Source organism: Anaerorhabdus sp. (assembly GCF_036657415.1).
Lineage (GTDB): Bacteria > Bacillota_I > Bacilli_A > Erysipelotrichales > Erysipelotrichaceae > Anaerorhabdus.
Window position 1 is genome coordinate 7,030 of sequence record NZ_JAVXGL010000005.1, and the last position, 43,033, is coordinate 50,062.

Below are 43,033 nucleotides of genomic sequence, written 5' to 3' on the forward strand. Positions count from 1 at the left end.
CCAAAATACTTAGCTATCTTATATGCCAGTTGCAATGATGCTACATATTTTTCAACCTCGATTGAGGTTATCGTCTGTCTTGTTGTTCCTACTGCCAGCGCAAGTTCCTCTTGTGATAGTTTTCGTTCTTTTCTCAATTCTTTGATTCTTGTTTTCATGTTTCACCTTCTTGCATAGTCAACTTTGCATTTTAAGTATAGTTTACTTTGCATATTTTTGTCAAGTATACTTTGCAAAATAAAAGTGATATAGCCTAAACTATATCACTTTTCACTTATTACATTTTTTCTGGAGCACTAATTCCAATTAAGTCTAGAGCGTTTGCTAACGTTTGCTTTGTTGCTAACAATAAACCTAAACGTTGATTTGTAAGTTCTGGATTTGCTTCATCAATAATCTTATGAGCTCCATAGAAACTGTGGAAATATCCAGCAAGTTTTTGAACATAATTACAAATTTTATTTGGTGAACGAGTAGCTGCTGCATCGGCAACAACACTTGTAAACTCAGCAATATATTTCAATAAATCAACTTCTTTTTCACTTACTAATAAATCATATGTTTCTTCTTGTTTGAATTTAGGTGCTTGACGTAAAATTGAACAAATACGAGCATGAGCATATTGTGCATAATATACTGGATTTTCGTTAGTTTTTTTACGAGCTAATCCTAAATCGAAATCTAAATGCGTATCTACAGCACGACTTACAAAGAAATAACGAGCTGCATCAACACCAATATCATCACAAAGTTCACGAATTGTAATCGCATTACCTGTACGTTTACTCATCTTAACTTCTTGACCTTCATCCACTAAACGAACCATTTGAATAATATCAACTTCTAAATCTTTAGGACCATATCCCATTGCTTGGATTGCTGCAATCATTCGAGGAATATAACCATGGTGATCAGCACCCCATAGGTTAACTAATTTTTTATATCCACGATTGAATTTATCCATGTGATTTGCGATATCTGGAGTAAGATAAGTAAGCGTTCCATCACTCTTACGAAGTACACGGTCTTTGTCATCTCCCCATTTTGTTGATTTAAACCACAATGCACCATCTTCTTCAAATGTAAGTCCCATTTCTTCCATCTTTACAATACATTCATCAACGCTGCCGTTGTCATATAAAGATTGTTCAGAAATCCATGAATCGAATTCACATCCATAGTATTGAAGATCCTTTTTGATTTTTTCTAATTCTTTCTCGCGGCCTCTTTCTTTGAAGAATTCAATACGTCCTTCTTCTTTATTTAGCCATACATCGCCTAGCTCTTCTGCAAGTTCTTTACCAATTTGAGCTACGTCTGGTCCTTGATATCCATCTTCAGGAATATCTACTTTTACACCAAAAGCTTCAGCATAACGTGCATAAACTGATTTACCTAAGTTAATCATTTGTGCACCAGCATCATTAATATAGTATTCACGTAAGCAGTTGTAACCACTCTTATTTAGCAAACGGCAAATACAATCACCCCAAGCAGCCCCACGAGCATGCCCTAAATGTAAATCACCCGTTGGGTTAGCACTAACATATTCCACAAGAATAGCTAGATTGTCCCCACTTGTATTTTCACCATATTTATCACCCTTATCAATAACAACATTGATAATATCTGCAAGAAGAGTTTTCTTCATCCAAAAATTGATAAAACCAGGTCCAGCGATTTCGATTTTGTCAGCGTCTTTAACTGTTTCTTTAAGTTCCGCAACTACCTCTTGAGCAATCATGACAGGTGCTTTTTTTGCAATTTTAGCCAATCGCATTGCAACATTTGTTGAATAGTCTCCATTTGTGTTGTCCTTTGGAATTTCAATCATTACAAGTGAATCATCTTCAACTTGATATAATTTCTTTATAGCTTCCTTAATTGCCTGTGTTAGGTTTTGTTCAATCTTGTTCATACTAATCTCCTCTTCAATAAAATAATAAAACTGATACAAAAAGTATCAGTTTGTTTGTAAATGGCGCGCCCAGTAGGAATCGAACCCGCAACCTTTTGATCCGTAGTCAAACGCTCTATCCAGTTGAGCTATGGGCGCATTGTCTTTGCCTATTCATCTTAACAAACAAACTTTATCTTTTCAATACTTTTCGGTTATATTTAAAAAAAACGCCTCTTATAAAATAAGAGACGATGTTAACCGCGGTACCACTCAAATTGTTAAACAATATTTGTTTAACCTCTCTCCTTTAATGCAGGATTTACATTATCCTTACTATCATACGGATAAATCTCCAAAGCTCGTTTCATCCATTTCTTACTACTCAATTTCACCAACATGAGCTCTCTATAAGTCTTCCATGAACTACTACTCTTTTTCTTCGACACTGATAGCATATCTCAAAGACAAGGTTGTTGTCAACCCATTCCAGCACTAAAATAGCTTACAAAACCGTAGATTTATTACAACATCACATGCAGCAGCATGAAGCGAATTTAAGTTGAAATCAATTAATTCTTGACGTGTAATCCCAAACCCATTCATCAATAATTCATATTCATGATCAAGCGTTGTATTTGAAAACATCATGTTGTCTGTATTAATTGTAATCATTACCCCTGCATCTTTTAACTTTTTAATGGGATGCTGCTTTAAATTGAAAACAAAACAATCAATATTACTTGAGATACAAACTTCTATTGGAGTTTTTGTATCAATCAATTCTTGAACAACATCCAAATTTTCTATACTTCTAACCCCATGACCTATTCTTAGAGCACCAAATTTCAATGCTAAATGAACATTATTAGAATCGCCAGCTTCACCAGCATGAATTATAAATGGAATGTTTTTTTCTCTTGCCCGAATAAAGAATTTTTCAAAATCCAACATATTCTTTCCTTCTGCACCCGCAATATCTAACAAAACAACACCACGATGTAAATACTTCTCTACTAAGTCAATTGTCTCCCAATTTTGTTTTTCATTAAGGGTTACATCTCCAAAATTCATCATGCAACAAATTAATTCAATATGAATTTTGCAACTATCTTTTTTATTCTTTATTGCTTGTAACAAGGCCTTCAATGCATCTTCTTGTGATAGTCCTTGTTTTGTATGATGTTGTGGTGCAAAGCGAATTTCACAATACACTAAACCTTGTTTATCCAAATTTTCTATTAATGCTTCCATACATTTTATAATTGCTTCTTCATCTTGAAGAATAGCAATTGGAAAATCAAATCGCTCTAAATATTCTACTAAGCTTTTACAATTTTTTGTTTCTTTTAAATAAAGACGGTATCCTTCTAAGGAACCGCCTGGTATTTCAATATTTCGTGAACTTGCTAAATCACATAAAACCTCTGGTGGAATACTACCATCAAAATGACAATGTAAATCGATCTTTGGAATATCTACCATAAATTTTTCTCCCTATAATTATTTATTTTTTCTTCTTTATTAAAATAAACGGTGTTAATTCATCACTTTGTCCTGCAGGGTTATCTTTGATAATTTGAAGAAAAACATCATCACTCACAGGCAATTTACTCGATTTACCTAAAATCTCTCTTGATAAATCATTGGCATCAACAATAACTGCAATCACTCCTGTTTTGTCAAACATTTCTTCACATACACCATTTGGATTCTTTGGATTAAGAATTGCTGTGACTTTATAAATATCAAAAGATGAACGAGAATAGAATCCATCAATACCAGCTACACCATTCCCTACGATTTTATAGAAGACACCATGTTTACCAAATAATTTTCCTACAGCAGAACAAGCTGACGCATATAATATTTTAGGTAAACCTACAATATTAATCGCAAGTTGTAGTTTATATGGTTCATCCATACCAATACCTGCACTTGAACGCATTGCAAACTTACTTAAAAATTTTGCCCAAAATCCAAGCTTTACATCGGCCATATCAACACAATTATTTTGGCACATAGAAATAACTTTTTCACTAATTGATAAAAAGTCACCTTCTTCATAAAGTGGTTTTACATATTTCACTATATTATCGATATATGACTCACCGCGTGCAATAAAATGTGTATGGATAGCTAAACGTTCATACTGTTCACCATTCACTTCTACATCATCACGTTTGTAATAAGTAATATCTCCAACAACATGTTTTCTTTCTTCTTGGTTTCTATTCATTCTTTCATCTCCAAATTCTATAGTATCATTTTACCATTATCCATTTTAACATCAACCTTATTTTGTATCAGTATATAGTAGTGGATATGTTTTTCTATCAAATTTTAATTGCATAGCTGCTAAGGTAATACATAATATACCTGCAATTGTTACAAAACACCATACAATTGGCATTGGATATGTATCAGCTAAAAACCCTACTCCTTTTTGCATGAAAGCTTGGAAAATCGAGGCGAACAACATACTTAAACTTCCAATACGACCACGATGACTTGCTGGTATTCTTCTTGTAAGATAAGGTGATTTCCCTAGTGTATTAAATATCTCTCCTAATGTAAATATGATGATTGAAACAAAATACAATGGAATCATGCCTTGAATAAAAATATACATAGCTAATCCTGTTACAATAAGTATTTCACCAATTACAATTTTTGAAACATCACGAACTTTGGGAAAATACTTGGTAATTAATGGTGTTCCAATAATTACAATACAAGCATTAACACTTGTTATAAGCCCAAAGATTATCGCACCTTTAGCACCATACAATCTTTCTAAATTCAAGGGCATCAAAAAGTTAAACTGTGAATATACTAATCCTGATAAAGCTGCATACAATAAGTAAACAATTATCATTTTTCTTTCTTTCAATACTTTAAATATCGAATCATGCGTAGCACTTTCTTCATATGATCCAACAGTTACTTCTTCATTAATCTTTTTAATATCTTTTATGAAAATATAGATCAATATTGTACTTGATAATGTTGAAATAGCATTAACAATAAATGCAATATTCAAGTAATTTTCAAAAAGAAATCCACCAATTGTAGGTGCAAGTACAAGCCCAATATTCGCACCTAAGTAGTTTAAACTATATGCTTTTTCACGGTCCGCTGATGTACTTAAATCAGCAACTAATGCATCGTAACAAGGCCATTCAATTGACGCAAATAATCCTGCTGTAAAAAACAATACAACGAATACAAATGACACTTCAATGAAACCCAAAATGAAATAACAAGTTACTGTTACTAAATCACAGAAAATAATAATATTTCGTTTATTAAAATGATCTGCAAGTTTTCCCCCTAATAATGTAAATGGTATTTGCACAAATGTCATCACCAACATGATTGTTGCGACTTGTCCTGCTGAATACCCTAGTTTGTTAGTAAGAATCAATGTCAACATCGGCCATATCAAAGCACCCATGTTCGTTACTATCCTACCAAAGAAAAGAACATACATTTCTCTTCTTAATCCCTTATAATGACTAAACATTTCTTTTTTTCCTTTTCTTATTTATTTGTTCAAAATATTTTTTATCTTTTAAATTTTTCCCCACACAATCTCTTATAAATCCTTTAAAGAATTTTGCATCTTCATCAGGTGTTGCAAGCGTTGGATAACATGTTCCTCTTTGCAAATAATCATCCATCATTACAACATAATCATATGAATCATTTAATACCTTACCATCAATTAAAATTTCTTTTTCATTTATTTCAACATTATGACTAACGCTTAGAGTTCCTAATACTGTTCCTCTAAATCCTGGGCCTTTTCCACTTTGATGAATATAATCATAATCCATTGATAGTTTTATGGCCTCACGTACTTGTTTTCCTTTAATAACAACACGTGTTGGATTCAATTTTGATGGTGAGCATTCAATTAAATCCATTAATGATATATTTCCTTGTAATGAGTGATTCATAATACCATGAAATGCCATTGCAAAATCACAGTCGGATTCCTCATATAAGCAATCACATATATAGTTCATTAAAGTGCATTCCTTAAATGGGTCATAATCTAGATTACAATTGTAAATGAGTGGCTTACTCAATTCATTCAAGGCATCTTTTCTACAATCTTCTATTAGTTTTAGAAAATCTTTATCCTTTTCAAAATCATTAGCAATTAAACTATAGTTGAATGAACTAATTTTCTTATCTACTATTTCAAAATCTAGACACCCAATATAATTAGCATACTCACCACATTGAATAATCATTGTGTCTTCTATAAATACTGGTTCTTTTAGCAAAGTATGAGAATGTCCACCGATAATCAACCCAACTTTAGGTAATTGTTTTGCAATGACCTCATCTATTACAAATCCTGAATGACTCAGCAATATACAAAAATCATAATTATTTTCATTCTTTTCTATTTCTTTTTTTATACAGTCGAACGGATCCATTGTTTTTAAACCATCTAATTCAAGAAATAAATTATATCCATTAGGTGTCATATCCTTTTTAAAGTAAGGAGAAATTCCAATAATCAAAAATCGAATATTATTTTTTGTAATCAATAAACTACTTGTAAGATGTTCAATATCTGATTCATCAATTTTCTTTAGATTACATGATAGTAAATTAGAATTATATCCTATTTTCTTAAGTGCCTCATAACCTAAATCAGCTTCATTATTTCCAACACAAAATGCATCGCATGAAAGCCCGTTGAGTAACTTACTTCCAGCAAGTCCATTTGTACCCACAATACTTATATCCTTTAGGTCGCAAAAATCACCCGCATCTATGTATAAATCATCCGCTGTTTTATGCATTTGAAAATAAGTAGCCAAGCTAGCACATTTTTCAAATTCACTATGGATGTCATTTGTATGATATATCTTCATTTCTACCACCTCTTTGTAGATTATACACTACATGTCTAGTCATGAAAATATGACATCTAAATTACATCACAAGAAAATTGATTTGTAGCACAAATCATTCAAAGAACCTTTATAAGATTTCCAAACTCCTATAAGATGAAAAAAGTTAATATCTCTATTAACTTTCAAAATGCATTATTAATTACAATATTTGTGAATCAGAAAGTACACCATGTATTTTCTCATAATATTTTAAAACATCTTCCTTTGTCATCTTTGAACGTTCTTCACCTTCAAGAATTCCTAGTATTCTTCCTTCATTCATAATCAATGTTTTATTACCATACTTTAATGCATGGTCAATATTGTGCGTTATCATTAATGTCGTTATTTGATGTTCTTTGATGATATCATCTGTAATCTTCATAATATTCTCAGCTGTTTTAGGATCGAGTGCGGCAGTATGCTCATCAAGTAGTAAACAATGCGGTGGAATCATCGTAGCCATCAATAATGTCAATGCTTGACGTTGTCCCCCCGATAGTAAGCCTACTTCAGCTTTCATTCTATTTTCTAGTCCTAGATTTAACTTCTTACATTGACTTGCGAAATATGCTCTTTCTTCCTTACTGATTGAGAAACGTAATTTACGCTTTGAACCACGTCCATAAGCTAATAAACAATTCTCTTCAATTGTCATATGTGGAGCAGTTCCTTTTAATGGATCTTGTGATAATCGCCCAATTAACTCTGCTCTTTTATATTCTTTATCTTTTGTAACATCTTTATTATCAATAATTACATGACCACTTTCAATTTCAATGTTTCCACAAATAACATTAAGAAGTGTAGATTTTCCTGCACCATTTGATCCAATAACGGTTACAAAATCACCATCATTAATTCTTAAATCAATATCTTTTAAAGCATGATTTTCATTCACTGTGCTTTTATTAAAAATCACATTACAATTTTTGATTTCGATCATTATGATTTCCTCCTAAACTTAATTTGCGGAAGTACCATTGCGATAATTACAATTGAAGCAGAGAATAGTTTTAAATCACTTGCAGGTAATCCTAATACAAAAGCATATGAAATTAATAAACGATATAAGATAGCACCTAACACCACTGCAATACAATAATGTAGCATGCCTCTTCGCTTACCAAAAACTGTTTCCCCAATAATGATGCTTGCACAACATAATACAAGTGTACCTACACCTGCACCATGTGCGGCGGTTTGATTATATTGTGCATATAATCCCCCACCCAGTGCTACTACAGCATTAGTAATAGCAAATCCTAAAATTTTCATACGATCTGTATTTATAGAAGAACTGCGTACCATAGCTTCATTATCTCCAGTAGCACGTAATGCTAATCCTGTTAATGTCTTGAAGAATAATACGTAAATCACAATAACAACAACGACAAAGAAAAGTAATACTAATAGTTTCCCTAAATCTACACCCATGAATATGAATTTATTTAAGAATGGTGTAAATATTGTTGCTTTATCATAAAAGAAGATACTTGGTTGATCATTCATTATTTTAAGATTGATTGAATAGAGTGCTGTCATTGTTAAGATACCAGCTAGAATTTCTTGTATTTTAAATTTTGTATGGAGAATACCCGTAACAGCTCCTGCCAATGCTCCACCAATCATACCCACTAGAATCCCTAACAATGGTTGACCTTGTAATGAAAATATTGCACTAAATGCAAGTCCTGTTACAAAACTTCCATCCACAGTTAAATCTGGTAAATTTAAAATGCGAAATGCCATAAATAATCCTAGCGAACATATTCCAAAAATACATCCTATTTCTATGGCCCCTACAATTAAGCTAAATGTCATATCTTCACCCTACTTTACTAAATTAAGTTTTTGATTTTCTTTTATTGATGTTGGTAACTCAATTCCTAATGCATTCATAGTATCTTCGTTTATTGTTATATATAAATCATCTTTAAAAACATATACAGGAATATCTGAAATTGATTTTCCTTCTAATACTTCTACAACCATTTGAGCTGTTTTCTTACCTAATTCTACATAGTCAATTCCAATAGTTGCGAATCCACCATCCATTACCATTGAATCTGCTCCTGTATATACAGGTACTTTTGCATCTTTTGCAAGATTTGCAAGAATTGGCATAGCCTCTGCTACAGTATTATCATTAGGTACAAAGATAACATCAACTTTTGGAAGTAGTGCACTTGTTGCAGTTTGTAAATCAACAGATGTTGAAATCGACGTAGCTTCAATCTTTAGTCCTTTTTCTTCACAAACTTGTTTTAGTTTTTCGTAATTTGTAACTGAATTAACTTCTGATGGGTTATATATAAATCCTACTGTTTTAATTTCTGGAGTAATTGTTAATGCTAAATTGATAATTTCATCAATTTGTACCATATCACTTGTTCCAGTAATATTTCCTTCAGGTTTTTCTAAATCTTTTACTACTCCAGCTGCAATTGGATCAGTTACAGCAGCAAATACTACTGGTGTATTTTTTGTTAATGCCATAGCACCTTGCGCAACTGGTGTTGTAATTGTTACAACAACATCTTGTTTATTTGCTTCAAAGTATTGAACAATTGAAGGAATATTAGACATTTCATTTTGTGCATTTTTGAAATCAATAACCACTTTATCTTTGTATCCTAAATTTTCTAATTCAGCAACAAAGCTATCATAAATCATGTTAAGTGAAGTATGTTCAGTCAATTGAATTACTCCTACTTTTTTTGTTCCTTCGCTTGAAGGAGTTTGGTTTGACACTGTTGGTTGACTTGAGCAACCTACTAGTAATAAACACACTGCAACTACTAGACCTTTTAAACATTTTTTCATTTTTTCTCCTCTTTCTTTGCGTTTGATCAAGTGAAGGACCCGTATAAACAAAAAACGCCCATCCTCATAAAGGACAAGCGTTAAACCTGCGGTACCACCTTTGTTAGTAAATAAATTTACTCTCTTAATCAAAATGCAATCACATTTTTCGTCTTGTAACGGAGACAACCGTCTAAAGATACTCGAAATCTTTCACTTAGCCCTCATGAGTCCATTTGTCAAATCGTCATCTCTATCAGGATTCCACCATCCCTGACTCTCTTTAAGCGACTAACTCGTTTTATCTCTCAATCACTGGTTTAATGAGAATATACTCTTATTTCGGTAAGATGTCAATAGTCCAATTACTTTGTTGATTTGAAATTACTATTCTCACACTTTATAATAACAAAGAGAGGTATATAATTATGAAAAACTTTTTTAATGAATTCAAAGAATTTGCCATGCGCGGTAATGTTGTTGATATGGCAGTTGGTGTTATGATTGGAGCAGCTTTTAAATCAATCATTGACTCCTTTATTAATGATATTATTTCACCAGTGATAGGTTTATTTATGAGTGATTCACTTAATGCACTAAGCATCACTATCGGTTCTATTACTATTAATTATGGTTCATTTATTACCGCTGTTATGAATTTTGTTATTATGGCATTCATTTTATTTGTTGTAATCAAAGTTATGAATAAAATGAAAAAACAACCGCAACAAATAGAAGTAGTTTCAGAACCTAGTGATGAAATTAAATTATTAACAGAAATACGTGATGCCTTAAAAAAATAAATTATTAGTATAGTACTTATATCATCTTAATCAATACTATTTTTATGAAAATAAAAAACACATTTTTTGTATGTTACATACAAGCTTAATGTGTTTTTTTAATTGAAGTTTTTCTACTACTTAGTTTTTGTTTTCTACTCTTTGTCGAGTTTAGATACTTTATTTAGGAAGAAGTATCCAACGATAAAGAGTATGACTAAAGCCAAAATTCCATATTTACTTTGACCAAATGTTGCAGCACATACTGTGATTATAAGTGGTCCTAAAAAATCAGCGAATTTTCCAAAAATATCAAAAAATCCAAAGTATTCATTTGATTCTTTCTTAGGAACAATTTTTCCAAAATATGCACGAGATAATGCTTGAATACCACCTTGTGCTATACCCACAGCTACGCATAATACCCAAAATTCATAAGTTTGATCAAGTTGGAAACCATAAATACAAATGAAGATATAAACTATGATATAGGCCTTTAAAATATCAATTGTTTTGAATTTCTTAGCTAAATATCCAGACAAAATTGCAAATGGGAACGCTACTATTTGGGTAACCAAAAGAGCAATAATCATATCATTTGTGCCTATACCTACCTCTGCGCCGTACGTTGTTGCCATCGAGATGATTGTATAAACACCATCAATATAGCAAAAATAAGCAATGATGTAATACAACATTTTTTTATCACTAGCAATCTTTTTCAAAGTTTCACCAATACGTACAAATGATTCTTTGATTTGATGATTATGATTATCTAAATAATGAACTTGCTTTACATTCTTCAATAATGGTATTGAACAAAGTGCCCACCAAATTGCAGTTATTAAAAATGATATTTGTGTTGCAGAACCGATTGTTAATCCAAAAGGTAATGCCAAAATCAAATAAATTCCAATAACAAAAGGAATACAACTTCCAATATATCCCCATGCATATCCAAACGATGAAATAGCATCCATACGATCATCCGTTGAAACATCTACTAACATTGAATCATAGAAAATATTACAACTTGAATAGCCAATACGTGCAATAATGATTAGTCCAAGGTAGCCTAACCAGTTTTGTGTAACACCTAACATCAAGCATGCGAATACACCGATGATTAAACAAACCGTGAATAATTTCTTTTTCATTCCCTTGTAGTCCGCAATTGCGCCTATCATCGGTGCACTTAATGCCACGATTAATACTGCAATTGTTGTGGTTAATCCAAATAAACTTGTTTTCAAAGCTTCAAACGCTTGTAAATCTCCAGCCAATGCCGCTGTTGCATTCCCGCTAAATAGAAATTGCACTATCCATGAATTACATACAGCCTCAATACCTGCACTGTCAACTAACCCTCTAAAGAAAACTGGGATTGTTGCTGTTAGGATTAATGTAAATGCACTATTCGCAACATCATACAAAATCCAACTCTTCTCCGTTTTCGATAACTTCATGTAGAACCCCCTTAGTTATTAGATATATTCTAACATAGTTATTAAAAATGAAAGTTAAATTATTGTGAAATGTAGGTGATAAACTCGAATATTTGATATAATTAATTCATGGAGGTAGATTTATGCCTAGTTTAATAACACATGAATTATTTGGTAAAGAGGTTTGTCGAGCACTGCCACAAAAACTTTCTACCATTATACAAGCTAATATAGAGGAGTTCTCAATTGGGACAAGCGGTCCTGATTTATTTTTTTATTATAATGCCTGGCCTTGGTTGGATCAAGATGAAGCAAAAAAAATTGCAAAGATTGGAAATGAAATTCATAGTCATCATATTCATGAGTTTTTTAAAGATGTATTTGAAACTGTAAAAGATCATCAATCCCAAGAGAAAATTAGTTACGTAGCCGGCTTATTATGCCATTGGGCATTGGATAAAGAAGCACATCCTTATATTTTCAATCAAACTGAATCAGATAAAGGAGGAGATTCATCCCTTTATCATCGCCGTTTTGAATCCCACTTAGATTACCTAATGCTTCAATTGATTCGTGGCCAATCCGGGAAAGATTACCCTGGTTACAAATTATTAAAATATGATTCAGATACTGTGAAAGCTATTTATGAAATCTACTCTGAACCTGTTAAACATGTTTATGGTTATACTATTGATTCAAAATGTATAGAAACATGCTTAAAACATTTCTATAATATCCAAAAAGTATTATTCGACCCTCATGGCTATCGTAAGAAATTTCTTTATCAAGTTGAATCAAAAGTACTACATAAACCCTATATATTTACTTCAATGATTATGCCTATGGATATCGACAAACTAGATATTCTCAATCAAGAAAAGCGTAATTGGCATCATCCTTGTACAAATAAACCGAGCAACAAGTCCTTTGTAGAACTATTTAATCAAGCTATTCTATTAGGGCAAGAAGTATGTGCAGAATTCTTTAATTATCTTAAAGGAGATACAGAACTCGACACTTTATTAGCCATCATTAACAATCAATCCTTTGAAACTGGGCTATCTGTTCTCAGCCCGATGTAATATTACGATTGTATTTACGAACGCTAACTTTATTGACTTTCTTTATCGTAAACATTATAATTTTATCTTGAGTTAATCAGGAGGTTATATGTTTAAGAAGAGAAAGTTTTTTATTGTACTACTATCTATCATCTTATTTTCGATATTATGTATGATAGGCTTTGCAGGCAATTATCTCGTGGATTATGCCCTCGCAGTAGATGAACATGGTAACTTAGGTTCCATGAGTGAGGAATACACAGGCAAGCAAGATACAGTAGCGCAAAGTGAATATGATGTTTGGTATCCAACAATTGCAGCTGAAGAATGGACCATTACAAATAAAGATGGGTTAAAGCTTTGGGCAGAAGTTTATCCAACAAAAATGGAAAGTGATATCGTTATTCTTGCAATTCACGGTTATACTGTTGACCATCGTGACATAGCTCCTGCGATTAAACCATTTGTAGAAGAAGGATATACTGTTATTACCCCTGATCAACGTGGTCGCGGCAATAGTGAAGGTAATTATCTAGGAATGGGATATTTAGAAAAAGATGATGTTATCGATTGGATTAATGAGATTAATCTCAAATATCCTAATTCAAAAATCTTTCTTTATGGAGAGTCTATGGGAGCAGCTACAATTATGCAGGCAGCCGGACAACAGTTACCTAGTAATGTTCTAGCAATCATTGAAGACTGTGGATACACATCAACTTATGAAATGTTTGAAAATCAATTAAAAGAACGTTTTGGATTACCCGCATTCCCTTTCTTACCCGCTGCTGAAATTATTGGTCAATTTAGAGCAGGCTATAATTTTTCAAACGCTAGTCCAATAAAAGCCTTAAAATCCGCAACACTTCCTATTTTATTCATTCATGGAGGAAGTGATGATTATGTACCTACATGGATGGGCCAAGAACTTTATGATAGCTATACTGGCGAAAAAGAATTATTAATTATTCCTGGTGCTGATCATGGGGAAAGCGCTGATGTAAACCCAGAATTATACTATAAAACAGTATTTAATTTCATAGATAATTATCGCTAGATAATAAGGAGACGAATATGAATAAAATTTTGAAAAGAGTATTAATTACCTTCGTTGCTGCTTTACTTGTACTAGGTATTGGATTCTATGCATTATTTAACAAGGAAATTTCTACAATTAATTCCATAAAAAAAATTGATGATTATGGTTTTTATGAAATCAATGTAACTTCTGATTATGGTTTAGATGGTTTAGTTGAAAGTGGTGGTGCCAAAAATGATGGTGAACTAGTTCAATATGTTGTTAAAACACTTATGAAAGGTTTGCCTGTGAACATCACAATACCTGATTTTGGATGTAGTACCTTCCAAGCAAAGACTCCAGAAGGCGATTGGATTTTTGGCAGAAATTACGATTTAGATCCAATTCCAGGAATGATTGTACGAACAAAACCTAAAAATGGATATCAATCGATTGCAATTGCTAATATTAGTGTTCTTGGGTATACACTTGAAAAAGGTCCAGATTCATTCTTTAGTGGTTTAACTTCGCTTGCTGCTCCTTATGTAATGATGGACGGAATGAATGAAAAAGGTCTTAGCATTGGGGTTCTATTAATTAAAGATACACCTACTGATCAAAATACAGAGAAAGTTGATTTGACTACTACTTCTGCAATGCGTTTAGTTTTGGATAAAGCTGCAAATGTAGATGAAGCAATTACAATTTTTGAAAACTTAGACATGCATGCTTCAGCTAATGCATCATATCACTTCCAAATTGCTGATGCAGAAGGTAACAGTGCTGTTATTGAATATATTGATAATAAAATCAATGTTATTCGTAAAAATGAAGGTGAAATTCAAGCACTTACTAACTTCCTTATTAGTGAAGAAAAATATAATTTTGGTAAAGGCCAAGATCGTTATGAAATTTTAATTGATACATTAACAGAAAAAAATGAAACATTAACCGAAGTTGAAGCTATGTCTCTTCTTGAAGCAGTAAGTCAAAATAAAGTAAGTGAAGATGGTGAAATTACTGCAACTCAATGGTCTGTTGTTTATAACAATACAAAGAAAACATTAGATGTTGTTGTTGCAGGTAAATTTGATAAAGTATATTCATATTCATTATTTGATTAAATATAAAAGTTCATTCTCCTAATGGAAAATGAACTTTTTTTTATTTGCAATGGCCCTTTATAAAATTAGCTACTTCTATCGCTAAATCTTCCCCTTGAGGGTAGTTACCTACTGAATCAATAAAACCATGTGTCATTCCTTTGTAGAATAACGTCTTTGTTTCGATTCCCAATTCATGTAGCTTTGCAGCATAAGCTAAACACTCAATTCTTAAAAAATCATACTCACCTACCGCTAATAAAGTTGGTGGTAAATCTTTTCTCTCCATTAGATATGGAGATAGATAAATTTGATTTGGATTACAATCAAGTGCTTTAATCATAAATTCATTAATGCCCTTTTTAAATGAATAGAGCGAAGACTTAATATCTTTTTCATGTACTTTATCATCAACACTATAATTATCAACTTCCCAAATAATATGGCTGTCATCAATTTCTGCTAGATTAACCGTTGGATAAAACAACATTTGCCCTTTAAGTGGAATTAATTGATCCTCTAATGATTTTGTTGTACAGTATTGTGCTAGGTTACCACCTGCACTATCTCCCGAAACAAAGATTTTTTGTTTGTCACCACCATATTCATCGACATGATTATAAATCCACTTTAAACCACTGTAGCAATCTTCATGGCCTTTTGGATATGGAAATTCTGGAGCTAAGCGATAATCAATAGAAAATGCAATTACATTTGCTTTTTCAACAACGAGCTTTACAAATTGTTCAACTACATTAGGAGAACCTGCAAAGAATGCCCCACCATGTATAAAATAATATACTGGTAACTTTTTATTATTTACTGGTGGATAGTAAATCTTCATTGGAATATCATTCATATCTATGCCTTTAATAAAAATCTCTTCTACTTCAATTGCTTGAGATGCAATTTGCATACTCTTCACTTCATTAAATCCTTTTCTAATTTCATCAATGGTTTTTTCTGATATATTTAGATGCATAAAGAATTCAACAGCAAGATTAATCATAATATCTTGTGCTTTTAATTCACCACTAAGACGTTTCTGTATCTTTTCGATATACTTGTTATCAGGAATAGGTTTAACTACAACCATGTTTCCATCAACAAAATCTACATAGCTTGTCTCATTCATAATGGTTAAAAGATTTTTACTATATTTTCGTTTTTCTTGGTTTTCTTCACTAACTTTCAAAAGTGCTTCTTTTTGTTCTTTTGAAAGAATCTTTCTTTCTTGCTTAGGAATACGATGGGCATATTTCAAAATGAATTGTCCAACTTCTATTGCAATATCTTCACTTTGTGGAAAATATCCTAGATAATCTCCAAATCCATGTCCCATCCCTTTATAAAGGATCGTTTCTACAGGTACTCCACTGTTATATAACTTTGATGCATATGCTAGTGTTTCAACCCTTAAATAATCAAATTCACCTACACTAAAGAGTGTTGGCGGTAATTCATGACCATCATAAAGATATGGTGTTAAATAATGATTTTTAGTGTCGGTTTGAAGAACACCATTCATGATATCAACCCCACCATTTTTTATCATTTGAATCGAGAGTTGAATTGCATCTTTTTGTTTATCACTTATCTCATATTTACCAATATCCCAAGTTACATTTTCATCTTCAACAAGAGCTAAGTTTAACGTTGGATATAACAAACATTGTCCTTTAATTCTATACTTCTTTTCTTCGATATCTTTGACTGTGCAATAGTGTGCTAGATTTCCACCCGCACTATCTCCTGATACAAAAATATAATCTACATCACCTTGATAGTAATCGGCATGATCACTTACCCATTTAAAGCCTTCATAACAATCCTCATAACATTTTGGATACGGATTCACAGGAGCTAAACGATAATCAACTGAAAATATTAAAATATCAAATTCACTTGCAATATAACGTAAAAACTCGTCACAAACATCCAAGGTACCCGCAAAGAATCCGCCCCCATGAATGTAGTACAAAATAGGTGCTTTATCTACCTTATTTAATGGATGATAAATACGCAATGGCAGTATGTTGTTATCTTTACCACGTATTGATATTTGATCCACCCGGATAGCTTCATTTGTCATTTTCTTACTTTTCTTCAAATCGAATGCTTTCTTCAAGACATCGATTGTTTGTTTTTGTGGTCCAAGTTTTAAAAATTTATCTGGTACCCATTTAGTAAGAGCTGCAAGCGATTTTATTTTCTTATAAAACCTTGGATCTAAAATCCCAGGTTCGCTAGTTTCTGGAATTGGCTTTACAATGACTGGAGCATTCATAATTGACTCCTGACTTATGAATTGATTCATTTTTTGTATTGCTTCTTTTGTGTAATCAATCTTGTCCATTCAGTTCACCTCATTCATATTATACATTTAAATCATACAAATTGTATTTTAACACAATCACTTTATAATTATAGTAAAGAGAGGATACTTTATGAAAAAGAAAATGACAACTAAAAAGAAGATTCTAATTGTAGTCTTCGCAGTTATCATCGCCTTATTTGGTTATGGGGTATATTATTTAACAACATATTTACCTGCTAATGATTTTGCAAAGTCAGCATTAGTGTCTAGCGAAAAAGTTCATGTAACTGAAACAAAAGATACAATTGTTTTTACTCCAACAGATGCAACACCTACCACAGCTTTAATATATTACCCTGGTGGAAAAGTAGAACCATCCAGCTTCGCATTCGCTTCTGCCGAAATTTCAAGTCAAGGATATTTAGTAATTATCCAAAAAATGCCATTCAATTTAGCAATACTTGGTGTTAATAAAGCTGATAAAATTATAGAGACATATCCCAATATTGAAAATTGGTATATATCTGGTTTCTCATTAGGTGGTACAGCAGCATGCATGTACGCAAAAAAACATGTCGATCAATTTGATGGATTAATTTTATATGCTAGTTATACTACAAGTGAATTTAGTTTAAATGATACTTCACTTGATGTATTGAGCATTAGTGGAACAAATGATGGTTTAGCAACGCCTAACAAAATTAAGAGTGAGGCTAAATATTTACCAGATTCAACTCAATTCATGTTTATTGAAGGAGCAAATCATACTCAAATGGCTCTATATAACAATGCAAAACCACAAGATGGAGATAATCCTGCTACAATTACAGATATTCAACAGCAACAAAATATCATTGATGCAACATTAAAATTTATGAAAAAATAGTTAACTTGATTAAAAAATAAAGTAAAACGGACATTTGATTCAATTATCAACAACGTCCGTTTTTTTTAATTTAAGAAAGTAACTAAAATCTTTTATCTATGGTTTTCTAATGTTCTTAAAAACCACATAAAGAATTGCGCCGAAAATAAATATCCAAAATATCCCCCAAAATATTTCTTGATTGCTTTTATCTATAAATTTAACTTGAATAATTTTTGTTATTGCCTCCATACTCTGCTCTCCTTAGTTAGTCCTTAAGTATGACTAAAAAAGAGGCAAAACTATGACAACTTTTTATCTAACAAGACAAAGTTGCATCCCTGTTCCTGTATTTTCTTCTTGAATATCAATAAAACCGAGTTTCTCATAGAAACCTTTTTTGTTTGCTGCAGCAACAATATTTATAGTACAACGAGGATAATCATTAGCTTTCATATTCTCTCTTACCTTTTCAATAAGATGATTAACAACAAATTTTCCCAAACCTCGGTTTTGATAATCAGAGTGTACAATCACATCAACGATTGATAAATAAAATGCACCATCACCAACAATCCTGCCAGTTGCGACAGTTTTATTATCTTCTACTATTTCCAATGCATAAAACGTATTATCTAAAGATACTTGTAGTTGTTTAATATCTAATCTCATCCAACCAACACTCGCTCTTATATCATTCAATACATTAACTGTTAATTTGTTTTCCACTAAATTCATTTTCTATTTTTTCCCATTCCTCTTTATTAATTCCACCACAATCGTATTTTTCTTGAAGATTGCTGTAACATTGTATCAAGTATCTATCATTCATTTTATTCTTAAATAATTGTGAGTATGGAATTTTTCTTAGCTTATTATTTTCAAAATATGTAGTATATCTTTTCAAAGCCTTTGCTGACAATTTATATCCTCTATTTTCCATCTCAGTTATCACCATATTGCTGTAAGTGTAGAGATGACTAGGTGAATATTCATAAATGAAATTTATCAAGATATGCTTATCTTCTTTCGCATATATCGAGCATAATTCACGCCACTGTGCTAATAATTGTTGACGCGGCAAAACATGTATTAAATCTTTATGCCATAGTCTCATTTTATCACCTCATTCATACTACATAGAATAGAGTATTCCATAGGAAAAGAAAAGAAGAAAGCTCTGCTTTCTTCAATTTCTCATCATGTTCACAAATAACTTCGCAAGTTCTGGATCAAATTGTGTTCCAGCACCTTTCTCAATTTCCATTAATGCTACTTCTTTTGGTAATGGATCACGATAACTTCTCTTTGTCGTCATTGCATCATATGAATCCGCAATACACAAGCATCGAGCAGCAATCGGAATTTCTTCTTTCTTAATACGTCTTGGGTATCCTTTTCCATCCCATCGTTCATGATGTCCAAGTACTGCAGGGATAACATATTTAAGCGATGGTAAATGGCGAATAATTGAGATTGAATTCTCAACATGTTTTTTCATGACTTCATATTCTTCATCTGTCAATGAAGAAACTTTGTTTAGAATATCTTCTGGAATACCTATTTTACCAATATCATGCAAGAGTCCTGCCTCTTTAATTAATTCAATATGTTCTTCACTTAATCCTTTTTCTTTCGCAAGTTTTACTGCATATTCAGAAACATTTGCAGAGTGATTACATGTATAACTATCTTTAACGTCAATAGCCGCAGTTAATGCATAGACAGTTGAAGCATATTGGGCATAGACTTGCCCTCTAACACGTGGTTCTTTACTTTCCGTATTTTCAGTATCTGAGGTATATGTAACAATTTGATTTTTTCCATTCTGCTTGGCTTTAAAAACTGCCATTTCAGTATGATCGATTAACTCTTTTATATTTCCTGAAGCTGTCGGATAGGTACAAATACCAACACTGACAGTCAATGTTTTTTCCCATTGATCTTTTGTAGAATCAAAGCCTTTGCTAATTTGATTAGAAATTAACTTTGCTTTTTCTTTTGCAGTTTTTAAATCAGTATTTGGTAATAGAAGCGCAAATTCTTTCGCACTATAGCGTGAACAAATTGCTCCTTTTTTACATATTGATTTAAGTATATCAGCAACTCCTCTTAATGTTGCATCTCCCTCTAATCGTCCATATAATTCGTTATAGAGTGAAAAATCATCAAGATTAAATAGTATCAATGATAAGCTATCTTCTTTGTTTAACTCAAATATTTCTTCCATTTTACTGAAGAAAAATTCACGATTTAAAATACCAGTAAGATGATCTAGGCTAGCTTTTTGGTAAATTAATTCATATAAATGTGCATTTTTAATTGCAACTGCACTAATTGAGGCAACAAAATCCAAAAACATCAATGTATCTTGTGAATACTGTACGCTACTTTGATTACCTCCTAAGGCAACAATTCCAATAAGTTCATCACTTGAATAAACTGGAACTAAGCATTCAATCCCAAATTTATCAATTTGAATTTTTTCTTGTTCCCAAAGCGATTTATACCAAACACTATGTTTAAAATCTTTAATAAGTACCGAGTTTTTCTTAACTTGAAGCCATCGAATAATAGGGCTATCTTTATCAATAAGAATATGTTTGTTATCCAAAATATTAGTACTATACAAACAGTCAAAGTTTCCTTCCTCATCATTACTTAAGAAAAGATATACTTTTTCTGATTCGGTATTTTGTTGAACAACTTGAATTAATAGATTTGCGATATCAACTAAACTAATCGTCTTTGTGATTTGCGAACTATATTCTTTTAATGAATTAGTTTGTTGCTTTTCTTTTCTAGAAAAAAGAGCATTCATACTTGATTTACATGTTCGAAATACAATTACTGTTATAAGTGCTAACAATCCCACAATAATCAATGTTGTGTAATTGCTCAATTGAGGATAAAGTTGTTTAATCAATTTCTCTGCAGGATCTACAAAATTAATTCCAATGATAAACACTAATACTGTTGTAAGAAAATATGTAGTTCCTCTTGTAATTGCAAATGTGAAATTAAATAATCTGCGTTTGTAAAGAATATAGAATAAACAATAGGCATTCACAATCCCCGATAATGTATCAATTGGAAATTTTCCAATTGCAGGTATTGAAGATAACGTAGTTCCAAGTGTCAATGAAGCAACACCAACAATAATTGGTGCATAATCTTTAATATTATGTTCTTTGTTTTTGATAGAAACGTATATTAGCTTGAATATTGCAGCTGCCACCCAAAAAACGAGGATTACTGGAATAACTAACGTCCATCTTCCAACAAATATAAATTCAGGATTTCCTAACGATGAATATTGAACTTCAATCGATTCAAATAATCCATTGCTGAAATTCAAAATTAAAATTAAAATCGTGATAAAAAAGAAAATAGATTTCTTTGCATAGCCTTTATATCCGACAAAATCACTAATGAAAACGTAATATAGGGAAGGTATCGCAAACATTCCTCCAATAGAAATATTGCACCAAAACTGCACACCTGGCCACATCATACTACGCATTAAGTACGATCCACCTGTCCACAAAATAAAGCAAAGAAGCATTGTCATGAATACTCCTACTGTACGATTTTTTCTAACATCAATTAATGTTACAAACATAATCATATAGAAGAATAAGGCAAATGCCGGTATTACAATCGTTGGCATTCTTCCACCTCCCTCACTTTAGATGATAATGATAACAAATCATTTATTTGGTATGTCTTTGCATTCATTTTCTGAATCGAGTTTTGATATCGCTCTTTATATTTCGCAAAAGTATCACATTGAACAATAGTTACCTTCAATGGATCAATACCTAACATTTTCTCTAAGTCATCATAATCTGTATCAAAATATGCAAAATATGCGCGAAGATGATTTTTCAGAAGAATAAGATTGCTCGCTTCATCCTCCAAAGTTGATTTTTTCAACTCTATTATCAAGTGCATATATGGTCGTAAAGATGAGTCATATTCTTTTAAAGCTACCCAATCAACAATTGATAATTTACTTAAATCAATTACATCTTGGATAGATTTTTCACTAATTCGAGTAAAACCTGCAATATCGATGATTGTTGGAATACGATCAACATATTCAAATCGTGGTAACAAAATATGATTCTCTTTGTCTTCTTTTGCCACACAGCGATAACAATCACCTGTTAAATAACGAGCAAATGCTCCTCCCTTAAATACCGTAATTACAAGTTCATACATTTCATCTTGTACTAACTCATTCAGTAAATACGTTTTAGGTTGGTATGATGAATCATTTAAACGCTTCATCATTTCGCTTTCTGGTACAAACTCATAAAAACAAGAGTCTGGGAAAAAATACATTCCATTCTTAGCCCAACTTTCTGATGCTATACATGTTGGTTCTGTTCCAGCAAATATCTCTAAAGGTCTAACTCCCCATAAATTTTCAAGCTTGTCTTTATAGTATCTACTATCTGTACCAGCACAAATAAGTGCTTTCATTTTAAATAAATCTTTAGGTTGTAGTGAACGATGTTCCTTTTTTGATACATATTTTGCTTTTGCAAAGCGCGTTAACATTCCTACGTTAGTGCCAAGCAGTGTTTTCAATCCACCACTTGATTTCTTACTTGATGCATCTTCTAATGCCATTGATATATAGTAAGCCACTGCACTAAGCGCAAAGAAAACATCTAAACCTTGTTGCATCCCCATTTTAAAACCCAAAACATTTCTCTCTTTAAAAGAAAGTTTTTGAGCAACTTTTACTGGTGGCAAAACATCTAAATTAATTTCATCTTCAAGTAATAATGGTAATAATCCAGTTGCATATGGTAATGATGCAACACCATAAAGTGCTTTATCATGTTCCTTAACTGAAAAATCATTTCTACCGCGACTGCTCGCAAGCATTAAACATGCAATTGTATTATTTCTAAACGTATCTAACATAGCTTTACTGTAAGGAGCTGTTTTTACAGGATGTCTTCCACCTTCCCAAGTAGTTTCAATCCATGTTATTACATCTGCAGGTAAAGCTCTTTCACGATGAGTTAGTAAAATATCTGCGTAGTCTTCATACGTAGTCAAAGGAACGAATTTTCTAAATTCATTTATACTATTAATTTGTCTTTCATTAAATAAACGTGAACCTAGTTCACAATTATTTAATAAGCCGATTTGTTCCATCAGCAATCTTTCTTGGATTTCCATCATACTATCTATGTCTAAATCTAGAAATCCACAATACTCTTTCCATAAAGATTTGTAATCTTTTTGTTTCACCCTTTGATCAAATCTCATCGTCTATCTCCTTATTTCTTATGTAAATCCCCAATACTATTTACGCATTCGTAATAGCTTTTCCTAGAAGGAATAAGAAAAGGTATTTTTGTCTTATAATCCTGATAGTCATCAAAACATTTTGGGAAGAAATACTTATCTTGCAATAGTACATAAATAATATTACAAACATTAAATACGAAGCATCCCTTTAATAATAATGAAGATCCCAATGCTAATGACATAAAAAGTGTAAATCCGAATAAAAATAACACTCCTGGATGTCTACATAAAGCATAAACTCCCACACGACATACATATTTAAAACTCTCATCAACATATGTATCTTTAAATGGTATTGCAAAAAATAGTGTGTAAACTAACAAAACTGCAAAAACTATTGCCAGAATAAGAAAAACAGCTTGTATAAACATCGAATAAACATGTTTATCCCCTATAATTGTCATTCCAATCCATGAAATACACACACAACTTGATCCTAGTAAAAAACAAGGTTGCAACCATTTCTGATGAAGATATGATTGATTCAAATCATAAACTAAATATAAACAAAATCCTATGCACCCTAATAAAATCATTTCATACCTAACTTTCTTTTTCATTATACATTATGTAAAAATGATTATGAAGATTATTTTTTGCTTTTTAACATGAAATACATAAAAACTTTTTAACTTAATTACGATTTCTATACTAAACCTATGTTTTGTTTATTCCTGCTAAATTTTTATCTTATTTTCTTCACTCTCCCATACACTATAACTCATTATTCAATAGGTATATATAACATATTTTATTTATTTCAATAAACTTTCTAAATTCTATAATTACTATAACTCATTTTAAAATTTCTTTCACTTTACATGCATAGCTTTATACAAAAAAAACATGGAATAATTCCATGTTTAAATCACTCATTAAAAAACCGAATACTCATTTCTACAAATTCATCTGGATTCGATAATAAAGCAGGATGTCCTCCCTGTTGAAACAAGTAAATTTTGCCATGACCAATCTTTTCAATCATCCTTGTGTAAGTATCTTGAAAGTAAGTTGGTGATACGAATGAGACAAATTCATCTTCCAAGCTACCTGTGAATAAAACTTTCGCCTTTAATTCATTTAAATCCCTATGAAAAAAGTTTTTAATAACCTGACTATGCTTGATAATTGCTTGTGTATCATTATCAACGACCTGTTGCCACTTGTTACCATGCATATATTCATAGAACATTTTCGCATTAATATCCTTCTTAGAATTTTCACGATCTTCCTTAATCGTTGAAGTAAATTCAGTAAGTGCACACTCACCTTCAAAACTATCTGCTATTATTTTAGATACTCTTTCACTTGCTTCGAGTGCCACATTAATCGCAACCAATGCTCCACCACTACTTCCTATTAAATAAACCTTGGAGTAATCTTTTTGTTTAAGAAATTCTATTACCTGTTTTGCTTCATAAAACCATAAATCTATTGGAAATTCATCTAGTCTATCTGATTGTCCATGACCAAGAAAATCAATTAAGATAACTTTGTAATTATTTTTATACTTCTCAACAATTAAGTTAAACATATTTGATGATGCAGTATTTCCGTGAAGTAATAGTAAAGGTGTACCTTCTCCAACTTCATTATAAAAAATATTTTTATTTTCAAATTTAAAATAGCTCATATAAGCCTCCTTCTTATTTTCATTTCCGCAAGGCCTACTTAACCTTGCACACTATTCAATTCTCATGTTTCCACCTCATAACTGATTTAAGTATATCTTATAATTACTACAGAAAAAAAGCATTAAATCGTAATTTAATGCTCCTATTCTTCTGTAGAACTAAACCTATAGTTACCCTCAGCATCTTTAATTAAATATACTTTATAACTAAAACCAGCTGCATTTGGAATAAGATATGTATCCAAACAAGGTTGCTCAATTTTATCCTTTAGGTAAACAAAACATGAAATTTTAAAATAATCCCCTGAATCAATATCTAGAGATGGGAAGCCCTCTCCCTCATAAACAGTTGTTAAATCTGACGTAAAATTTTGTTCATAAGCGCGAGTATCATCAATTGTTATATATTCATTCACTGTACTAAAACCACTTGAACTTGTTATCAATTTGTCATTACTTGCAAATATTGTAATTGAATGACCTATGATATCAGTAGCACGATCATAAAAGGTTATTTTCATATTTCCATTATCATTGTTTTTTTCTACATTGTATTCATAGCTCTGTTCTATTTTACCGTTTGGTGTTGGATATGGTCTGTCTTGCGGATTTGTATCTGGTGTAAATACAACTTCAGGAACCATGGATGCAGTTTCGCTTGGCGGAGTTTCCGTTTTTGTACTACATCCACTAATTAAGATTAGTGTAACTAGACAATAAATTAGTTTTTTCATCACATTCCTCTTTCAACGTTTTTATAACGTTATAATATCACGGTTTACAAACGTAGATAATTTATATTACCTTATAATTTCTTTATATAAGAAAATAGGACAATTTCTATGAATTGTCCTTAATTTATACTTTCTTTTAAAAGTTTTTTACTATTATTATTGCCCATAAGCAATAGAATACCTGCGATAATTAATGCAACAAATAAGAATATAAAGACATATGTGTAACTTCCAAATGTGTCATAAATATATCCATAAAGTGGCATTAATACAATTGATGCCAGTGGTGAACCAATCATTACTGTAGAGAATAGTTTTTCATAGTCTTTATTGCCAAAGAATTTTATTGTCAATAAAGGCGCAACGACACCAATCGAAGATGTTGCTAGTCCATGTAAGAAAGTTGCAATTACAAATAACACATAATTTCCATTACTAATGAAGAATAAAATAACTGCACAAAGCCCTACACCAAGTACACCAATACTTGTAGGAACAATTCCAACTCGATCGCTCAATACACCGATTAAAACAGACCCTATTGCTGAACCAATCATTGATATTGATAGCGCAGTACCAATAGTTGACATATCTAAGCCAATACCTAAACCAAAAGTTGCTATATGTTGTTGGAATGCTGCAAAACCAGTTAGTACTATCATGAAAATAAGTAAAGCTATAAATGCTAATGATTTTAACGCTTTAACCGTGCTGACTCCTTTAACCTCTTGTTTCGATGTTTGTAGTGCACTTTCATCATAGCCAAAAGGTTTTAGTCCTTTATCACTCGGTGTATTTTTAAGAAATAATAAACCAATAATAATCATTACAATTAATGCGAAAGCACCAAAACCAATATAAGTAAAACGCCAACCATTATTTGAAATCATATTTGTTAAGACGGGTTGAAAAACTGCACCTAATAAACTTGTAATCATCATCATTAGTCCCATAACAAGTCCAATGTTTTTCGCAAACCAGCGATTGACTAACACCGGTCCTAATAGATTCACAAGTAATACTGCACCCATAGCTAAAGGAACAGCAAGTATATACCACGCCCACACAGAGGACATGAATCCTAAAGCAATAAATGCAATTGTTTGAAGAAATACTCCTAATAAAACAATTTTTTTAACACTATATTTATTAAACAATGTTCCTGCAATTGGTAACCACACAAGTGTAGCAATCGACGACACACTTAGATATAGTGATAACTGACCAATACCAACGCCCAAATCTTTAGCAACTGGTGTCATAAAAACACCTGATGAAGCATTGATTGCAGGTCCTGCTACTCCTCTAATCAAGGAAGCGGCTATTAGAATAATCCAGGCATAATGAAACTTTTTAGATTTCATATTAAATACGCTCTACTGCGGGTGGTGTCCAAATTCCCTCAACTGCATCGCTGCTTGGTCCATATAAACGTAATGTCATATAAAACGGTTCACTCGGTGCTGGCAACCAATTTGCTTTTCCTTTTTCTGTTGTTGGTTTTTCATGTTGTATTGTTATTGTTAATCCACCATCATCATCCAAAATCATACCTTTTGTACGATCACCGAATGAATAACGATTAATCTCATTTTCAGTTAGCATTGCATCACTAAAACGATACATTGTTAGTGACCAAAATTGGCTTACTGGCGGTAATTTCCCTGGTTCAAAATGTAAAATATACTTATTAATACCATTTAAATATTCTCCATCACCACTTTGGAAAGTGCTTGGGTACAATGATTCTTCAGGAACATTCGCTAATGCTCCTTTAAACCATACAACTGAACGTTGTAAATAATTAGTTTTAAAAACACCAATATCTTTTCGAGCAATACGCCAATAATTCACATTTTCACCAAAAGTGAGACCTTTTTTATCAATAAGTGCTACTGTTTCATCTACCACTTTTTTAAGTTCTTCTGCTGGAATAGTTTTTAAAACTTTCAAATCTAAATTGCGACCTACTCCTAATATTTTCATTTCATCAAAAATTGGTTCATCTTGTTTTAACATAGGAGTAAGTGCTAATACTTGATTTAATGTTTCAAAAAATTCAAGTGGTGTTTCCATCTTGCATACTGGTAAATCTTCTCCTACTGTAATATTTTCTTTTCTTTGAATGTATTCATGGTAAGGTATTGCTAAAAATTGGCTTTGTAATTCTTTTACTTCATCTAAATCATTTTCCCCATTAATTAAAATACGAAGAAAAGCTAAAGCAATTGTTGTATTACAGTAGATTGGAATAAGTCCCTCTTTTAATTCACCTTTCCAAGTTGGTCCTACTATCGCAAAACGATGTTGTTCTGTTCCATAAAGTCTTTTTCCTAAATTCGCTGTTGTATCAGTAAATAAATCACACAACTGTATCGTAAAGTAACGTCCCTTTGTATCCGGTGTTTCTAAGATAACTGGTTCATTTCTCAAATCCAACCATGCACGAGAGTATGTTGTGTCATTGTTAGGTGCTGGTACAAAAGTTGTTTTTGGACTTGAAACAACTGCAATATGTAAATATTCATTCATCTTTGTAGTTTTAGTAGCTGGATCTAAGACTTGTTTGTATAATAAGTCATACATCCCCATAATTGGATATCCGTAAATGTACGTGTTTTGTATTGCTTTGGAATAATCATTCTTGTTCATCTGTGTTCCTCCTCTATTTGAACATAAAGATTTGGGTAAGATATGTTCTATACCTCATATCTTAATTTAATAGCGAAACAAAACTTAAAGCAATAAATGTGATTATGAAATGAGTTCTACATATTTTTTCACAATTATACACGTTTTATTATAATAAATTATTAGAAATCAAATTGTTTTTCCATCTAATAAAGCAGAAGTTGATGAAGCCATATTAATGTTTGATTTTTGTACATACATTGCTTCAGCAGCGATAGAACAATATGCTTCAAACGATAAAGTTATGTTGATAAAAGTGAAGAATCATTAGTACTTTGGCAATGTGATAGATTTATATGATACTTCTCTTGGAAATCTTGTGAAATCCGCCTATGAATATCGGGATCTTGCTTTCTGTGTTATCGAGAACAATTACCAAACTGTGCAATAATAGTTCCACATTAGAAAACGTAATTTATAAATTTGAAAGAATCATAGAAAAAGTGCTAAAAATGTAGCACTTTTCTTTATTCTAAATTTCTTCCATTGGTTGTAATAACATTTTTGTACCAATAAAAGCTTTCTTTTTTATAACGTTTACATTCTTTAACATCATCATCTGTACGATCAACATAAATGAAACCATAGCGCTTTGCAATTCCATTACTTGTCGATAATAAATCAAATGCTGACCATGGATTATATGCAATCACTTTAGCACCATTTGCAATCGCTGCTTTCATTGCTTTGATATGCTCTCTAATATATTCAATACGATATGGATCGCGAATAGTTCCATCACTTTCTAACTTATCATAAGCTCCAAAACCATTTTCACAAATCATTGTTGGAATATGATAACGATCATGAATATCTTCTAACACATATTGTAACCCCATAGGATCAACAGGCATCGAGAAATCTGTAGCTCCAATAGTTTCGTTCAAACACCCTTCAAATAAGTCAGGTTGAATTTCATAGGTTACATTACCACCCTTACCAATCTTATTATTTTGTTTTGATCTTCTTGCTGCTCCTGGTGTTGGTGCTTTAACACATTGGCTTTGATAATAATTAATACCAAGAAAGTCAAAACATCTTGAACCTTGCTTAATTACTTCCATATCACCTTCTTCAATTTCAAACATTAACCCTTGGCGTTCTAAATACTTAATCACTGAAGGAGTATATACTCCTTTTATGTAAGCATCCATGTAAAAGTCATTTTTAAATGCATTCGCATTCTTTGCTGCCATAATATCTTTTGGATCACAAGAATGTGGATAATATGGAGCCATATCTAATGCCGCTCCACATAATCCTTCTGGAACCAATTCATGGATTGTAATTGCCGCTTTTGCATGTGCCAAATTCATATAATGATTTGCTTGATAGCGAAACTTAGGATTATATTGTTGTTCTTTAGTGATTTTGTTTTTCCTATCAATATAATTAACTACAATACTTTGTTCATTGATAGTTAGCCAATACTTCACTTTTGAACCATATTCTTTGCAAATAAAGCGTGCAAAATATTCAAATTCTTCAATAATAGCACGAGTTCCCCAACCACCTCTTTCAACTGTAGCCATCGGTAAATCATAGTGCCACATTGTTACTACTGGTTCAATATTATGTGATTTTAATTCATCAATTAAATTATGATAGAATTCAACGCCTTTAGGATTAGGACTCCCTATACCATCTGGTAAAACACGTGCCCAGTTTATTGAAAATCGATAAGAAGTAAAGCCCATTTCTGCCATTAACGCTACATCTTCTTTATAATGATGGTAATGATCTGTTGTGACTGAACAATCTGCATACCCATATTCATTATGAATTTCACGATTGATTACGTCTTGTTGATTTTCTTTTTTTCCATCTTCTAATGCAGCTCCTTCACATTGATATGCACTTGTTGATGCTCCCCACATGAACCCTTCTGGAAAACTAGTTATAATGTCCATTTTTTCTTCTCCTATAATCCGTTATTTTCAATAATCTCTTTATAGCGATAATAACTTTGTTTGATTGAACGATGTAAATCACCAGTACCGTCATTGTGTCGATCAACATAGACAAATCCATATCGTTTTCTCATTTCTCCAGTGCCCGAAGATACCAAATCAATTGGTCCCCACCATAGATATCCCATTACATTGCAGCCATCTTGAATTGCTAAGAATACCTGCTTTAAATGTTCTTCTAAAAATCGAATACGTTCAGGATCATTAATTGGTTGACCTGGGACTTCAGTTTCAGCAAGACCTAATCCATTTTCCATAATAAATAAAGGTTTATGGTAACGATCAGTATATTCTTCCAAAACATATCGAATACCTAATGGATCTAATGGAAAGCTCCATGGTTCAGGGCTAAAATCATTGATATACGGATTCTTGACTTTTCGACTACCTTTCATTAATGTACCTTCGAAAAATTCCGCTCCATCCGCTACATTACAAACATTCGAATAATAATAACTAAATCCAATAAAATCCACTGTATGAGTGCGAATAATTTCAAGGTCTCTCTCATGCATAACTGGTGTAATTTTTTCAACTTCCCATTTTTTCCATAAATATTCAGGGTACACTCCTGCAGCCATAATGTCAGTAAATAAAAATGTATTTCTACGTGCATCTAAAGTTGCAAGGACATCGCGAGGATCACAAGAAGCAGGATAGGTTGCTAGGTGAGAGCCTGCAATCATACATCCAATTTTTCCATTTGGAATTAGCTCGTGGAAAAGTTTTACACATTTAGCATTTGCAACCATTGCATGATGAAGTGCTTGATGCAATTCCTTTTGTGTATAATTAGCAGAAAAATCTTTAGATTCTGGATCATAATGACTAGGTATCACACCCCCTGCAGCAAAAGGCATACGAAAGATATTGTTAATTTCATTAAAGGTTAACCAGTGTTTGACTTTTGACCCATATCTTCTAAAAATAACATCACAATAGTTCATAAAAAATTGAATCATTTTGCGATTGGACCAACCATTATATTCCATCATCAAATGCAAAGGTGTATCAAAATGGGTAATTGTAACAATCGGTTGCATTTTTAAAGAAAGCATCGTATCAAATAAATCATCATAATATTTAAGCCCTGCTTCATTTGGCACAATTTCATCACCATTTGGAAAAATTCGTGCCCATGAAATTGAAGTGCGGAAACAATTAAATCCCATTCCTGCCATTAATTTTAAATCTTCTTTATAGCGATGATAAAAATCAATTGCTTCATGTGCTAAATATTCTTTATCTTTGTGTAGTGCTATTTCGAATTTCTTTTTTTCATCATTATATTTTACACCGGGTGTATGACCATCTGTAATAATGCCCACCATAACATCTGTTGCTTGGGGTTTCTTTCCATCTTCTAGCCAAGCACCTTCACTTTGATTTGCAGCAATTGCTCCACCCCATAAAAATCCTTCTGGAAACTTATATTTTATTTCTGTCATAAATTCTCTCTTTCCTTGAAATGCGGTACAGTATTTAATTTAGATACTGTACCAACATTTTTATTTATTTAGTTCATCTAAAACAGCTTGATTCTTAACTTCTTTATTGGTATCTTCTGTCTTCACAAAATATACCAATACAAATGTAACCACGAAGGCAATAACAAGTGTCGCAACCGCAAGCCAGATATTGTTTGAATTTGCTCCCATATATGTTGGTAATGTAATGATTGAAGGCGCGGCTGTTGCATAACGAACCAACCCTGTTAATCCAGCAAATAATCCAGCTACTCCTCCTCCAATCATGACACAAGGTAATACATTTTTATACCGAAGTGTAATACCGTAAATGGCTGGTTCAGTAATTCCTCCTAGTAATGCTGTAAAGCTTGTCGAGAATGCTTGTTGCTTTATTTTCTTATCTTTTGACTTTAATGCAATCGCTAATGATGCAGCACCTTCTGAAATATTATGAGCGAGCATGCCTGGTCCAGCAACTGTTTCATAGCCAACTGCTGATAACTGAGCGTAAATTAATGGAATTGTGCAGTTGTTTAATCCAAACAAAACCATTAATGGTGCAATCGTTCCAATGAAAGTTGGTAGCAACCATGGAATAGTAACTTGAATCCATGATAATAATGCTGCAAGTCCATCTCCTAATACTGCACCAATTGGACCAAGCAAGCATAATGAAAGTGGCAACATAACAACCATGACGATAAGTGGTCTAAAGACATACTTGATTACATCTGGTAAAAATCTTGTCGCAAGTTTTTCTACATAGCTAGCAATCCAAATAATTAAAATAATTGGAATTACTGTTGCTTTATAATTGACTAAACGTACACCTAAACCAAAAATATCAAGAGCTTGTGTTCCATCAGCAACAAGAGTTGTAAAAGTTGGATGTAATAAAATTGCACCTAACATCATCGCTAAACCCTGTGACATACCAAACACTTTTGCTGAACTCGCTGCAAGTAGAATTGGTAAGAAATAAAATACAGAATCTGCAGCAAATGTAATAATTGTAAACACACCTGATGCTGTATCAACTAGACCAAAACTTGTTAAAATTGTAAGCAACGCTTTGATCATTCCAGAAGCAATTAATGCAGGCAAAATAGGAATAAAGATACCTGAAATAATCGCAAGTGCTTTCACAACAATGCTTTGCTTATTCGTTCCTTTTTTATCTTCTGGCTCATCATCTACCTGCCCACCAGCTACACCTTCACCAATTTCACTCACGACAGCTTGATAGCTTTCGTTCACACTTGGACCAATGACAAATTGCAATTGTCCTGCAGATTCAATCATTTTCATAACGCCTGGTACATTTTGAACTTTTACTTCGTCGACTTTTAATCGATCTTTGACTTCGATTCGAAGTCGTGTTGCACAATGTGTAACATTACGAACATTGCTTGATCCCCCTACTGCCTCTAATGCTTTAAGTCCTGTTTCACGATAATCCATTGTTTTTCCCTCCTTAGTATTTCGTGTATGATTTTACTTATTTTTTCACAATTCTTATAAACCATTATTTTCAATAATTTCTTTGTAACGATAATAACTTTGTTTGATAGAACGATGCATATCTCCTGTACCATCATTGTGTTTATCGACATAAATAAAACCGTATCGTTTATCCATTTCACCAGAGCCAGAAGACATAATGTCAATCGGTCCCCACCAACAATAACCAAAGACACGTGCTCCATCTTCAATTGCCAATTGTAATTGTTTTAAATGTTCTTCCAAATACTTTACGCGTTCTGGATCTTGTATTGGTCCATCTTTATCATTTTCATAAAGACCAATTCCATTTTCTGCAATAAATAATGGTAAATGATAGCGATCAGAGTATTCTTGCACCAGAATTCTAAATCCTTTGGGATCTTTACGGAAACGCCAAGGATCAGGACTAAATTCATTACAGAATTCATTAACCGTTTTCTTGCCTCCAGAAACTAGTGCACCCCCATCATACATGTGACCTTCTTCATAGGTACAAACATTTGAGAAGTAATAACTAAATCCCAAATAATCTACTGTGTTGTCACGAATTGTTTCCAATTCCCCTTCAAATATCTCTGGATATGTATCATGTTTTTCCCAAAGTTTTGTTAACCAATATGGATAATATCCTTCGCACATGATATCCGTAAATAAGTAAGTTTCTCGTTTTGCATCAATGGTTGCCAATACATCGTCAGGGTTGCATGAAGCTGGATAGACAGCCGCATGTGAACCTGCCATCATGCATCCAATCATTCCATTCGGTACTAACTTATGAAATAGTTTTACACTCAATGCATTGGCTAGCATCGTATTGTGTAGTGCTTGATTCATTTCTAGTTCTGTATAGTTTTCATCGAAATATTTTTTGTTCACATCGGTATTACTTGGAAGAACACCTGCTGCTGCAAAAGGTCTACGATATAAATTATTTATTTCATTAAATGTTAACCAGTATTTTACTTTTCCACCATATCGTCTAAAAATGGTGTCACAATAATTTAAATAGAAATCAATGCACTTACGGTTTGACCAACCATTATAATTAATCATCAAATCTAATGGATTATCAAAATGAGTAATTGTAATAATTGGTTCCATTCCATAGGAACGAATGGTATCAATCACATCATCATAATGCTTTAAAGCAACTTCATTTGGTACTAGTGCATCTCCTTTAGGAAAGACCCTTGCCCATGAAATTGATGTTCTAAAACATGTAAATCCCATACCTGCAATCAAGCGAATATCTTCTTTATAACGGTGATAGAAATCAATGCCTTCGTTAGCTAAATAAACTTTGTTTGGATCTTGTGCCATTTCATACTTACCAGTTGTTTTATTAAACTTAATTCCTGGAGTGTGTCCATCGTTTTCAATACCAACCATAACATCAGTTACTTGTGGTGTTTTCCCATCCTCTAACCAAGCACCTTCACTCTGATTGGCAGCGATAGCACCACCCCATAAAAATCCTTCTGGAAATTTGTATTGCAATTCTTTTGACATATTTTTCCTCCTCCTATGCCTCTATTACTTCAAGTACAGGCTCATCTTTTGTTATAGATCCTTCTGACTTAAGTATTTTTACTTTTCGATTGGTTACAATTGTCATAATTGATGCACATAAATTTTTTTCTTCAATCATTTTGAAATCTGAACTCATTAACAATTCCCCTTCTTTTACTTTGTCATTTACGTGTACATATGTATCAAAGGGTTTTCCATGCAAATTCACAGTATCCACACCAATGTGTATCAATACCTCTGTTCCATCATTTGCGGTAATTCCTATTGCATGTTTTGTTTCAAAAATCATCGTTACGGTTCCATCTACTGGACTATAAATCCAGTTTTCTTCTGGTTTGATTGCCATGCCATCACCCATAACTTTCATAGAAAACATTTCATCTGGTATGGATTCCAAACGTTGTGCGATTCCCTTCGCCACACTATAAATAATCATCATCCTCACCTCTTTGTCTATTTACTGATTCTATCGATGAAATATTTGTACTAAATGAATAATCAAATATAATTTTTCGTCATTCGACAAATCCCAATTTAAATTTGCTTTGACATAGCTGACTATCTTTTCCACCGCTTGCCAAATCACAGGATACAAAACAACCATGGATTGCAACATAATATTATTTCTCTTATGAACTCCTTGCATGCGATTTCCTTGATTTTCCAGCATGAATCTTAGATGCATAATAAATCGATTGTAATAATAATCTTCGTCTGAAACATCTAAAGGTAATTCACTCTTCACAATGGCACATATATCACCAATACAATCGGTAATTTTATAAGTCTCATTCATTGATCTAGATTTCTCAGCATTTACAATATGTAAGGTAATGAAATTCGCTTCATCATCAGGTAATTCATACGTCAAACGCTGATTCAATTCTGCGATTGCATTCTTTGCTAATACAAATTCATCGGAGTAAATTCTTTTCAAATCCCAAAGAATCGAATTATCAAATTTAATACCTTCATTCATACGATCAATTAGATTGTTGATATGATCTACAATAGTTACATATATTGAATCCGCTAGTTCAACTTTTGAATGTTTTTTAATATCGGAGATGACATCTATGCAAGCATCAACCACATTCTTATCTAAACTCATCACGATGGAGTCAAATTGTCTTATTAATTGCTGATTTTCTAAAACAAATTTTTTTTCAATCTTGCTTTCATCAACGAAATCACCCGGCTTCTTATTAAACCCAATAGACAATCCTTTTAACATTACTTCTTGTCCATCACCGTTATAAATAGAGACCATGTTGTTATTTATGACTTTATAAATTTTCATTTAATATCCTCCTAGAAATCACAAAAAAACAAGATCCAACTCACACAAACTCCTAGTGTTGAGTTCAGATCTTGCTTAACTTAATAATCACATCACTGACTTATGAGTACATGATACCACATCTTTTTTTGAATGCAAGCCCTTTCACAAAAAAAATTATTTTTATGATTTTTTTGTATTTATCATCCTCACTTGAGATTAATCTAAATTACAATGATGCATACGAATTCTTAATTTCAAAAAATAAGTTGTTAAAAAACGTCTAGATAATAATAATCTAGACGTTTTTATAAATACATATTTAACATCAAAAATTTTCACTGCGTCATTCTTGTGATGTTAATTATAATTTAATACTTTATAATCATTTATTATCATTGCGAAGTTTATTGAACTCATCTTTTAACTGTACAAGAATCGATTCATGTTTAGTTAAATGAAGTTTTGGTAATGAGCCAAAAAAACGATGACTTCCTAAAAATCTCTTCTCTAATATATGTTTTTTCAAGAAAGCATTTTGCTTCTCTAACAATTCAAGTTTAGCTTGTAATTCTGCTCTTGTTTCTTCAACTTTATTATCCGCTATTTTAGTGACATCGCTTAATTCATGACTCAATGAATCACTTAATTTTCTAATCCCTAGCCCAATTCTTTCTAACTCACGAACATCTCGTTGAAATCCAATCAATGTAGCAAGTGTAGCAATAAAATCTAAGATTAAGATTACACTGAACAAAACAACAAAGAAGATTGCTACTGTAAATGGTAAAGCATCAATGAATCGTTGAATAATCGGATGGATAATTTCAACTATAATGACTCCCGCAATACCCCACATTATACTGAATTCAAGACAAATATAACCACCAAGATTAAAAGGACGATTAGAATAATCCCACCATGTTAAATGAAATAAATTCTTCAATACCCATCCTGTAATGAATTCTAATCCGCTAGTTAATATAACAGATCCTACAAATAAAAGAACTATATTCTTTTTTAAAGGATCTAAAACAAGAAGAATAAGCAACATACCAAACCCATAAATAGGACAAACTGGGCCATTTAAAAAACCTCTATTAACCCATTTCCCAGTTATCATAGTATGAAACATTACTTCTGCACACCATCCTAAAAATGCATAGATGAAAAAATAACAAAAAATTTGAATAATAAATGTTTCCAATATAAACACCCCTTTAGCTTACTAAGAATTATTATACGCTCATGCTACAACCAATCATACTATTTCATTCTTGAATTTTATTGTTAACGCCAAGAGTTGATAAAATACTATTAAAGACTTACTACGTTAAATTATATTTAGCCCCACTTCTTTAATAAATATTAAAAAAGCCTATTAATAATTGGTTAACTTATTAATAGACTATAGTTTAAAATACTATTCTTCTTTTATTTAAGACTGTAGATTATACGTTTTCAGCAATATAATAAATTAATTCTTCACTTTCTTCCCATCCTAAGCAAGGATCTGTGATAGATTTCCCAAATTCCATATTATCTGAAATTTCTTGACATCCAGCTAATAAATAACTTTCAATGAGAAGACCTTTAATAACTTTTTTAAGTTTTGGATTATATTTTCTACTATATAAAATTTCTTTTGCAATACGTGTTTGTTCAAAATATCTTTTTCTCGAATTTGAATGATTTGTATCGACAATAAGTGCAGGATTCTCTAATCCACGTTTTTCATAGAAATCTAATGCAAGCTCTAAATCTTCATAGTGATAATTTGGCATATTTTCACCATGTCTATTTACATATCCTCTCAAAATAGCATGTGCGTAAGGATTACCAGTAGACTCTACTTCATTTGAACGATAGATAAAATTATGCCCTGATTGCGCAGCTTTGATTGCATTAAACATTACCGATAAATCTCCACTTGTTGGATTCTTCATTCCAACTGGAAGATTAAGACAACTTGATGTTAATCGGTGTTGTTGATTTTCAACACTGCGTGCTCCTACCGCATGGTAACTGATTAAGTCTTCCATATAAGCAAGATTATCTGGATATAACATTTCATCCGCAGCAGTAAGCCCTGAAATTTCAAGTGCTCGAATATGCATTTTTCGTATCGCAAGAATACCATCAGAAATATTTGGCTCTTTATCTGGTGAAGGTTGATGTAGCATACCCTTGTAGCCTTCTCCCGTAGTTCTTGGTTTATTTGTATAAATACGTGGAATAATGATTAATTTGTCTTTGACTTTTTCTTGTAGCTTCCCAAGTCTTGAAACATACTCACAAACCGCATCCTCATTATCTGCTGAACAAGGACCAATGATAACTAAAAATTTATCACTAGTTCCATTAAATACATTTCTAATTTCTTCATCGCGTTTTTCTTTTATTTTCTTTAAAGATTCAGGAAGAGGTAAAAGTTCAATAACTTCACTCGCCTCCATGATTTTTCTTATATTTTTATATCCCATATTTAGTAATCCTTTCAATATGATAGTAAGCTCTATAAAAAGCTTAATCTTTATATCTGTGTCTTTACACCTTCGATTATTATAACACCATATTCTATAAAATCTATTTATACTTAACATTAAATATCAATAAAAACATCTAAAAAAGTAACTCTAGCTAATAAAGTTACTTTTTCAATAGAATATATTTTTTCCTTTAACCTGAGACTTTTAACGTTGAACACGGCCAGAACTTTCTCCTTTGACAAGTGCTTCAACTTCATCAATAGTTATAAGATTAAAATCGCCTGGAATTGTATGTTTTAATGCGGATGCGGCAACTGCGAATTCTAGCGCTTCTCCCTGTGTTTCTTTTGTAAGCAGTCCATGAATTAAACCACCTGAAAAGCTATCACCCCCACCAACACGATCAATAATTGGATTAATTTCATAACGCTTTGATATATAAAATGAATCCCCATTATATATTAAGGCCTTCCATCCATTACATGTTGCACTTATTGATTCACGTAATGTTGATGCGATTACTTTAAATCCAAAAACATCTCTCATCTCTTTAAAGATTTCATAATAACCTTCAGCATTTGTTTCACCTTTTTCCACATTTGCTTTAGGCTTAAATCCTAAACATAGTTCAGCATCTTCTTCATTTCCAATGCATACATCAACATATTTCATAAGTGGTCTCATGGTCGATTGTGCTTTTTCTTTTGTCCATAATTTCTTACGAAAATTTAAATCAACCGATATGGTTGCACCTTGTTTCTTAGCTGCAATGCAAGCTTGTTCAAGAAGATTTGCAGCTTTATCACTAATTGCTGGTGTAATGCCTGACCAGTGAAACCATGATGCATCTTTCATTATTTCATCAAAATCGAAGTCATTTTCGTCTGCTTCAGCAATTGCTGAGTGTGCTCGGTCATAGATAACTTTACTTGGTCGCATACTTGCCCCAGTTTCAAGATAGTAAATTCCAACACGTTCACCACCACGTGCAATGTAATCCGTATGGACACCATAATTTCTTAGTGCATTAACTGCAGACTGCCCAATTTCATGCTTTGGTAACTTCGTAACAAAATAAGCATCATGATTGTAATTAGCAAGAGAAACTGCAACATTGGCTTCTCCTCCACCATAAACAACATCAAAATTATCACTTTGTACAAAACGCATATTTCCTGATGTTGAAAGTCTCAACATAATTTCTCCCATTGTTACAATTTTCATTATTTTCTCCTATTTCTTGAGTAAATGAATTTTAAATCCACTAACTTCTTCATTGAGATAAACAAATTTCTTCTTCATCTTTTCATCGTATTTTATCGATTCGAAATTAAATGAGAATTTTTGTTTACTTAAGTAATAAATAGCACGGTCAATATCTAAAGTTGATATTCCCAGATGTCCACATCTTCCAAAATTTTCATCATGCATAATCTCCACAAAATCCACAAAGGTTGATTTAGATGTTTCACGAATAGTTTCAGTATGTAAAAGTGATTTAAATTGATTCACAGAATTTACCAATTCTTCTTCGATTAAATTCACACCTAGATGAGCAAACTCAAAATTCAGCATATTTTTAATTGCAAGTTTGGTTTGGTTTGTAATTCTTTCCCATTCTTTATTTTGAATCATTTCTGTTGTACACATGAAAGTTCCACCACATGCAATTACTTTGTCAAATGATAAGTAATTCATTAAGTTTTGTTCATTAACTCCTCCAGTTGGCATAAATTGAAGCGATCCGTAAGGTGCTGACATTGCTTTAATTGCATCAATACCACCATTTGCCTCTGCTGGAAAAAATTTCACTATCTTTAATCCACATTCTATCGCTTGTTCTAAATCCGATGGAGATGAACAGCCTGGTATAATTTGAATTCCTTTATTTAAACAATATTCTACAATTTTTCTATTAAATCCTGGGCTTACAAGAACTTGTGCACCTGCTTCAACAGCTTGATTAACTTGTTCAATTGTTAAAATAGTCCCTGCAAGTATAATCATTTGAGGATACATTTTATGAATCTCTTTAATCGCTTCATAGGCAACGTTTGATCTAAATGTTACTTCAACAATATCCAATCCACCTGCGATTAATGCTGCTGCTAATGGATTGGCATCTTCTAAATTTTGAATTGTTACAACCGGTACAATTCCTCTTTTTCTTATTTCTATATCGAGCATAATTACAATACAAGTCCCCTCTCATCTGAATCGAGTATTAACATTTGATTCTTATTTTTTAATAAATACCAATGAATAAATGCAATGAGAAGAGGTAATACTGTGGATAATATTGTAAGAATTTGAATTAAAGTAGCTATTAAATAGAGAAGTAAAACAGTTCTTGCATTCTTTACACTATTTGCTTCTTTATTTCCAAAGACAAGTTTTATATTAACAATTAGTCCAATAAGTAAAAGAATAAATTGCGGTCCTTGCATAAATAGATAAGTTTTAAAATCGTTAAAATTTGTTTGATAAAATTCAAATGCTGTTCTCAAAATATACGCAAAGTTACTTATCATAATTGTAATTCCCAAAACATTTAAAATTAGCATGAGTAAGATAAATACCATTTTATTTCTAACTTTCTTCATTTTACTAATCTTTTCAACTGAACTAATTTTTTTACAAAACTTGTTGTATTTTCTAAATGTTGAAAATGTATACATTACCATGAGAACAGGTGCAAGTGGTAAAGCATAATATCCAATGGTCTCAACAGTTCTCCAAAGTTCATAAATCATAGAGCTCATTATGATTTTTTCTCTCTATATAAGTCAATAAATTCTTTTGCTAAGTCCTTCACCGTAATACTTGTCATAAGGTGATCTTGAGAATGAATAAGCAATATTCCAATTTCAAGTTTTTCTCCTCTTGCTTCTTTAACCAATAAATTAGTTTGTACTTGATGTGCCTCTAACAGAGCCTCATCACTTTTTGCAATTAATTCATCTGCTTGATCAATTTGTCCAGCCTTTGCAGCTTGTATTGCTTCCATTGCTAAACTCCTTGCATTCCCTGCGTGCATAATCAAACCCATTGTAATTTGCATCATATCTTCCATTGTTATTTCTCCTCTTTATTCTTTTTTGTTGCCCACATATCAATTTCAACTTTAAAACCATGTAAGAGTTTTACACCCACTGCTGTTCTTGCTGGATATGGAGTTGGCATTAATTCTTTGTATACTTCGTTAAATCTTTGCCATTCATCCAAATCATCCATATAAACATTAACTCTAAATACATCTTCAAAGCCAACACCTGCTTTTTTTAATTGTGTTAAACAATTTTCCATTGTTTTTATAGTATGTTCTTGAATTGTTTTTCCCACTAAATTACCATCTAAATCAAGCGGTGCTTGTCCCGAAATAACGACAATTTCATCAAAATCGCTGACAAGTAATACTGGTGAATAAGGTCCAGCAGTTTTATGCTGAATTGCATTTTCTGGTACTCGTTTCATTTAAGTTCCTCCTGTAATTCTAATAAACTAGCTTTAACTATTTTATATTCTTCAAGTGATAGCATCATTGGATTAATGTAAATATATCCATTATCTATCTTTGTATATATCGGATTTTCTTTAGAAAGCAAATAATCACGAACTAGTTCAACATTGATCTTACTCGACTGTATAATCATTTTTGCCCTAGGCATTGGTTGTCCTGCTTCATTCGGATATGAACTTTCAAAAGTAAAACAGTTGGATTTATCAAATTCTTGAATTAGATCATTAACTATCCAAGTTGCTTGATTTCCTTCTTCTTCCTCATCACTAAGTACATATTCTTTAACAGCATTATAAATACCCACTAGTTCTTCACGACTTATTTTATGCATTCTTCCGATATCATAGTTTGGAAAATTGTGACGACTGACCCAATCAAGCAAATCTTTTTTTCCAAGAATTACGCCTGTGGATTGCGGACCTTTCAAGTATTTTCCTCCACTGAAAACAACTGCATCTGCTCCAAGTTCTTTTGTGAAATGCCATAAATTACTTTTTGGAGGTAATTGAGCTGCCGCATCAACAATTACAGGAACATGATGTTTTTTTGATACTTGTATCGTTGTTTTTAAATCAAGCGCACCAGGTGCTACCCATCCACCCTCTGATGAAGGCAGGTAAAAAACTGCACATGTATTTTCAGTAAAAGCTTGTTCAAAAGTTTCTTCATCAACAA

General features: G+C 32.2%; 40 protein-coding genes, 1 tRNA gene and 2 other annotated features. Of the genes, 5 read left to right on the forward strand and 36 right to left on the reverse strand.

All coding sequences use genetic code 11. The annotated features are described in order from the left end of the window. From RSB60_RS01410 to RSB60_RS01455, 10 genes are all read right to left on the reverse strand, one after another. Positions 1-158, reverse strand: a 158-nt coding sequence (locus RSB60_RS01410) for a helix-turn-helix transcriptional regulator (protein ID WP_332614166.1), incomplete at its 3' end; no start/stop codon positions are given. A 119-nt stretch (positions 159-277) separates the two neighbouring features. Continuing rightward, on the reverse strand, positions 278-1,918 hold the full coding sequence (gene argS, locus RSB60_RS01415) for an arginine--tRNA ligase (protein ID WP_323380767.1): 1,641 nt from the start codon (positions 1,916-1,918) through the stop codon (positions 278-280). Between the two features lie 61 nt (positions 1,919-1,979). Then, positions 1,980-2,056: transfer RNA gene (locus tag RSB60_RS01420), tRNA-Arg, on the reverse strand. Positions 2,057-2,141: 85 nt separating this feature from the next. Then, positions 2,142-2,349, reverse strand: a binding site (T-box leader). 43 nt (positions 2,350-2,392) lie between these two features. Then, positions 2,393-3,382 carry an adenosine deaminase gene (add, locus tag RSB60_RS01425; protein ID WP_332614115.1) on the reverse strand — a complete coding sequence of 330 codons (990 nt, stop codon included), beginning with the start codon at positions 3,380-3,382 and terminating at the stop codon, positions 2,393-2,395. A 22-nt stretch (positions 3,383-3,404) separates the two neighbouring features. Continuing rightward, a complete protein-coding gene (locus RSB60_RS01430; RefSeq protein ID WP_323380769.1) occupies positions 3,405-4,136 on the reverse strand; it encodes a hypothetical protein in 732 nt (243 codons plus the stop codon). A 57-nt stretch (positions 4,137-4,193) separates the two neighbouring features. Beyond that, a complete protein-coding gene (locus RSB60_RS01435) occupies positions 4,194-5,423 on the reverse strand; it encodes an MFS transporter (protein WP_332475925.1) in 1,230 nt (409 codons plus the stop codon). Then, the gene (locus RSB60_RS01440; RefSeq protein ID WP_332614118.1) at positions 5,416-6,792 is read right to left on the reverse strand and encodes a bifunctional metallophosphatase/5'-nucleotidase; all 1,377 of its coding nucleotides are present in this window, start codon (positions 6,790-6,792) and stop codon (positions 5,416-5,418) included. Before RSB60_RS01440 ends, RSB60_RS01435 begins: the two co-directional genes overlap by 8 nt. Positions 6,793-6,973: 181 nt before the next feature. After that, positions 6,974-7,759, reverse strand: coding sequence for an ABC transporter ATP-binding protein (locus RSB60_RS01445; RefSeq protein WP_332614120.1), 786 nt, complete (start codon positions 7,757-7,759; stop codon positions 6,974-6,976). Beyond that, the gene (locus RSB60_RS01450) at positions 7,759-8,637 is read right to left on the reverse strand and encodes an ABC transporter permease (RefSeq protein WP_323380773.1); all 879 of its coding nucleotides are present in this window, start codon (positions 8,635-8,637) and stop codon (positions 7,759-7,761) included. The genes RSB60_RS01445 and RSB60_RS01450 overlap by 1 nt, the downstream gene beginning before the upstream one ends. Positions 8,638-8,646: 9 nt before the next feature. Further along, positions 8,647-9,639, reverse strand: coding sequence for an ABC transporter substrate-binding protein (locus RSB60_RS01455; protein WP_332614122.1), 993 nt, complete (start codon positions 9,637-9,639; stop codon positions 8,647-8,649). Positions 9,640-9,705: 66 nt separating this feature from the next. Further along, positions 9,706-9,943, reverse strand: a binding site (T-box leader). Positions 9,944-10,046: 103 nt separating this feature from the next. Here RSB60_RS01455 and mscL point away from each other — a divergent pair. Further along, positions 10,047-10,421 (forward strand): large conductance mechanosensitive channel protein MscL, encoded by a 375-nt coding sequence (gene mscL, locus RSB60_RS01460; protein WP_323380775.1) that lies wholly within the window; start codon positions 10,047-10,049, stop codon positions 10,419-10,421. Positions 10,422-10,555: 134 nt separating this feature from the next. Here the strand turns inward: mscL and RSB60_RS01465 are convergent, their stop codons facing one another. Further along, positions 10,556-11,866 carry an MFS transporter gene (locus RSB60_RS01465; protein WP_332614125.1) on the reverse strand — a complete coding sequence of 437 codons (1,311 nt, stop codon included), beginning with the start codon at positions 11,864-11,866 and terminating at the stop codon, positions 10,556-10,558. Between the two features lie 122 nt (positions 11,867-11,988). On the opposite strand from RSB60_RS01465, the gene RSB60_RS01470 reads away from it, so the two are divergent. The 3 genes from RSB60_RS01470 to RSB60_RS01480 all read left to right on the forward strand — a co-directional run bounded on the left by RSB60_RS01470 (position 11,989) and on the right by RSB60_RS01480 (position 15,048). Next, a complete protein-coding gene (locus RSB60_RS01470) occupies positions 11,989-12,927 on the forward strand; it encodes a zinc dependent phospholipase C family protein (RefSeq protein ID WP_332614127.1) in 939 nt (312 codons plus the stop codon). A gap of 88 nt (positions 12,928-13,015) precedes the next feature. Beyond that, positions 13,016-13,963: an alpha/beta hydrolase gene (locus RSB60_RS01475; protein ID WP_332614129.1), complete on the forward strand. Its 948-nt coding sequence runs from the start codon at positions 13,016-13,018 to the stop codon at positions 13,961-13,963. A gap of 17 nt (positions 13,964-13,980) precedes the next feature. Further along, complete coding sequence (locus RSB60_RS01480; protein ID WP_332614131.1) at positions 13,981-15,048, forward strand: C45 family peptidase; 1,068 nt, start codon at positions 13,981-13,983, stop codon at positions 15,046-15,048. 40 nt (positions 15,049-15,088) lie between these two features. On the opposite strand, the gene RSB60_RS01485 is transcribed toward RSB60_RS01480, so the two are convergent. Next, positions 15,089-17,383, reverse strand: a complete 2,295-nt coding sequence (locus RSB60_RS01485; protein ID WP_332614133.1) for an alpha/beta hydrolase — start codon at positions 17,381-17,383, stop codon at positions 15,089-15,091. Positions 17,384-17,474: 91 nt separating this feature from the next. Here RSB60_RS01485 and RSB60_RS01490 point away from each other — a divergent pair, with 91 nt between their 5' ends. Then, complete coding sequence (locus RSB60_RS01490) at positions 17,475-18,230, forward strand: alpha/beta hydrolase (RefSeq protein ID WP_332614135.1); 756 nt, start codon at positions 17,475-17,477, stop codon at positions 18,228-18,230. Positions 18,231-18,326: 96 nt separating this feature from the next. Here the strand turns inward: RSB60_RS01490 and RSB60_RS01495 are convergent, their stop codons facing one another. From RSB60_RS01495 to RSB60_RS01610, 24 genes are all read right to left on the reverse strand, one after another. Next, complete coding sequence (locus tag RSB60_RS01495; protein WP_323380782.1) at positions 18,327-18,461, reverse strand: hypothetical protein; 135 nt, start codon at positions 18,459-18,461, stop codon at positions 18,327-18,329. A gap of 63 nt (positions 18,462-18,524) precedes the next feature. Next, positions 18,525-18,947 carry a GNAT family N-acetyltransferase gene (locus RSB60_RS01500; RefSeq protein ID WP_323380783.1) on the reverse strand — a complete coding sequence of 141 codons (423 nt, stop codon included), beginning with the start codon at positions 18,945-18,947 and terminating at the stop codon, positions 18,525-18,527. After that, positions 18,916-19,326: a pyrimidine dimer DNA glycosylase/endonuclease V gene (locus tag RSB60_RS01505; RefSeq protein WP_332614137.1), complete on the reverse strand. Its 411-nt coding sequence runs from the start codon at positions 19,324-19,326 to the stop codon at positions 18,916-18,918. Before RSB60_RS01505 ends, RSB60_RS01500 begins: the two co-directional genes overlap by 32 nt. Before the next feature lie 72 nt (positions 19,327-19,398). Next, a complete protein-coding gene (locus RSB60_RS01510; protein WP_332475917.1) occupies positions 19,399-21,879 on the reverse strand; it encodes a histidine kinase N-terminal 7TM domain-containing diguanylate cyclase/phosphohydrolase in 2,481 nt (826 codons plus the stop codon). Beyond that, on the reverse strand, positions 21,864-23,498 hold the full coding sequence (locus RSB60_RS01515) for a GH3 family domain-containing protein (protein WP_323380786.1): 1,635 nt from the start codon (positions 23,496-23,498) through the stop codon (positions 21,864-21,866). The genes RSB60_RS01510 and RSB60_RS01515 overlap by 16 nt, the downstream gene beginning before the upstream one ends. 11 nt (positions 23,499-23,509) lie before the next feature. Further along, the gene (locus tag RSB60_RS01520) at positions 23,510-24,100 is read right to left on the reverse strand and encodes a hypothetical protein (RefSeq protein WP_323380787.1); all 591 of its coding nucleotides are present in this window, start codon (positions 24,098-24,100) and stop codon (positions 23,510-23,512) included. 308 nt (positions 24,101-24,408) lie between these two features. After that, the gene (locus tag RSB60_RS01525; protein WP_332475915.1) at positions 24,409-25,173 is read right to left on the reverse strand and encodes an alpha/beta fold hydrolase; all 765 of its coding nucleotides are present in this window, start codon (positions 25,171-25,173) and stop codon (positions 24,409-24,411) included. A gap of 143 nt (positions 25,174-25,316) precedes the next feature. Further along, positions 25,317-25,907, reverse strand: a complete 591-nt coding sequence (locus RSB60_RS01530) for a hypothetical protein (protein WP_323380789.1) — start codon at positions 25,905-25,907, stop codon at positions 25,317-25,319. A gap of 119 nt (positions 25,908-26,026) precedes the next feature. Further along, complete coding sequence (locus tag RSB60_RS01535; RefSeq protein WP_332475914.1) at positions 26,027-27,271, reverse strand: MFS transporter; 1,245 nt, start codon at positions 27,269-27,271, stop codon at positions 26,027-26,029. Between the two features lies 1 nt (position 27,272). Continuing rightward, on the reverse strand, positions 27,273-28,559 hold the full coding sequence (locus RSB60_RS01540; protein ID WP_323380791.1) for a DUF1254 domain-containing protein: 1,287 nt from the start codon (positions 28,557-28,559) through the stop codon (positions 27,273-27,275). A 506-nt stretch (positions 28,560-29,065) separates the two neighbouring features. Continuing rightward, positions 29,066-30,508: a glycoside hydrolase family 1 protein gene (locus RSB60_RS01545; protein WP_332614141.1), complete on the reverse strand. Its 1,443-nt coding sequence runs from the start codon at positions 30,506-30,508 to the stop codon at positions 29,066-29,068. An 11-nt stretch (positions 30,509-30,519) separates the two neighbouring features. Continuing rightward, positions 30,520-32,016 (reverse strand): glycoside hydrolase family 1 protein, encoded by a 1,497-nt coding sequence (locus tag RSB60_RS01550; RefSeq protein ID WP_332614143.1) that lies wholly within the window; start codon positions 32,014-32,016, stop codon positions 30,520-30,522. A gap of 60 nt (positions 32,017-32,076) precedes the next feature. Next, entirely contained in the window at positions 32,077-33,498 is a 1,422-nt protein-coding gene (locus RSB60_RS01555) for a PTS transporter subunit EIIC (RefSeq protein ID WP_332614145.1), read from the reverse strand. Between the two features lie 54 nt (positions 33,499-33,552). Beyond that, complete coding sequence (locus RSB60_RS01560; protein WP_332614147.1) at positions 33,553-35,049, reverse strand: glycoside hydrolase family 1 protein; 1,497 nt, start codon at positions 35,047-35,049, stop codon at positions 33,553-33,555. A 13-nt stretch (positions 35,050-35,062) separates the two neighbouring features. Next, positions 35,063-35,509, reverse strand: coding sequence for a PTS sugar transporter subunit IIA (locus RSB60_RS01565; protein ID WP_332614150.1), 447 nt, complete (start codon positions 35,507-35,509; stop codon positions 35,063-35,065). 27 nt (positions 35,510-35,536) lie between these two features. Beyond that, a complete protein-coding gene (locus RSB60_RS01570) occupies positions 35,537-36,370 on the reverse strand; it encodes a PRD domain-containing protein (RefSeq protein WP_332614152.1) in 834 nt (277 codons plus the stop codon). A gap of 364 nt (positions 36,371-36,734) precedes the next feature. Continuing rightward, positions 36,735-37,556, reverse strand: a complete 822-nt coding sequence (locus RSB60_RS01575; RefSeq protein ID WP_332614154.1) for a putative ABC transporter permease — start codon at positions 37,554-37,556, stop codon at positions 36,735-36,737. A 244-nt stretch (positions 37,557-37,800) separates the two neighbouring features. Beyond that, on the reverse strand, positions 37,801-38,832 hold the full coding sequence (locus RSB60_RS01580) for a 3-deoxy-7-phosphoheptulonate synthase (protein WP_323380793.1): 1,032 nt from the start codon (positions 38,830-38,832) through the stop codon (positions 37,801-37,803). Positions 38,833-39,042: 210 nt separating this feature from the next. Then, positions 39,043-40,062: a sugar kinase gene (locus RSB60_RS01585; protein WP_332614156.1), complete on the reverse strand. Its 1,020-nt coding sequence runs from the start codon at positions 40,060-40,062 to the stop codon at positions 39,043-39,045. A 9-nt stretch (positions 40,063-40,071) separates the two neighbouring features. Next, positions 40,072-41,025, reverse strand: a complete 954-nt coding sequence (locus RSB60_RS01590; RefSeq protein WP_332614158.1) for a bifunctional 4-hydroxy-2-oxoglutarate aldolase/2-dehydro-3-deoxy-phosphogluconate aldolase — start codon at positions 41,023-41,025, stop codon at positions 40,072-40,074. Between the two features lie 2 nt (positions 41,026-41,027). Beyond that, positions 41,028-41,600, reverse strand: a complete 573-nt coding sequence (locus RSB60_RS01595) for a hypothetical protein (protein WP_323380796.1) — start codon at positions 41,598-41,600, stop codon at positions 41,028-41,030. Next, the gene (locus RSB60_RS01600) at positions 41,600-41,911 is read right to left on the reverse strand and encodes a PTS lactose/cellobiose transporter subunit IIA (RefSeq protein WP_332614160.1); all 312 of its coding nucleotides are present in this window, start codon (positions 41,909-41,911) and stop codon (positions 41,600-41,602) included. The genes RSB60_RS01595 and RSB60_RS01600 overlap by 1 nt, the downstream gene beginning before the upstream one ends. Before the next feature lie 2 nt (positions 41,912-41,913). Next, positions 41,914-42,312: a RidA family protein gene (locus tag RSB60_RS01605; protein WP_332614162.1), complete on the reverse strand. Its 399-nt coding sequence runs from the start codon at positions 42,310-42,312 to the stop codon at positions 41,914-41,916. After that, positions 42,309-43,033, reverse strand: a 725-nt coding sequence (locus RSB60_RS01610) for an aminotransferase class V-fold PLP-dependent enzyme (RefSeq protein WP_332614164.1), incomplete at its 5' end; no start/stop codon positions are given. The genes RSB60_RS01605 and RSB60_RS01610, both read right to left, overlap by 4 nt.

What these genes read in the sequence shown, in the direction of transcription:
- add (WP_332614115.1), bottom strand. Translation starts at nt 3,382, where the DNA reads ATGGTAGATATTCCAAAGATCGATTTACATTGTCATTTTGATGGTAGT.
- RSB60_RS01495 (WP_323380782.1), bottom strand. Translation starts at nt 18,461, where the DNA reads ATGGAGGCAATAACAAAAATTATTCAAGTTAAATTTATAGATAAAAGC.
- RSB60_RS01560 (WP_332614147.1), bottom strand. Translation starts at nt 35,049, where the DNA reads ATGTCAAAAGAATTGCAATACAAATTTCCAGAAGGATTTTTATGGGGT.
- RSB60_RS01540 (WP_323380791.1), bottom strand. Translation starts at nt 28,559, where the DNA reads ATGAACAAGAATGATTATTCCAAAGCAATACAAAACACGTACATTTAC.
- RSB60_RS01455 (WP_332614122.1), bottom strand. Translation starts at nt 9,639, where the DNA reads ATGAAAAAATGTTTAAAAGGTCTAGTAGTTGCAGTGTGTTTATTACTA.
- RSB60_RS01435 (WP_332475925.1), bottom strand. Translation starts at nt 5,423, where the DNA reads ATGTTTAGTCATTATAAGGGATTAAGAAGAGAAATGTATGTTCTTTTC.
- RSB60_RS01515 (WP_323380786.1), bottom strand. Translation starts at nt 23,498, where the DNA reads ATGAGATTTGATCAAAGGGTGAAACAAAAAGATTACAAATCTTTATGG.
- RSB60_RS01580 (WP_323380793.1), bottom strand. Translation starts at nt 38,832, where the DNA reads ATGGGATATAAAAATATAAGAAAAATCATGGAGGCGAGTGAAGTTATT.
- RSB60_RS01595 (WP_323380796.1), bottom strand. Translation starts at nt 41,600, where the DNA reads ATGAGCTCTATGATTTATGAACTTTGGAGAACTGTTGAGACCATTGGA.
- RSB60_RS01475 (WP_332614129.1), top strand. Translation starts at nt 13,016, where the DNA reads ATGTTTAAGAAGAGAAAGTTTTTTATTGTACTACTATCTATCATCTTA.
- RSB60_RS01525 (WP_332475915.1), bottom strand. Translation starts at nt 25,173, where the DNA reads ATGAGCTATTTTAAATTTGAAAATAAAAATATTTTTTATAATGAAGTT.
- RSB60_RS01500 (WP_323380783.1), bottom strand. Translation starts at nt 18,947, where the DNA reads ATGAATTTAGTGGAAAACAAATTAACAGTTAATGTATTGAATGATATA.
- RSB60_RS01480 (WP_332614131.1), top strand. Translation starts at nt 13,981, where the DNA reads ATGAATAAAATTTTGAAAAGAGTATTAATTACCTTCGTTGCTGCTTTA.
- RSB60_RS01510 (WP_332475917.1), bottom strand. Translation starts at nt 21,879, where the DNA reads ATGCCAACGATTGTAATACCGGCATTTGCCTTATTCTTCTATATGATT.
- RSB60_RS01445 (WP_332614120.1), bottom strand. Translation starts at nt 7,759, where the DNA reads ATGATCGAAATCAAAAATTGTAATGTGATTTTTAATAAAAGCACAGTG.
- RSB60_RS01490 (WP_332614135.1), top strand. Translation starts at nt 17,475, where the DNA reads ATGAAAAAGAAAATGACAACTAAAAAGAAGATTCTAATTGTAGTCTTC.
- RSB60_RS01550 (WP_332614143.1), bottom strand. Translation starts at nt 32,016, where the DNA reads ATGACAGAAATAAAATATAAGTTTCCAGAAGGATTTTTATGGGGTGGA.
- RSB60_RS01600 (WP_332614160.1), bottom strand. Translation starts at nt 41,911, where the DNA reads ATGGAAGATATGATGCAAATTACAATGGGTTTGATTATGCACGCAGGG.
- RSB60_RS01590 (WP_332614158.1), bottom strand. Translation starts at nt 41,025, where the DNA reads ATGCTCGATATAGAAATAAGAAAAAGAGGAATTGTACCGGTTGTAACA.
- RSB60_RS01440 (WP_332614118.1), bottom strand. Translation starts at nt 6,792, where the DNA reads ATGAAGATATATCATACAAATGACATCCATAGTGAATTTGAAAAATGT.
- RSB60_RS01585 (WP_332614156.1), bottom strand. Translation starts at nt 40,062, where the DNA reads ATGAAAATTGTAACAATGGGAGAAATTATGTTGAGACTTTCAACATCA.
- RSB60_RS01485 (WP_332614133.1), bottom strand. Translation starts at nt 17,383, where the DNA reads ATGGACAAGATTGATTACACAAAAGAAGCAATACAAAAAATGAATCAA.
- RSB60_RS01470 (WP_332614127.1), top strand. Translation starts at nt 11,989, where the DNA reads ATGCCTAGTTTAATAACACATGAATTATTTGGTAAAGAGGTTTGTCGA.
- argS (WP_323380767.1), bottom strand. Translation starts at nt 1,918, where the DNA reads ATGAACAAGATTGAACAAAACCTAACACAGGCAATTAAGGAAGCTATA.
- RSB60_RS01555 (WP_332614145.1), bottom strand. Translation starts at nt 33,498, where the DNA reads ATGGATTATCGTGAAACAGGACTTAAAGCATTAGAGGCAGTAGGGGGA.
- RSB60_RS01465 (WP_332614125.1), bottom strand. Translation starts at nt 11,866, where the DNA reads ATGAAGTTATCGAAAACGGAGAAGAGTTGGATTTTGTATGATGTTGCG.
- RSB60_RS01530 (WP_323380789.1), bottom strand. Translation starts at nt 25,907, where the DNA reads ATGAAAAAACTAATTTATTGTCTAGTTACACTAATCTTAATTAGTGGA.
- RSB60_RS01505 (WP_332614137.1), bottom strand. Translation starts at nt 19,326, where the DNA reads ATGAGACTATGGCATAAAGATTTAATACATGTTTTGCCGCGTCAACAA.
- RSB60_RS01450 (WP_323380773.1), bottom strand. Translation starts at nt 8,637, where the DNA reads ATGACATTTAGCTTAATTGTAGGGGCCATAGAAATAGGATGTATTTTT.
- RSB60_RS01535 (WP_332475914.1), bottom strand. Translation starts at nt 27,271, where the DNA reads ATGAAATCTAAAAAGTTTCATTATGCCTGGATTATTCTAATAGCCGCT.
- RSB60_RS01605 (WP_332614162.1), bottom strand. Translation starts at nt 42,312, where the DNA reads ATGAAACGAGTACCAGAAAATGCAATTCAGCATAAAACTGCTGGACCT.
- RSB60_RS01520 (WP_323380787.1), bottom strand. Translation starts at nt 24,100, where the DNA reads ATGAAAAAGAAAGTTAGGTATGAAATGATTTTATTAGGGTGCATAGGA.
- RSB60_RS01570 (WP_332614152.1), bottom strand. Translation starts at nt 36,370, where the DNA reads ATGAAAATTTATAAAGTCATAAATAACAACATGGTCTCTATTTATAAC.
- RSB60_RS01565 (WP_332614150.1), bottom strand. Translation starts at nt 35,509, where the DNA reads ATGATGATTATTTATAGTGTGGCGAAGGGAATCGCACAACGTTTGGAA.
- RSB60_RS01430 (WP_323380769.1), bottom strand. Translation starts at nt 4,136, where the DNA reads ATGAATAGAAACCAAGAAGAAAGAAAACATGTTGTTGGAGATATTACT.
- RSB60_RS01545 (WP_332614141.1), bottom strand. Translation starts at nt 30,508, where the DNA reads ATGGACATTATAACTAGTTTTCCAGAAGGGTTCATGTGGGGAGCATCA.
- mscL (WP_323380775.1), top strand. Translation starts at nt 10,047, where the DNA reads ATGAAAAACTTTTTTAATGAATTCAAAGAATTTGCCATGCGCGGTAAT.